Source organism: Nonomuraea sp. NPDC049421, assembly GCF_040677005.1.
In the GTDB taxonomy this organism is placed as follows: Bacteria; Actinomycetota; Actinomycetes; order Streptosporangiales; family Streptosporangiaceae; genus Nonomuraea; species Nonomuraea salmonea.
Genome location: NZ_JBFAQA010000013.1, coordinates 163,610 through 220,367 on the forward strand (window position 1 = coordinate 163,610; position 56,758 = coordinate 220,367).

52 protein-coding genes, 1 tRNA gene and 1 pseudogene (2 of these 54 cut by a window edge) are annotated in these 56,758 nt (G+C 69.4%); 34 read left to right on the top strand and 20 right to left on the bottom strand.

What is annotated here, in order from left to right; all coding sequences use genetic code 11:
• A protein-coding gene (rlmB, locus tag AB0K18_RS23395) for a 23S rRNA (guanosine(2251)-2'-O)-methyltransferase RlmB (protein WP_364917543.1) crosses the window boundary here: on the top strand, positions 1-193 show its 3' end. Its footprint begins 773 nt before the window's first position; only the last 193 of its 966 coding nucleotides appear in the window; its start codon lies off the left edge, out of view; it ends in the stop codon at positions 191-193.
• Positions 194-213: 20 nt separating this feature from the next.
• A tRNA-Thr gene (locus AB0K18_RS23400) sits at positions 214-286 on the top strand.
• 61 nt (positions 287-347) lie between these two features.
• Here the strand turns inward: AB0K18_RS23400 and AB0K18_RS23405 are convergent.
• The gene (locus tag AB0K18_RS23405; RefSeq protein WP_364917727.1) at positions 348-668 is read right to left on the bottom strand and encodes a tyrosine-type recombinase/integrase; all 321 of its coding nucleotides are present in this window, start codon (positions 666-668) and stop codon (positions 348-350) included.
• 129 nt (positions 669-797) lie between these two features.
• Entirely contained in the window at positions 798-1,082 is a 285-nt protein-coding gene (locus AB0K18_RS23410; protein WP_364917546.1) for a hypothetical protein, read from the bottom strand.
• Between the two features lie 345 nt (positions 1,083-1,427).
• Between AB0K18_RS23410 and AB0K18_RS23415 the strand changes: the two genes are divergently transcribed.
• A complete protein-coding gene (locus AB0K18_RS23415) occupies positions 1,428-2,717 on the top strand; it encodes a hypothetical protein (protein WP_364917548.1) in 1,290 nt (429 codons plus the stop codon).
• A gap of 360 nt (positions 2,718-3,077) precedes the next feature.
• Here the strand turns inward: AB0K18_RS23415 and AB0K18_RS23420 are convergent, their stop codons facing one another.
• Complete coding sequence (locus tag AB0K18_RS23420) at positions 3,078-3,479, bottom strand: hypothetical protein (protein WP_364917551.1); 402 nt, start codon at positions 3,477-3,479, stop codon at positions 3,078-3,080.
• 493 nt (positions 3,480-3,972) lie between these two features.
• On the opposite strand from AB0K18_RS23420, the pseudogene AB0K18_RS23425 reads away from it, so the two are divergent.
• Positions 3,973-4,236, top strand: a pseudogene (locus AB0K18_RS23425) (transposase); the annotation flags it as partial.
• Between the two features lie 732 nt (positions 4,237-4,968).
• On the opposite strand, the gene AB0K18_RS23430 reads toward AB0K18_RS23425, so the two are convergent.
• Both AB0K18_RS23430 and AB0K18_RS23435 read right to left on the bottom strand, forming a co-directional pair.
• Positions 4,969-5,268, bottom strand: coding sequence for a replication initiator (locus AB0K18_RS23430; protein WP_364917554.1), 300 nt, complete (start codon positions 5,266-5,268; stop codon positions 4,969-4,971).
• A 133-nt stretch (positions 5,269-5,401) separates the two neighbouring features.
• Positions 5,402-6,238, bottom strand: coding sequence for a helix-turn-helix transcriptional regulator (locus AB0K18_RS23435; protein WP_364917557.1), 837 nt, complete (start codon positions 6,236-6,238; stop codon positions 5,402-5,404).
• A gap of 112 nt (positions 6,239-6,350) precedes the next feature.
• On the opposite strand from AB0K18_RS23435, the gene AB0K18_RS23440 reads away from it, so the two are divergent.
• Both AB0K18_RS23440 and AB0K18_RS23445 read left to right on the top strand, forming a co-directional pair.
• A complete protein-coding gene (locus AB0K18_RS23440; protein ID WP_364917559.1) occupies positions 6,351-6,944 on the top strand; it encodes an NAD(P)H-dependent oxidoreductase in 594 nt (197 codons plus the stop codon).
• Positions 6,941-7,924 carry an aldo/keto reductase gene (locus AB0K18_RS23445; protein ID WP_364917562.1) on the top strand — a complete coding sequence of 328 codons (984 nt, stop codon included), beginning with the start codon at positions 6,941-6,943 and terminating at the stop codon, positions 7,922-7,924. The genes AB0K18_RS23440 and AB0K18_RS23445 overlap by 4 nt, the downstream gene beginning before the upstream one ends.
• Before the next feature lie 517 nt (positions 7,925-8,441).
• On the opposite strand, the gene AB0K18_RS23450 is transcribed toward AB0K18_RS23445, so the two are convergent.
• The gene (locus AB0K18_RS23450) at positions 8,442-8,870 is read right to left on the bottom strand and encodes a DUF6463 family protein (RefSeq protein WP_364917564.1); all 429 of its coding nucleotides are present in this window, start codon (positions 8,868-8,870) and stop codon (positions 8,442-8,444) included.
• 476 nt (positions 8,871-9,346) lie between these two features.
• Here AB0K18_RS23450 and AB0K18_RS23455 point away from each other — a divergent pair, with 476 nt between their 5' ends.
• The 5 genes from AB0K18_RS23455 (at position 9,347) to AB0K18_RS23475 (ending at position 22,287) form a co-directional block, all read left to right on the top strand.
• Positions 9,347-9,577 (top strand): hypothetical protein, encoded by a 231-nt coding sequence (locus tag AB0K18_RS23455; RefSeq protein WP_364917566.1) that lies wholly within the window; start codon positions 9,347-9,349, stop codon positions 9,575-9,577.
• Between the two features lie 87 nt (positions 9,578-9,664).
• A complete protein-coding gene (locus AB0K18_RS23460; protein WP_364917569.1) occupies positions 9,665-10,858 on the top strand; it encodes a sensor histidine kinase in 1,194 nt (397 codons plus the stop codon).
• A complete protein-coding gene (locus AB0K18_RS23465) occupies positions 10,855-11,550 on the top strand; it encodes a response regulator transcription factor (protein ID WP_364917572.1) in 696 nt (231 codons plus the stop codon). The genes AB0K18_RS23460 and AB0K18_RS23465 overlap by 4 nt, the downstream gene beginning before the upstream one ends.
• 194 nt (positions 11,551-11,744) lie before the next feature.
• A complete protein-coding gene (locus tag AB0K18_RS23470; RefSeq protein WP_364917574.1) occupies positions 11,745-15,863 on the top strand; it encodes a LamG-like jellyroll fold domain-containing protein in 4,119 nt (1,372 codons plus the stop codon).
• Positions 15,864-15,942: 79 nt separating this feature from the next.
• Positions 15,943-22,287, top strand: coding sequence for an RHS repeat-associated core domain-containing protein (locus AB0K18_RS23475; RefSeq protein WP_364917576.1), 6,345 nt, complete (start codon positions 15,943-15,945; stop codon positions 22,285-22,287).
• Between the two features lie 328 nt (positions 22,288-22,615).
• Here the strand turns inward: AB0K18_RS23475 and AB0K18_RS23480 are convergent, their stop codons facing one another.
• From AB0K18_RS23480 to AB0K18_RS23490, 3 genes are all read right to left on the bottom strand, one after another.
• A complete protein-coding gene (locus AB0K18_RS23480; protein ID WP_364917579.1) occupies positions 22,616-23,191 on the bottom strand; it encodes a histidine phosphatase family protein in 576 nt (191 codons plus the stop codon).
• A 146-nt stretch (positions 23,192-23,337) separates the two neighbouring features.
• Positions 23,338-24,168, bottom strand: coding sequence for an aminoglycoside phosphotransferase family protein (locus AB0K18_RS23485; RefSeq protein WP_364917582.1), 831 nt, complete (start codon positions 24,166-24,168; stop codon positions 23,338-23,340).
• Between the two features lie 134 nt (positions 24,169-24,302).
• Positions 24,303-24,920 carry a hypothetical protein gene (locus tag AB0K18_RS23490; protein WP_364917584.1) on the bottom strand — a complete coding sequence of 206 codons (618 nt, stop codon included), beginning with the start codon at positions 24,918-24,920 and terminating at the stop codon, positions 24,303-24,305.
• A gap of 138 nt (positions 24,921-25,058) precedes the next feature.
• On the opposite strand from AB0K18_RS23490, the gene AB0K18_RS23495 reads away from it, so the two are divergent.
• Positions 25,059-26,054: a class I SAM-dependent methyltransferase gene (locus AB0K18_RS23495; protein WP_364917587.1), complete on the top strand. Its 996-nt coding sequence runs from the start codon at positions 25,059-25,061 to the stop codon at positions 26,052-26,054.
• 20 nt (positions 26,055-26,074) lie between these two features.
• Here AB0K18_RS23495 and AB0K18_RS23500 read toward each other — a convergent pair whose 3' ends face one another.
• Positions 26,075-26,830, bottom strand: a complete 756-nt coding sequence (locus tag AB0K18_RS23500; protein ID WP_364917589.1) for a class I SAM-dependent methyltransferase — start codon at positions 26,828-26,830, stop codon at positions 26,075-26,077.
• Positions 26,831-26,930: 100 nt separating this feature from the next.
• Between AB0K18_RS23500 and AB0K18_RS23505 the strand changes: the two genes are divergently transcribed.
• On the top strand, positions 26,931-27,470 hold the full coding sequence (locus tag AB0K18_RS23505; RefSeq protein WP_364917592.1) for a CGNR zinc finger domain-containing protein: 540 nt from the start codon (positions 26,931-26,933) through the stop codon (positions 27,468-27,470).
• Between the two features lies 1 nt (position 27,471).
• Positions 27,472-27,990, top strand: a complete 519-nt coding sequence (locus AB0K18_RS23510) for a GNAT family N-acetyltransferase (RefSeq protein ID WP_364917595.1) — start codon at positions 27,472-27,474, stop codon at positions 27,988-27,990.
• On the opposite strand, the gene AB0K18_RS23515 is transcribed toward AB0K18_RS23510, so the two are convergent.
• On the bottom strand, positions 27,983-28,927 hold the full coding sequence (locus AB0K18_RS23515) for a D-2-hydroxyacid dehydrogenase family protein (RefSeq protein WP_364917597.1): 945 nt from the start codon (positions 28,925-28,927) through the stop codon (positions 27,983-27,985). The genes AB0K18_RS23510 and AB0K18_RS23515 overlap by 8 nt on opposite strands.
• A gap of 311 nt (positions 28,928-29,238) precedes the next feature.
• The gene (locus AB0K18_RS23520; RefSeq protein WP_345395476.1) at positions 29,239-29,598 is read right to left on the bottom strand and encodes a hypothetical protein; all 360 of its coding nucleotides are present in this window, start codon (positions 29,596-29,598) and stop codon (positions 29,239-29,241) included.
• Positions 29,599-29,926: 328 nt separating this feature from the next.
• Between AB0K18_RS23520 and AB0K18_RS23525 the strand changes: the two genes are divergently transcribed.
• The 8 genes from AB0K18_RS23525 (at position 29,927) to AB0K18_RS23560 (ending at position 37,203) form a co-directional block, all read left to right on the top strand.
• On the top strand, positions 29,927-31,741 hold the full coding sequence (locus tag AB0K18_RS23525) for a glycosyltransferase family 2 protein (protein ID WP_364917600.1): 1,815 nt from the start codon (positions 29,927-29,929) through the stop codon (positions 31,739-31,741).
• Positions 31,742-31,816: 75 nt separating this feature from the next.
• A complete protein-coding gene (locus tag AB0K18_RS23530) occupies positions 31,817-32,845 on the top strand; it encodes an energy-coupling factor ABC transporter permease (protein ID WP_364917602.1) in 1,029 nt (342 codons plus the stop codon).
• A gap of 3 nt (positions 32,846-32,848) precedes the next feature.
• On the top strand, positions 32,849-33,604 hold the full coding sequence (cbiQ, locus tag AB0K18_RS23535) for a cobalt ECF transporter T component CbiQ (protein ID WP_364917605.1): 756 nt from the start codon (positions 32,849-32,851) through the stop codon (positions 33,602-33,604).
• Positions 33,601-34,335: an ABC transporter ATP-binding protein gene (locus tag AB0K18_RS23540; protein ID WP_364917608.1), complete on the top strand. Its 735-nt coding sequence runs from the start codon at positions 33,601-33,603 to the stop codon at positions 34,333-34,335. The genes cbiQ and AB0K18_RS23540 overlap by 4 nt, the downstream gene beginning before the upstream one ends.
• 187 nt (positions 34,336-34,522) lie before the next feature.
• On the top strand, positions 34,523-34,861 hold the full coding sequence (locus AB0K18_RS23545; protein ID WP_043624827.1) for an STAS domain-containing protein: 339 nt from the start codon (positions 34,523-34,525) through the stop codon (positions 34,859-34,861).
• Between the two features lie 47 nt (positions 34,862-34,908).
• Complete coding sequence (locus AB0K18_RS23550) at positions 34,909-35,682, top strand: SDR family NAD(P)-dependent oxidoreductase (RefSeq protein ID WP_345395495.1); 774 nt, start codon at positions 34,909-34,911, stop codon at positions 35,680-35,682.
• Positions 35,683-35,688: 6 nt separating this feature from the next.
• On the top strand, positions 35,689-36,453 hold the full coding sequence (locus tag AB0K18_RS23555) for a crotonase/enoyl-CoA hydratase family protein (RefSeq protein WP_364917612.1): 765 nt from the start codon (positions 35,689-35,691) through the stop codon (positions 36,451-36,453).
• 108 nt (positions 36,454-36,561) lie between these two features.
• Positions 36,562-37,203 (top strand): rhomboid family intramembrane serine protease, encoded by a 642-nt coding sequence (locus AB0K18_RS23560; protein WP_364917615.1) that lies wholly within the window; start codon positions 36,562-36,564, stop codon positions 37,201-37,203.
• Here the strand turns inward: AB0K18_RS23560 and AB0K18_RS23565 are convergent.
• From AB0K18_RS23565 to AB0K18_RS23575, 3 genes are all read right to left on the bottom strand, one after another.
• Positions 37,200-37,781, bottom strand: coding sequence for a TIGR00645 family protein (locus tag AB0K18_RS23565; protein ID WP_364917618.1), 582 nt, complete (start codon positions 37,779-37,781; stop codon positions 37,200-37,202). The two genes, AB0K18_RS23560 and AB0K18_RS23565, sit on opposite strands and share 4 nt — an antisense overlap.
• 81 nt (positions 37,782-37,862) lie before the next feature.
• Entirely contained in the window at positions 37,863-38,972 is a 1,110-nt protein-coding gene (gene serC / locus AB0K18_RS23570; RefSeq protein ID WP_364917620.1) for a phosphoserine transaminase, read from the bottom strand.
• 146 nt (positions 38,973-39,118) lie between these two features.
• Positions 39,119-40,225, bottom strand: a complete 1,107-nt coding sequence (locus AB0K18_RS23575; protein WP_364917623.1) for a citrate synthase 2 — start codon at positions 40,223-40,225, stop codon at positions 39,119-39,121.
• Between the two features lie 272 nt (positions 40,226-40,497).
• Between AB0K18_RS23575 and pdxH the strand changes: the two genes are divergently transcribed.
• Both pdxH and AB0K18_RS23585 read left to right on the top strand, forming a co-directional pair.
• Positions 40,498-41,175, top strand: a complete 678-nt coding sequence (pdxH, locus tag AB0K18_RS23580) for a pyridoxamine 5'-phosphate oxidase (RefSeq protein ID WP_364917626.1) — start codon at positions 40,498-40,500, stop codon at positions 41,173-41,175.
• Positions 41,176-41,185: 10 nt separating this feature from the next.
• Positions 41,186-42,421 (top strand): MFS transporter, encoded by a 1,236-nt coding sequence (locus tag AB0K18_RS23585; RefSeq protein WP_364917629.1) that lies wholly within the window; start codon positions 41,186-41,188, stop codon positions 42,419-42,421.
• Positions 42,422-42,491: 70 nt separating this feature from the next.
• Here the strand turns inward: AB0K18_RS23585 and AB0K18_RS23590 are convergent, their stop codons facing one another.
• Complete coding sequence (locus tag AB0K18_RS23590) at positions 42,492-43,109, bottom strand: UdgX family uracil-DNA binding protein (RefSeq protein ID WP_364917631.1); 618 nt, start codon at positions 43,107-43,109, stop codon at positions 42,492-42,494.
• A gap of 100 nt (positions 43,110-43,209) precedes the next feature.
• Between AB0K18_RS23590 and AB0K18_RS23595 the strand changes: the two genes are divergently transcribed.
• The 3 genes from AB0K18_RS23595 (at position 43,210) to AB0K18_RS23605 (ending at position 47,041) form a co-directional block, all read left to right on the top strand.
• Entirely contained in the window at positions 43,210-43,914 is a 705-nt protein-coding gene (locus tag AB0K18_RS23595) for a metal-dependent transcriptional regulator (RefSeq protein WP_364378185.1), read from the top strand.
• A 123-nt stretch (positions 43,915-44,037) separates the two neighbouring features.
• On the top strand, positions 44,038-46,257 hold the full coding sequence (locus AB0K18_RS23600; RefSeq protein WP_364917634.1) for a SpoIIE family protein phosphatase: 2,220 nt from the start codon (positions 44,038-44,040) through the stop codon (positions 46,255-46,257).
• Between the two features lie 16 nt (positions 46,258-46,273).
• Entirely contained in the window at positions 46,274-47,041 is a 768-nt protein-coding gene (locus AB0K18_RS23605) for an alpha/beta fold hydrolase (protein WP_364917636.1), read from the top strand.
• Here the strand turns inward: AB0K18_RS23605 and atpB are convergent.
• The 3 genes from atpB to AB0K18_RS23620 all read right to left on the bottom strand — a co-directional run bounded on the left by atpB (position 47,038) and on the right by AB0K18_RS23620 (position 49,245).
• A complete protein-coding gene (atpB, locus tag AB0K18_RS23610) occupies positions 47,038-47,817 on the bottom strand; it encodes a F0F1 ATP synthase subunit A (protein ID WP_364917638.1) in 780 nt (259 codons plus the stop codon). The genes AB0K18_RS23605 and atpB overlap by 4 nt on opposite strands.
• A 76-nt stretch (positions 47,818-47,893) precedes the next feature.
• Positions 47,894-48,055: a hypothetical protein gene (locus AB0K18_RS23615; RefSeq protein WP_364378193.1), complete on the bottom strand. Its 162-nt coding sequence runs from the start codon at positions 48,053-48,055 to the stop codon at positions 47,894-47,896.
• Positions 48,056-48,099: 44 nt separating this feature from the next.
• A complete protein-coding gene (locus AB0K18_RS23620; RefSeq protein WP_364917641.1) occupies positions 48,100-49,245 on the bottom strand; it encodes an acyl-CoA dehydrogenase family protein in 1,146 nt (381 codons plus the stop codon).
• Between the two features lie 220 nt (positions 49,246-49,465).
• On the opposite strand from AB0K18_RS23620, the gene AB0K18_RS23625 reads away from it, so the two are divergent.
• The 6 genes from AB0K18_RS23625 (at position 49,466) to AB0K18_RS23650 (ending at position 55,702) form a co-directional block, all read left to right on the top strand.
• Positions 49,466-50,800, top strand: a complete 1,335-nt coding sequence (locus tag AB0K18_RS23625) for a hypothetical protein (protein WP_364917644.1) — start codon at positions 49,466-49,468, stop codon at positions 50,798-50,800.
• 3 nt (positions 50,801-50,803) lie between these two features.
• Positions 50,804-51,580, top strand: coding sequence for a class F sortase (locus tag AB0K18_RS23630; protein WP_364917646.1), 777 nt, complete (start codon positions 50,804-50,806; stop codon positions 51,578-51,580).
• Positions 51,581-51,722: 142 nt separating this feature from the next.
• Complete coding sequence (locus AB0K18_RS23635; protein ID WP_364917648.1) at positions 51,723-53,036, top strand: hypothetical protein; 1,314 nt, start codon at positions 51,723-51,725, stop codon at positions 53,034-53,036.
• Between the two features lie 6 nt (positions 53,037-53,042).
• Complete coding sequence (locus tag AB0K18_RS23640; protein WP_364917651.1) at positions 53,043-53,810, top strand: class F sortase; 768 nt, start codon at positions 53,043-53,045, stop codon at positions 53,808-53,810.
• Positions 53,811-53,833: 23 nt separating this feature from the next.
• Positions 53,834-54,499, top strand: a complete 666-nt coding sequence (locus tag AB0K18_RS23645; protein WP_364917654.1) for a hypothetical protein — start codon at positions 53,834-53,836, stop codon at positions 54,497-54,499.
• A 57-nt stretch (positions 54,500-54,556) separates the two neighbouring features.
• The gene (locus AB0K18_RS23650; protein ID WP_364917656.1) at positions 54,557-55,702 is read left to right on the top strand and encodes an acetyl-CoA C-acetyltransferase; all 1,146 of its coding nucleotides are present in this window, start codon (positions 54,557-54,559) and stop codon (positions 55,700-55,702) included.
• 387 nt (positions 55,703-56,089) lie between these two features.
• Here AB0K18_RS23650 and AB0K18_RS23655 read toward each other — a convergent pair whose 3' ends face one another.
• Entirely contained in the window at positions 56,090-56,455 is a 366-nt protein-coding gene (locus tag AB0K18_RS23655; protein WP_364917659.1) for a MerR family transcriptional regulator, read from the bottom strand.
• Between the two features lie 58 nt (positions 56,456-56,513).
• Here AB0K18_RS23655 and AB0K18_RS23660 point away from each other — a divergent pair, with 58 nt between their 5' ends.
• A protein-coding gene (locus tag AB0K18_RS23660) for an MFS transporter (RefSeq protein WP_364917661.1) crosses the window boundary here: on the top strand, positions 56,514-56,758 show its start. 913 nt of this gene lie beyond the right edge of the window; only the first 245 of its 1,158 coding nucleotides appear in the window; it begins with the start codon at positions 56,514-56,516; its stop codon lies off the right edge, out of view.

The window sequence follows — 56,758 nt, forward strand, 5'->3', positions numbered from 1 at the left end:
CGCCGACGTCGACCTGCTCGGCGAACCCCTGGTAGTCGTCGTCGGCTCGGAGGGCAAGGGGCTGTCGCGCCTGGTCCGCGAGCAGTGCGACGTCCTCACCCGCATCCCGATGCGCGCCGCCGCCGAGTCGCTGAACGCGGGGGTGGCGGCGGGGGTGGCGCTGTACGAAGTCGCTCGTCACAGGCGTCCCTAGCGTCTACACTGGTAGGCCGTGCCGACGTAGCTCAATCGGCAGAGCATCTGTCTTGTAAACAGAAGGTCAGGGGTTCGATTCCCCTCGTCGGCTCTGCTAGCGAAAGGCCCCTGAACAGGCGTTACGCCGTCAGGGGCCTTTCGGTTTTCGATCTTCAACCGGTGTCTTCGGCGTCCTTGGGAGCCACCGGGGGCTGTTTCCCCAGGAGAGCGGTGGAGATGGCCTCCGTTGCCGCGCGCCGGTCGTCTTCGAGCAGGTGACCGTAGACGTCCTTGGTGATGGCGATGCTGGCGTGGCCAAGGACCTCGGACACGACGTGGAGCGGGGTGCCCTGGGCGAGCATGAGAGATGCGCCGGAGTGACGAAGCTCGTGCGGGTGCCAATGGCCGAGGCCCGCCTTCTTGGCCAGACGGGAGAACAGGTGCGAGAAGGTATCCGGGTCGGACGGGTTGCCGAAAGCTGTCGGGAACATCAGGCCGTGCGGGGGAAGGTCGCCGCGGGGGCCACCACCGCAACTGCCTGCCGGGGAGAGGCGCGACGAGACAAGGCGGCGGCGTCCTTACCCCCTCCGACAGGGAACGCGCTTGTCTCGCCGAGCCGGTCATCACCTGGCGATGTACTCAGCCAGGAGCTTCGCCGCACCCTCCGGATCGCGGGTGGGGTGCCGCTGCTCGGCGCTCTGCCAGGAGTAGTAAGCCCCGCCGAACCCGACGAAAACCCACACCGGCATCCCCGGCTCCCGCTTGTGCACCATGAGCGCGGTGTTGTTGTCCCGCAACTCGGCGTTGACACCGAGGTCGGTGAGGTGGTCGCGCAACCGGACGAGCATGTCGCCCTCTTCCTGGTTCGACGGGAAGCCGTTGGCCACCGCCTGCATGATCGAGTTCATTTCCCGTTCCCTTCGGCCTGGCCGCCTCCGAGGCAGTCGAGACACTCTCGCTCCTCACTAGGGGTCTGATCTGTGTCGCCATCGCCGATGAGGAGCGCACGGCGCGAGTCGCGCAGCTTGTTCCCGCGTCCCCGACATCCGGGGCACGGCGAGGTCTTGCTCGTCTCGTCTGGCCGGATCACCGTCGCCATCTCCTCGTTCATCCGGCGTTCCCTGTGGCGGGAGGCCGCGTGACGTACCGTGGTTGCTTGATGACAAGTCCACCGGCAACCGAGTCTGAGCAGGACCCCCGAACGGCCCCCTCATTTCCCCTTTCGAGCCCCCAGCCGAGAGGAAGACCCGAAGATGCCCGACTACATCCCAAACGTTCGCCTCCGCGCCTGGCGCAACCAGGAGCAGCTCTCGCGCGTTCAAATGGCCGACAAGATCAACACCACACCCATTGGCGTTGCCGAAAGATTGACCTGTGACGAGGAGCGCGTACGACGCTGGGAGGCTGGCGAGGTCCGATGGCCGCGCACACCGTACCGATTGGCGCTGACCCAACTCACCGGGCTGGAGCCGGAAGCGCTCGGATTCACCCAAACCAAGCAGACTGGCAGCGGCTTGATCGAGGCGCGCGTGATACCCGCCGACGCCCTACGAGCCGAGGCCGACCTGTACGGAACCATGCAGCTTGCGCAGCAACTGCAAGCATCGGACGTCGGGGCCGGAACCCTGGAGGCTCTTGCCGAGGCCGTCGATCTCTTGTGCCGCGCCTATCCCGTCGTGCCCGCAGGCACGCTACGAGACCGCACCCAAAAGCGCCTGGCGCAGATCAACCACCTACTTGGCGGACGCCTCACCTTGGACCAGCATCGCGAACTGCTCGTAGTCACCGGTTGGCTCACCGCCCTGTTGGGCTGCGTTCACTATGACTTGGGTGAGAGGGAAGAGGCCGAAACAGCTCGACGCGCCGCCTTCGAGATGGGCCGCCAGGTCGGGCACGGCGAACTTATGGGCTGGGCACACGAGATGTCAGCGTGGTTCGCCCTCGTTGAAGGCCGCTACGAAGACGTCGTCACCGCTGCCCGCATGGGCCAGGCCGTGGCCGGCACCAGTAGCGCCATGGTCCAACTCACCCTCCAAGAAGCCCGCGGGCTGGCACGAATCGGAGACCGCCGCGAAGCCGACCGCGCTCTTACTCGCGGAGCTGAAGTCCTTGGTGGCCTGCCCATGCCGGAACATCCAGATCACCACTTCGTCTTTGACCACGCCAAGTGGGTCTTCTACGCCGCCACCTGTTACACCTGGCTTGCTGATGACGACCGCGCCGAAGAACACGCCCGCGAGACCATCCAGATGCACACCCGCCCCGATGGCACCTCCAACGCCCCGATGCGCGTCGCCGATGCGCACATAGACCTTGGCATCGTCCATGCCCGGCGCGGCGATCTCGATGCGGCTGTTGACGAGGGTCTGGCTGCATTCGACATCGATCGACGATCCCTCACTGACCTCGTGAACCGCGCCGGAGATCTCGATCGCGTACTACGGCAGCGCTACCGGCGCGAAGCGCTTGCGGAAGACTTCCACGAGCGTTTCCTAACTGCCCGCAGAGCCTTGACCAGCCGTCGTCCGGACCTGCTCGATTGAGTGCAACGCGAGTTTGCCCGCAGGCCTGCGAAATTGCCGAGTTGTTCTCTTAGGTATCGAGTTGTTCTCTTAGGTATCAAGCGGCGGCGCGGCGCGCCGCCGTACCCCCGGCCCTCCGCCCGCCCGCCGCCCGGGCGTGCGGCCTGGGGGCCGGTCCCGGACGGCGGCGGGACACCGGGCCGGGCACCGCACGCCGGCCCCGCCGTACTGACCGGACGCTCCGGCCGGGGTTGCCGCGTCGCCGCACAGATGCAGCCCTACGATCGCCACTGCATGGCTGGACGCCGTACGTTCTTGGGGGCGATCGACGATCCAGGGTTCGTTCCTCACCCTGGCTCACCGAGCAGCGTGGCTGTATCGTCATGTTGTTTCTCCCGTGGCCGACTGAGCCGTCTCAGCGACGATGGAGGCCGTTACGTAGAAGCCGTCCGGGGCGATCTGTGTCACGGCATCAAGGTGAACTCCCTGCTCACCCGCAGTGATCACGTGAGCCTCGAAGTACGAGTATCTGAGATCCCGCAACCAGACCCGTTCGAGCTCCGCCGCGAGCTCCGCCATCGAACACCCCGGCACCGTCTGGCACGTAGCAGTGATCAGGTTGTTCGTATCGCCGGTACGGCGAACCGACACCTCCTTGATCAGCGGCGAGCGCCACAGGTGAGCATCGAAGTCAATCGCCATGCCGTCCAGGTCATCCCCGGCGCTCGGGAACGCCTTGCCCATCACCCGCTGCTTTGCCGTGGCGAACTCCGCAAAATCCATCGAGAAAGCGTCCCATCTCCACGTCACGCCGCATGACCTCGCTCATATCGCGCAGTCTGCCAGCCGTGTCGACTATCACCGTAACTGGGTTGGAAACGCACCGGCTGGTAATCGAGGCGGGCTGAGGCGTAGAAGTAGGCAAGGGTCGCGGGGCGATTTTTGGGAGCCACCTTGGGAGCCACCCGAGCGGACGATCATGAACGGCGGCGGACGGAGACGAACAGCGAGGATGCCAGCAGATGAGGCTGCGGACGACTACGGACGCTCACGAAGATCGTTTGTGGACCTTGTAAACAGAAGGTCAGGGGTTCGATTCCCCTCGTCGGCTCTGCAAGATGAAGCCCCTGAACTGGTGTTTCCGGTTCAGGGGCTTCGTGTTTGTCAGGACAATCTGGCGATCTTGCTAACACCCTTGCTGCCAGGAGGCCACCGCCTGGGCGAAGATGTCGGCGGCGGTCGCGGCCTGCTCGCAGGTGACGTGGGCGTACACGCGCCCTTCCTGGCCTTCGACGTCGAGATCCGCAAGGTCATCTGCTCCACCAACGCCATCGAAAGCGTCAACGCCCGCATCCGCAAGGACGTGCGAGCCTGCGGTCACTTCCACAACGCGACCGCCGCCCTGAAGTGCGTGTTCATGGCCCTGATGAGCCTCGATCCCACCGGACGGGGCCGCAAGAGATGGACCATGCGCTGGAAAGCGTCCTTGAACGCCTTCCAGATCGCCTTCGAAGGCCGCCTCACCCCTGCCAACCTCTGACCATTTCAACAACCAAAATCAGCCGTTAAGCTGACACTCCCGAATCACCGCCTTGCGCAGGCGGCATGAGGATGAAAAGCCGTCAGGGAAAGGTATTTTTCTGGATTGCTGCGGAGGTAGTCGGCGGTGAAGCGAAGAGTAGGATCGAAATCTGGTATAATTGGTGCTGCTCGGCATATGGATATGGGCCTTGCCACCGAATCCGAGGCTGAGGTCCCTTCCGCAGCAGCTAGTACAGCAACGGCGACACCCACAACCGCACGGTGACCATTCAGCTTCCTCTGTTCGAGCTGCATGCAGGCAAGCCGACAGTGTGCGATGGCCGGCAGTTTCTCGCGGGATTCTTCGTCTCCGTTGTGGACGGTTCTGGCGATGCGGGCATCTTCATCGACGGGGTGACCGGCCCGGATGAGACTGAAGAGCGGATTGCCTGGCTGAGCGCTGTGGACCGTGCTGGCGGCGCCATTGTCCTGGTGCGAACTCTCGTGATCAGGTGTCCGACTGGGTCGATTTGGCTGGCCGAGGGGAGGCGCGAGGAGGATTCATGCCTGCGGTGCAGTGCTCCGAGTGATAGCTCAGTGAATCCGAGAGCGCTTGAGAACTTGAGCCCTTCAGTTTCATGGATACGTGCTAACACTGCTGCTGACAACATCTCTGGAGCCGGTGATCGCGAGTGGCAGAAGAAACGTCTTCAGCTGCTGCGTGGTCCATACCGTGCCGGGTCAACTGATCTCACGTCGAGGGCGCTTGGCCTTCTCGACCGGCGCCGCCGCCGGCCCTCAGGTCCCGGTACAGCTTGGTGATCGTGGAAGCCCGAACGGCCTGCATCCGCAGAGTGCCGATGTCGGGCTTGACGTATCGCTCGATGATGTGCCGTGAGTCGGCGAGAGTCTTGGCGTACTTGGCGATGTAGCCGGCCACGGCCTGGTCGGTGAGGTCGCCGCCCATGGTGATGGGGCGGATGTCGAGCTGGTCGCCCCAGCGCAGGACGCGTTCCGGCTGGTCGGCGTAGGCCGAAGCTTTGGCCGTCACTGCACATGGGAGAAGATCCTGGGCGGGCTGCGGGCTGGATGTGACGAGGCCGAGGGTGAGGGGCATCGCCGCACAACCGCCGTGCCGTACCAGTCCGCTGTACCGACCAGCGGCACGCCGGGCCGGCTGCCCTTCACGAGATCGCGCGGAGTCGGCCCGGGAGGCGGTGGCGGAGTTGCTCAATGCCCTGGGCTGTTTTTTCGTCTGCGGGGAGGAAAACGAGCAGTTGTTGTGCATCCGAGGAGAGTTCGAGCGTCTCGCGGACCAGTCGAAGTTCGTCCCCAGACGGGTGGTTGAGTTGAAGAACCCCACGTCGCGGAACGACGTGACGGTTGAAGCGCCGTGTGAAGTCAGGGCCGGCGACAGGTGCGATTTCTGCGGTGAGCCACTCGGAGCTTTCGAGAGACGGCGCGAGCCACAAATCGAAGGCTTGCTCGTCAGCAACGTCATCCCAGTCGGTAAAGAACGTCCTGGCCTCGGGGTTGGTGAAGACGTAGCGCGTGAGGTTCGGGCTTTCGGCATCGAGCAACCCGGTTTCGCTCATCATCGCCGCGTAGCCGCTGGTGTAGCCGAGGATGTCGCCCAGCCGGTTCGTCACCACTGCGATCCCGGGCTCAAGAAGGCCGAGTGTCTCCAAGACAGACGGCCGGACGTCGCGGCGTGGCGGTGCGGGCCGGGTGTGAGCGGCACATTCACCGCCGCTGATCTTGGTGAGGTAGCGCAGGTGGCTGCGCTCCGAGGGATCGAGGCTGAGCGCATCGGCGAGCGCGTTCACCACCGCCACTGAGGGATTGCGGTCACGGCCCTGCTCGATCCGGGTCAGGTATTCCACACTGATACCGGCCCGAGCAGCCAAATCCGAGCGGCGTAGACCAGGTGCCCGGCGGCGTCCATGATCCGGTAGCCCCAGCATCTCTGGCTGGATGCTGTCACGCTTGGCGCGTATGAAGTCCCCCAACGGTGTACCCATGCGGTGAGCATACGGCGGTGCTCTCCCATCGGTAATGGAAGAGAGTGGCCCTCTGGGGGCCAGCCTGAGCACGGTCTGGTTACAGCCACTACGACACCCGATCGTGGTGGGCATGGATGACAAGCACAAGTTGGTGATCATCGTTGGAAGCGTCCGGGAAGGACGGTTCGGTCCAATGGTGGGCTCGTGGGTCGCCGATCAGGCTCGGACTCACGGTGCATTTGATGTAGACATTGTCGATCTGGCACGGGTGGAGATCCCGCTGGCCCTGCCTGCGGTACCGCCGAAGTTCGCCGGTGCGGACTACCCTCGTCCGGCTGGGATGGCGGAGCTGACCTCGGCGCTGGATGGCGCTGACGCGTTCATCGTGGTCACGCCGGAGTACAACCACAGCTATCCCGCGTCGCTCAAGGCGGCCATCGACTGGCACTTCACCCAATGGACGGCCAAGCCTGTCGCCTTCGTCAGCTACGGCGGCGCAGCAGGTGGCCGGCATGCCGTGCTGCACCTAGAGAACGTGCTCACCGAGTTGCACGCGGTGACGATTCGCGATGGTCTGGCCTTCCCGAACTACTTCACGACATGGCAGGAGGGCCGACCGCTCGACCCTGAGGCCTCCGGGTACGCCAAGACGTTGCTCGACCAACTGGCCTGGTGGGCAGGCGCACTCCGGTCGGCGCGCGAGACCGCTCCCTACCCGGCATGAGCGCGGCGACGATGGAATACGTCCCGCTCGGGCGCACCGATCTGCTGGTCAGCCGGATCGCACTCGGTTCTATGGGCTTCGCGGACCCGGCGCAAGGGGTCAACCCCTGGGCCCTGGACGAGGAAGCCGCGGCACCGATCTTCCGGCGAGCCGTCGAGTTGGGCATCACCCTGTGGGACACCGCGAATGTCTATGGCGGCGGTACGTCGGAGGAGATCGTCGGCCGCGCCGTGAAGGAGTACACCCGCCGCGAGGACGTCGTCATCGCCACCAAAGTGGGGCTCCCCATGCACAATGGCCCCGGGGGCTCTGGGCTGTCACGTAAGGCGATCCTCGACCAGGTCGACGCATCTCTTGTGCGCCTCGGCACGGACTACATCGATCTCTACCAGGTCCACCGGTTCGATCCGAGCACTCCGGTCGACGAGACGATGGAGGCCCTCCATGAGGTGGTGACGGCGGGGAAGGTTCGATACATCGGCGCCTCATCCATGTGGGCGTGGCAATTCGCCAAGATGCAGCACGCCGCCACGCATCACGGCCAGACCAGGTTCGTGTCGATGCAGAACCAGTACAGCCTCGTGCAACGCGAGGACGAGCGGGAGATGTTTCCTCTGCTCGCCGACCAAGGCGTCTCCAGCCTGCCATGGTGCCCACTCGCCAAGGGACGCCTAGCCCGGCCCTACGGCCAGGCCACGGACCGCTCGACGAGAGATCCCATCGGGCAGCGGTTCTTCGGTGACGTCGACCGCCCGATCGTCGACGCCGTTCACCGAATCGCGACAGTGCGTGAAATCCCCATGGCTTGCGTTGCTCTCGCCTGGGTCCTTGGCAACCACGCCGTCGCCGCCCCGGTCATCGGAGCGACCAGGGCATCCCATCTCGACGACGCGGTGGCCGCCCTGGCCGTGCAACTCGACGAAACTGAGCGCGATGCCGTGGAAAGCCCATATACGCCGCGCCGACCAACCGGATTTTGACGGCCGGTGGCCGCTGGGCAGCGTTGTGTCGGCACTGCCGCTCTGCTCGGGCTCTGTGCCCGCCGCGTGCTACGGGCCTGCGGTGGGTAGTGGTCGTCGGTTGCCGCAAGGGCGAACTGTTCCAGGATCCAGGCGGTGCGGCGCCGGCGAGGGCGGTGCCGACCAGCAGCTTGCGGATCTCGCTCATGGTGGGTGCTCCTGTGTGAGAGGCCGCCGCGGCCAAGGAGCATCTGATCGGCAGTGAGGGCCGGCAGTACGTCGGACTGGGCACCGAACCGTGCTGGGTGCCCATGGGGCAGTTACGGCAGCGGCGCTGATGATGGGATCGCCCCAAGTGCTGACAGTTCAGATAAAGCCGGACTCAGGTAGTTCACGCGGGCATGCGCCCATCCCCGGCGCACCGTCCCAGGGATGACCGTCCGTCCAGCCGAGGCTTCGTGTTTGGCATGACGTTTTCGCGATCTTGCTAATTGGAGGCCGCCGCTTGGGCGAAGGGGCGGCGGCTGTGGTGGGCTGCTCAGGGCGAAGGGCGGGGGTGTCGGCCGGCGGTGATGGTCGCTGCGATGAGGAGTACGGCGGGGACGGCGGTGAGGAGGAAACCGCTTGGTCCGATCAGGCTGACGGCCAGCGCTCCCCAGGCGAGGATCACCCAGCCGACATATCCGGGGACGTGTTGGCCCTGCCGACCCGCTCGCGCCACCAGTAGGCCTAGCAGCGCCAGCACTACGACGAATCCGCCGGGCAGCGCCCAGAACGTCGCCACCGAGTCGCTGTCCGCGGCACCGTTGCGGAGGTCGCCGGCGAGCCAGCTGGACCAGGGAGCGAGGCCGGCGAACACGGCGGTGTGCGCCACGGCGATGAAGATCATGGTTCGGCCGGCCCACATGGTGAGCCGGCTCGGGGGTGCGGACAATGCAGGTGGGCTGACCGCGGGTGTATTGCTCATGGTTGTCAGCTTCTCTGGGCATCGTTCGGTGTGGTTCCCCCTGCGGGGCGAAGCCGTTCCCTCGTTCTGGGGAGTGGCACGGGGGCGCCGAAGGCGGGCTCAGTGCCTGAACGCCTCGCCGGTTCACGGTAGGCGTCGGACCGGGTGACGGCCGTCCACTGTGGCGGGGCGGACGCACCGGCTCTTGTCGTCGGGTGGCTCAGTCAGGCGTGCCTACTCTGGCGAAGATCGTCAGCGAGGTGGCCTGTTTCATGGACCTTGCGATTCTGGCGGACGAGCGTCTGTTCGGAGTGGTGGTTGCTCCGCCCCGGACAATGTCCCCTTCGTACGGCACATCGGTGAACGGCTGGTCCGCGTTGGCGAGCGGTTCGGTGAGGGTGCGGGCGGTCCTGAGGTGAGGGGAGCGGAGTTCGTGTTCGAGTCGGGGAGTGTGGTCGCGGAGAATTGGGTGGCGATCTGCGGCTGATGTCCTGAGGGTGGCGCTTGTGCTCCTGCGGCTCGCTCGCCGTTCGGTACAAGGCCAGGGGTTCGGCTCCCCCGTCGGCTCCCCCGTCGGCTCCCCCGTCGGCTCCCCCGTCGGCTCCCCCGTCGTCGCCCGTCGGCTCTACCTGCTGATGATCCGGCGCGGCGACAGCGACGACCGGGACGGGCTTCGGATGGGCTGGTCGCGCCGTGACGGAATTCTCATGGCCTTCAACCGATCTTGAGGGGTGGCGGCCGGGGTGCGTGCGGGCGGCTCAAGTTCAACCCCTGGTTCGATGACGGAGCGGGCGGCGGGTCTTATGCTCCGAGCGGTGATCACGTTGTGGCACGGCCAGACGAACGGGCGGGGCAGGATCGACACGCGGGTGATCGACACCGCTCTCGCCGTGCTGCTCACCGTGGCTTGCTACGCGTCGGCGACGCAGTTCTCGGCGCCCGGCTGGCCCCCGCTCGACGCCCTGGCGCTCCTGCTCATCGGCCTCGGCAACCTCCCGCTGATCTGGCGCAGCCGCGCCCCGGTGGTCGTGCTGGCCGTCACGTGGCTCATCTGGTCGGTCTACCTTCTTCTCGGCTACCCGCCCATGGCCACGTGGGCGTCGCTGGTGGCGCTGTACACGGTGGCCGCGCGCAGGCCGGTGAAGGTGTCGGCGCTCTGCCTTGCGGCCGTTGCGCTCCTGGTGCTGGTCGGAGGGCTGCTGCTGGTGTCGGCCATGGCGGCCTTGGGCCAGGTCCTGGCGGTGATGGTCATGTGGGCGTTCGGCGTCGACAGGTACCAGCTCTCGGTGCTGAGCGCGCAGTTACGGCACGAGCAGGAGGACCGGGCTCAGCGGGCCGTGACCGAGGAACGGGTGCGCATCGCCCGCGAGCTGCATGACATCGTGGCCCATCACATGTCCGTGGTGTCGGTCCAGGCGGGTTTGGCCAGATATGTGTTCAACTCCGACCCGGCGGTGACGCGTACGGCCCTGGACACCATCGCCACCAGCAGCTTCGAGGCCCAGGAGGAGATGCGCAGGCTCCTGACCGTGCTGCGCACCAACGGCGAGGACCCCGGCTACGCCCCGGCACCGGGCCTGGCAGACCTGAACGAGCTGGCCGAGCGGGTCAGGGCCGCCGGAGTGCCGGTCGAGGTCAGCGTCAAGGGCATGCCGAGGCCCGTGGGACCGGGCGCCGACCAGTGCGTCTACCGCGTCGTCCAGGAGTCGCTCACCAACGTGATCAAACATGCGGGTCCTGCGAAGGTGGTCATCGCGCTCACGTACACCGCCGCCATGCTCATCGTGCGCATCGTCGACGACGGCGTCGGTCCGTCCGCTCGGAGGCAGGAGAACGTCGCGGCGCACGGCTTGCTGGGAATGCGGGAACGCGCGAGGCTGTATGGCGGAGCGGTGATCACGGGGCCTCGCCCCCAGGGCGGCTTCGAAGTCGTGCTCACCCTGCCTCTGCCGTCCGCGGGCGCGCAGGCCGGAAGCGAAGAGCGGGTGGAAGGGGCAGACCCGGAATGACCAGCGTGCTCGTCGTCGACGATCAGATTCTCATCCGCGCGGGTCTGGCCGCGCTGCTGCGGGCCGCACCGGGGATCGAGGTGGCGGGAGAGGCGGAGGACGGCGACGAGGCGGTGACGCTGGCGGCCGACACCCGGCCGGACATCGTGCTGATGGACATCCGCATGCCGCGCCTGGACGGCATCGAGGCCACGCGCCGCATCATCGCCCAGACTCCCAAGCGACCACCGAAAGTGGTCATGCTCACCACCTTCGACCTCGACGAGTACGTCTTCGCGGCGCTGTCGATCGGAGCCTGCGGCTTCCTGCTGAAGAACTGCCCGCCCGAGCGTCTGCTGGCCGCCATCGACATGGTGGCCGCGGGGGACATGTTGTTCGCCCCGAGCGTCACCCGCCGCCTGATCGAGGCGTACACGCAACAGGGCGGTACGGCCTGCCCGCCGTCCGACGCGCCTGAGCTCAGCATGCTCACCGGCCGCGAGCTGCAGGTGCTGCGGCTGGTGGGTACGGGCCTGGCCAACGCCGACATCGCCGCGCAGCTGGTCGTCAGCGAGGCGACGGTCAAGACCCATCTCAACCGGGCGATGGCCAAGCTCGGCCTGGCCAGCCGGGCCCAGGCGGTGGTCACGGCGTACGAGACAGGGCTGGTCATGGCCCGCGGCCACCGGACCATGAAGGAGCAGGAGGCCTAACGCCGCGGTCCTGGCCGTACCGCGAAGGTTTACGGGCGAGGCTTCGCTACCGCCATCGTTGTAGTCAAGAATCAAACCGCCGCCGAATGTTCTCCCGATCTTCCCTCACCTAGTTTCTGATCATCGGACAGGTCCTGGGGAACGGGGTCGCAATGGTCGTGGTGCTCGGTGGCAGGGGCCGATTAAGGCGAGCGGTGGCACAGGGTACGGCGGTGCTCGCCGTGCTGGCCTGCGTGGCCGCCGGCGGGACCGAGGCGGCGGCCGAGGCGGCCGCGGCCACCGACCCGCCACCGGGTAGCACGACGTCCCAGGTCACCGCGCCCGCCGACGGCGCGGTGACCGAGATCGAGGCATCCAGGCTGGCCCGCTCGTCGGGCCGCCCGGTAGAGCTGCTGTCGCAGCGGGGCGAGCACCACACGGTCAGGGTCATGCCCAACGGCCGGTTCGAGGTGACCGAACACCTGCGGCCGGTGCGTACGCGCCGCGACGGGCAGTGGGCCGACATCGACACCACGCTGCGCCGTGAAGGCTCCGGTCTCGTCCCGGCCGCGACTGCCGTCGAGCTGCGGTTGTCGGGCGGCGGGCAGGAACCGCTGGTACGGATGTCGCGGGCGGGCCGCGAGCTGTCCCTGTCGTGGCCGGGCCCGCTGCCGGAACCCGTCATCGACGGTGACACCGCCGTCTACCAGGGCGTTCTTGGCACCGATGTCGATCTCCGCGTACGTGCGCTGCCCGACGGCTTCTCCCACACCCTCGTGATCAAAACCGCGGCGGCGGCCGGCGACCCGCGGCTGGCCGAGCTGGCCTTCACCCTGGGGACCGATCGGCTGTCCGTGGACAGGGACGCCACCGGTGTGCTGCGGGCCAGGGACGGCGCCACCGGCGAGGCCGTGTTCGAAGCCCCTTCCCCGGTCATGTGGGACTCCTCGCGACCCGCCGCCGCCCGGGGGCCGGCAGCGCAAGCGCAGACGCAGGACCTGAGCAAGGGGCCGGGAGAGGGTTCGCGGACCGCCAAGGTAGGGGTCGGCCTGGGCGGCCGGCAGCTCGCGCTCACCCCGGACCAGGAACTGCTGACCTCGCCGGACACCACGTTCCCCGTCTACATCGACCCGGTGTGGCAGACCAGCGCCGCCTACTACTGGGGAATGGTGTCCTCGGGCTATCCGGATGAGAACTATCCGAAGTTCAACGGCAACGCCACGGAGGGTGTGGGCCGCTGCGAGGTCGCCAAGGACGGCCGGTGCGTCAAGAACCAGACCAAGCGGATCTTCTACCGGATGAAGCTGCCCTCCATCAAGGGCAAGTACATCGAGTCGGCCGAGTTCGTCGCCTACGAGACCGCGGCGTACGACTGCCACAACGCCACGTCGGTGCAGCTGTGGCGGGCCAGCGCGCTGACCTCCGGGGCGACGTGGAACAACACGAAGAACGACTGGCTGGAGCATCTGACCTCGCGCGACGTCGCCTACTGCTCGCGGGCGCCGGTCGAGTTCGGCGGGTCCAAGCTGCGTGCCCACGTGCAGAGCGCGGTGAACAAGGGTTACTCGACCATCACCTTCGGGCTGAGGGCCTACAGCGAGAGTTCGATGTCCTGGTGGAAGCGCTTCGCCGATGACGCCTACCTGCGCATCCAGTACAACCGGCCGCCGCACCAGCCCAACACCGGATCGATGTTCGCCAGCCCAGGCACCAAGTGCGTGGACAAGGCGGAGGCCCAGTGGGTCAACGACCTGTCCACCGTGTACGCCTACCTGTGGGACCCGGACACCGAGGACTCCAAGAAGGTACAGGGCCAGTTCACCCTGCACTGGGCCGACAAGGCCGACGGCTCGGACTGGGGCGCCAAGTGGACCGCGCCGCTGACGCCCGCGCTGACCTCAGGAAGCAGACATCAGATCAAGCTGCCGTCCACCATCCCCCAGAAGAAGCTCATCGGATGGGGCGTACGCGCCTGGGACGGCGTGCAATGGGGCCCGTGGAGCTACGACGGCGCGCAGACCGGCTGCTACTTCTCCTACGACCCCTCGGTGCCGGCCGCGCCTGTGGTGTCCTCCGCCGAATACCCGGGCGACCAGAGCTGGCACGGCGGTGTCGGCGACCAGGGCACCTTCACCATCAGCGATCCGGCCAAGGCCGCGGCCCGCTACGAGCTGAAGCTCAACGGCGTCCCCCTCACCACCGTCACCACGAGCAACGGCGCGGCTCGCCAGGTCGCCGTGGCGCCGAGCCGGTCGGGACCCAATCTGCTGACCGTGCAGGCGTTCACGCAGGCCGCCCAGAACAGCGCGCCGACCACGTACGAGTTCTGGGCCCGCGCGGGCGCGGACGCGGCGGCCAGGTTCACGCTGGACGAGGCGGCCGGCGCGAGCAGTGTGACCGGCCAGAGCGCCGGCACGCCCGCGTACGTCCGCGGCGGTGCCACGCTGGGCGGCGCGGGCCAGGCGGGAACGGCGCTCACCCTCGACGGGACCAGCGGCCACGCCGAGACCAACCTGCCGGTGTTGCGCACCGGGGAGAGTTTCACCGTCTCCGCCTGGGTCAGGCCGACCGCTCTCGGCATGGTCAACGCACTCGCCCAGGACGGTGCGCACCAGAGCGGCTTCCAGCTCGGCATCGACCCGTCCGGGCTGCCGGAGTTCAAGATGCCCAGCACCGACACCGCCGGGGACGGCGGCGGCGTGTGGCACTCGGCCAAGGCGGGCACCGCCCTGCCGCTGGGCTCGTGGTCACATCTCACCGGCGTCTACGACCAGCCCTCCGCCCAGCTGCGTCTCTACGTGGGCGGGCAGCTCGCGGGGACGGCGAGTGGCGTGAGCGCCTGGCAGGCCGCGGGCGCGCTGCAGTTCGGGCGCAGCAAGTACAACGACGCCCAGGTCAACCAGTGGGCCGGCGGCATCGACGAGGTCAGGCTGTTCCAGCGGCCGCTGACGGACCAGGAGGCCGGGCAGCTCGCGGCGGGCGCGGCGCCGGCGGGCGCGGTCGCGTACTGGCCGATGGACGAGCAAACGGGAGCCGGCCGCGTGTACAGCGCCGCCGCGCCCGTCCAGGCCGCGCTGTCCGGCGGCGTCACGCTCGGCCAGGACGGCCAGGACGGTACGGCGCTGCGCCTGGACGGCGTCACCGGCCACGCCGCCACGGCCGGTCCCGTCGTGGACACCACCAAGAGCTTCGCGGTGTCGGCGTGGGTCCGGCTGGAGACCGGCCGGCTCGACCAGCACTATTCGGTCCTCTCCCAGGACGGCGTGCGCAAGAGCGGGTTCTACCTCAAGTACGAGGGCGGCATCAAGAAGTGGGTGTTCGGCAAGGCCAAGACCGACACCGATGAGAGCGGCTGGTACCAGGCGGTCTCGAATGTCACCCCGGCCGTGAACTCCTGGACCCACCTGGTCGGCGTCTACGACGCGGTCACTCGCAGGTTGCGGATCTATGTCAACGGCGAGCAGGGCACCGACAGCGGCCCGCTGGACCTGGTCTGGCACGCCGGCGGACCCTTGCAGATCGGCCGCAGCAAGTGGCTGGGCGCCTACGTGGACCAGTGGCCTGGCCTGATCGACGACGTGCGCGTCTACGACCGCTCGCTTGGCGCGGTCGAGGCCGAGGAACTCGTCACCCAGCACCCGGTGGTGAAGGGACGCTGGAAGCTCAACTCGGGAGGCGCGGGCGAACCGGCCGGCGCCCAGAACCTCACCCTGGCCGGCGGCGCCGTCATCGACCCCGGCTCGGGCTTCCGGTACGTCTCCAGCGCCGGGCTGCTGCTCAACGGCACCACGGCCTACGCCGAGACGGCCGCGCCGCCCGTACGGACCGATGACAGCTTCACCGTGGCGGGCTGGGTGCGCAACATGGGCCGCCCGCAGACCGCGAGGACCGTCTTCTCGCAGGCAGGGGCGGACGCCGACGCCTTCGCCCTGCGCTACGTCCCCGACCCGGCCGACCCCGAGGCCGGGGGCTGGCAGATCCAGATGCGCAACGCCGACTCCACCGCGGCCTCCGCGCTGCGCCAGGCCGGACATTCGGCCTTCAGCGAGTGGGACTGGGACCACGTCGCGCTCGTCTACGACGCGCTGCGCGACCGGATGAGCCTGTACGTCAACGGTCAGCTGGAGGAGACCTCGCTCGGCGTCTCCCAGGAGGACCAGGTGTTCGGGTTCGCCGCCGCCAACGGCGGGTTGCAGGTCGGCCGCAGCAGGTTCGGCGGCGAGTTCTGGCCCGACGCCATCGACGACGTGTGGGCCTACCAGGGCGCGCTCACCCAGGAGCAGGTCCAGATGCTGGCCACCGGCGGCGAGCTGGACACCGCCTCGGGACCCTGATCCCTCATCGGCCGCCCGCCCCCCGTGCGAGGGGGCGGGCGGTACCCCTTGTCGTGTCCTGGCCCCTGTGGAGGTCGTGATGATGGTGAGACTGAAGCGCGCGGCACTGCGCGGGACCGTGCTGGGCACGGCGGTGGCGTGCCTGGCTGGGATGGTGCCCGGCGTCCCGGCTATGGCGGAGCCTGAACCGGTCAACACGGAAAGACCGAGGACCGCTCGTACCGAACGGCCGGTCAAGGGCAAGCGCCTGGCGGCCCTGCCGCGCCCTGCCGACCCTGCCGTACGTCCCGGGCCGGCGCCGCGGGCGGACTGGCCCTCAGCGGGCACCGCCGAGGTCGGCGTGCCTGAAACGGGCCGGGCAGTGCGCGCGGGCGAGCTGCCGGTATGGATCCTTCCGGCGGGCGGAGCGAGCGCGACGCGCGCGGCGGACAAGGTGCGCGTGTCGGTGCTCGACCGGCCCGCCGCCGTCAGGGCGGGGCTCGACGGCCTCGTGCTCAGCGTGAAGCCGGCCGATGCCGCTCCCCGGCGGATCGGCCGGGAGCCCGGCAGAGTCGGTGTGCGGATCGACTACTCCTCCTTCGCGCAGTCCTACGGCGGCGGGTACGGCAGCAGGCTGCGTCTGGTACGCCTGCCGGAATGTGTGCTGACGACCCCGGACGACCCGGGCTGCCGTACGGCCACGCCCTTACCCGCCGCCAACGACGGCGCGGCCCGTACCCTGACCGCCGAGGTCGACGCATCGGCCGGGGCCGTTCTCATGGCCGCCGCAGGGGAGTCGGGCTCGCAGGGCGACTACAAGGCCAGCTCGCTGTCGCCGTCGGCCACCTGGGAGGCCGGGGGCAACGCGGGGGAGTTCACCTGGACGTACCCGATGCGGGTGCCGCCGGTGCCGGGCGACCTGAAGCCGGAGGTGGCGTTGGCGTACTCGTCGGGCAGTGTGGACGGGCGGACCGGCAACACCAACGGCCAGCCGTCCTGGGCGGGTCAGGGCTTCGAGCTGTCGCCCGGCTTCATCGAGCGCCGGTCGAAGTCGTGTGAGGACGACGGTGCGCCCAAGGACTCCTGGGGCAACTACCCGGGCGACCAGTGCTGGGGATACGACAACGCCACCGTCTCCTGGAACGGCAAGGCCGGCGAGCTCATCAAGGCCGCGGACGGGTCCTGGCGGCTCAAGGACGACGACGGCACGAAGTTCGAGAAGCTCACTGGCGCGACCAACGGCGACAACGACGGTGAGTACTGGCGAGTCACCGGCACCGACGGCGTGCAGTACTTCTTCGGCCGCAACCGACTGCCCGGCTGGAGCGACAGCCGGCCGGAGACCGCCTCGGCCTGGACGGTGCCGGTGTTCGGCGACGACGAAGACGAGCCCTGCCACAAAGCCTCCTTCGCCGGCTCCTGGTGCCAGCAGGCCTACCGCTGGAACCTCGACTACGTCGTGGACCGCGACGGCAACGCCATCACCTACACCTACGCCAAGGAGACCAACCACTACGGGCGCAACCTCAAGGCCGCCGACGAGACTCCCTACACCCGCGGCGGGTACCTCAAGACCATCTCGTACGGGCTGCGCTCCGACGCCCTGTTCGCCACCGCGCCCGCCAGGGTGGTCTTCGACACCGCCGAGCGCTGCCTGCCCGACGCCTCCTTCGACTGCGCCCCCTCCAAGATCGACGACCACCCGCAGCGCTGGTGGGACGTGCCGTGGGACCTCAACTGCGACTCCGGCCAGGAGTGCAAGGACGGCCACGGGGCGGTGGCGCCCACGTTCTGGTCGCGTAAGCGGCTGGCGAAGGTCACCACTCAGGTGATCAAGGGTGACGGCTCGGGTCACCGCAACGTGGAGTCCTGGTCCCTGGAGCACGGGTGGGGGCTGGCGGACGTGGAGCGGGACCTGCTGCTGTCCTCGATCCAGCACGCCGGGCACGCCGCGTCGGACGGGGCAGGCCCGGTGACGCTGCCCAAAGTGACCTTCCAGCACGTGCAGCTGCCCAACCGGCTGGACAAGTCGGGCGACGACATCCTCGCCTACATCCGCTACCGCGTGGGCGCGATCTATGACGAGTCCGGCGGTCAGATCGACGTGCGCTACAGCGACCCCGACTGCACGCTCGACGCGTTGCCGACGCCGCAGACCAACACCAAGCGCTGCTTCCCGGTCATCTGGCAGCCGCCGGGCCGGGAGGACCCCATCACCGACTGGTTCCACAAGTACGTCGTCACCAGCGTGACCCAGGTGGACCGTACCGGGCTGGCTCCCAACATGGCCACCAGGTACGAGTACCTGGGCGGGGCGGCCTGGCACTTCGACGACGACGACGGGCTCACCAAGGACAAGCACAAGACCTGGTCCCAATGGCGCGGCTACGGCCAGGTCAGGACCCTCACCGGCGACTTCGCCGCCCCCGCGGCCCAGGCCGACGCGTTCTACCTGCGCGGCATGGACGGCGACCGGCTCAACAAGTCGGGCGGCGAGAAGTCGGTGAAGGTCTCCGACGGCGAGGGCGGCACGTACACCGACCACGAGGCGCTGGCCGGGTTCGAGCTGCGCACGGTCCAGTACACCGGCCCGGAAGGGCAGGTCCACTCCAAGTCCGTCAAGACGCCGTGGCGGGTGCAGACCGCCTCACGGACCCGCTCCTGGGGCACGGTCACGGCCAACATCGTCAACACCGACGTCACGCGTACCTGGACGGTCAAGGACGGCGGCGGCTGGATCGAGACCAGAACCGACACCGACTACGCCGGGTCCGGCCCCGGCGCCGGCCGCAGCACGGCCGTCAGCGACCTCGGCGACGTCACCACCGACGCCGACGACAAGTGCACCCGCACCAGCTACGCCGACAACGCCGCCGCCCACATGGTGACCTTCCCCTCCCGCGTCGAGACCGTCGCCGTGGCCTGCACCGCCACCCCTGACCGGTCCCGCCAGGTCATCTCCGACACGCGTACCTACTACGACGACGGCGCCCACGGGGCCGCCCCGAGCCGGGGCAACGTGACCAAGACCGAGTCGCTGGCCTCCCACGACGGCACGACCGCCACGTACGTCACCGACAAGCAGACCACGTACGACTCCTACGGCCGCACCACCGTGGTCAAGGACGCGCTCGGACAGGCCGCCACCACCGCGTACACCGACACGCGCGGCCTGACGACCAAGGTCGCCAAGACGCCTCCCACGGTGCCGGGCACCACCCCGCTGACCGCCACCGAGGAGCTGGATCCCGCCTGGGGCCAGGCGACCGCCAAGATCGACGATGCCAACGGGCTGCGCACCGACCTCGTCTACGACGGGCTGGGACGGCTCAGCAAGGTCTGGCAGCCCAACCGCTCCAAAGCCTCCGGCCAGAAGCCCAACTTCGCCTTCGGCTACCGCATGGAGGACAAGAAGATCGTCGCCATCACCACGACCGAACTGAGCGCCACAGGCGCGGAACGCGTCGCGGAGATCGAGCTGCTGGACGGCTGGCTGCGCTCCCGGCAGACGCAGGTGCCCGGCCAGGACGGCCGGGTGATCACCGACACCTTCTACGACGAGCGCGGCCAGGTGATCAAGAGCTACTCGCCGTACCCGGCATCGGGAGCGCCCGAGCCCGAGCTGTTAGGCGTCCTGACCCCGGGCAACGTCGAGGCGCAGACCCGCACCGAGTACGACGGGCTCGGCCGCAAGACCGCCGAGATCCTGATGGTGGGCAACGGCTCCCAGCCGGAACAGGAGAAATGGCGGACCGTCACCAGCTATGGCGGCGGCAACCGCGTCTCGGTCACCCCGCCGGCGGGCGGCATCCCCACGACCGAGATCACCGACGCCCGTGGCAAGGTCGTGGAGCGCCGCCAGTATCACGGCCCCGCGCCGACCGGCGCCTACGACGTCACCCGCTACACGTACACGCCCGCGGGGGAGCAGGCGAGCGTGACGGGGCCGGACGGAGCCGTCTGGACCACCACGTACGACCAGCGCGGCCGCAAGATCAAGACCGTCGATCCGGACAAGGGCACGACCAGCTTCACCTACGACGACCTCGACAGGGAGACCTCGGTCACCGACGCGCGCGGCAAGAAGGTCTTCACCTCCTACGACGTGCAGGGTCGCAAGACCGCCACCCGCGAAGGCTCGCCGACCGGCCCCGCGCTCACCTCCTTCACCTACGACACCGCGCCCTTCGGCAAGGGCAAACTCGCCACCTCCACCCGGCACACCGCCACTGGCGACTACACCAGCGAGATCCGCCACTACGACCAGCTCGGCCGCGCCGACACCACCGCCGTCGTCGTCCCGGCCGCCGAGGGGGCCCTGGCGGGGACGTACGTCTTCACCACCTCCTTCGGTCTGGACGAGACCATCACCGGCCGGAGCCTGCCCGCCGCGGGCGGCCTGCCCGCAGAATCCCTCGTGACCACCTACGACGCCTACCTGCGACCCACCCGCCTGACCAGCAACCTGGGCACGTACGTGGCCGCCACCGACTACACCCCCACCGGCAAGCCGCTGCTGTTCGAGCTCGGCGTCACCGGCAAGCGCGTCTGGCAGACCTTCACCTACGAGTGGGGCACCCAGCGCCTGCTCACCGCCCGTACCCTGCGCGAGAACCAGAACGGCGCCGACCGCGACGCCACCTACCGCTACAACGACGCCGGCCAGGTCACGGCGATCTCCGACGCCTCCGGGCACGGCACGGACAACCAGTGCTTCGCCTACGACCATCTGCAGCGCCTGACCGAGGCCTGGACCGAGGGCGATGTCTCCTGCGCGGCCGCGCCCGCCACCGCCGTGCTCGGCGGCCCGGCCCCTTACTGGCAGTCCTTCACCTACGACGCGGCCAGCAACCGGGCCTCGGAGACCCGGCACGGGATCGGCGGCGCGGTCGACACCGTCCGCACCTACACCTACGCGTCCCCCGGCCAGGGCCACCACCTCGACCGCGTCACCCAGACCGGCGGGGCCGGCGCCCGTACCGACACCTACACCTACGACGCCGCCGGCAACACCCTCACCCGCTCGATCGGCGGCACCACCCAGAGCCTCGACTGGGACGCCACCGGCGCGCTCACCCGGATCACCGAAGGCGGCAAGAGCACCGGCTTCGTCTACGACGCCGAAGGCAACCGCCTGCTGCGCAAGGACCCGGGCGGCACCACCCTCTACCTGCCCGACACCGAGCTGCGGCTGAACGCCGGCGCCACCGCCCCCGTCGCCACCCGCTACTACCAGCACGGGGACGAGACCGTCGCCATGCGTACCACCGCGGGCGTCTCCTACCTGACCGTCGACCACCAGGACACCGCCCAGCTCGCCGTGGACGCCGTGACCCAGCAGACCACCGTGCGCCGCTTCTCCCCGTTCGGCGGCGAGCGCGGCGACGCGGCGTCCTGGCCCGGGGAGAAGGGCTTCGTCGGCGGCACCAAGGACCCCACGGGGCTCACCCACCTCGGCGCCCGCCTGTACGACCCGGACACCGGCCGGTTCATCTCCGTCGACCCGATCTTCAACGCCGACCATCCGCAGAGCTGGAACGGCTACGTCTACGCCAACAACACCCCCATCACCCAGAGCGACCCCTCCGGCCTCGACGGGCCGCTGCGGGGCAACACCCAGTGCTACTACTCCGGCAAGAACTGTGGCGGCGGAGGCTCCTCGTTGTGCAAGGCGCTGCCGATCCTCTGCCAGATTCTCAACCCGCCGCGGCCGAAGATCCCCAAGAAGGTGCGCAACGCGCTCGGCCCGATCGGCTGCGGGATTCTCTACTCCTGCTCCGGCGGCAGGAGCGGGGGAGGCGGCGGGTACCGTCCCGCGCCCCGGGCCAGGATGGTGCCCCTGCTGCGCCCGGTCCAGCCGTACGAGACCCCGTCCGGCTACGGCTCGATCTTCGTGGGCAACGTCTCCCCCCAGCGGTTCACCTACTGGGGATGGGGCGCCCTCGGCTTCGGATTCGCCGGCGCCATCCTCGATGGTGGCAAGCGGATCCCGATGCTGAACAACCTCGATGAACTGGCCGAGCTCCGGAGGATGCAGTTCGCGGCCGAACTCGGCGCGATCAAGAACGGCGGTAATCACCGCTACTGGTCCGCCTACTACAAAGCATCCATGCGGATGTCCATGAAGGAGGCCGCGGCCAAGAGCGCGCGCCTGGCCAAGCTCAGCGCGCGAGCCAACATCGCGGGAGCGGTGGTGGCGGGGGTCGACAACGGCATCTCGCAATGGAAGGAGGACGCGGGCATGGGCACCGGGATGCGTGTGGCGCGTACGGCCATCCGAGGAGGCTTCACCGCAGGCGGCGCGCTGGCCGGCGGGGCCCTCGGCAGCGCGGTGTGCGGTCCCGCCTGCGGCGCCGTCGGCGGGTACTTCGGAGCGGCGGCGGGCGGGTCGGCAGGTGCGTTCGTCGCCCGCCAGCTCCCGAGAATCAGAAAGTGGTTCGGCTGAGCGCCCGTGTCACGCCGATGTGTGCGGCCCGGATTCGATGCGCGCCCTAAGAGGTGCTGCGGATGATCCGGGCCGCGGTGACGGCGCCGTCCTGGAGACCTCGGTCGGTGAGCAGCTCGCCGTACTCGCCGTTCTCGATCAGTGCGTTGAGGGCTTTCATGATCGCGTCGCTTGGCGCGGGTTCGGTGCTGTTGACGGCCATGACGAGGGGGACGCGCCCATCGAGAGGCTCATGCCGCAGAGGTCGGCTTTGGAGCGGATGCGCTGAGCGCTGGTTCTGCTCGCTGCGCTGGTTATGAGGAGTCCAGCATCCATGGAGTAGGGCGCGCTAATGGGCTGCTCTCGGGTCAGCGGCGCCTTTCCAGGCGGTGGGCAGTTCGTACGTCCAGCCGGGTTGCCATGCGAAAGGGCGATCCACCACGTCGGCCAGGGGTACGCCGGTCAAAAGGTGTTGGAGGGCCCAGCGGTTGGCTGAATGGGCGATCACCAGCACCTTTTTGCCGTCCCAGTTCCCGGCCAGGTCGATGAGGAATTCTTTGGTCAGTTCGACCACGTCCTGGTAGCTCTGGCCGCCGGGCCACGGGTGGTCGATGTGCCGGGCCCGGTTTCCCTCCAACCGGCTTACCGGCATGCCGTCGAGTTCGCCGTAATGGCATTCGCGCAGGCGGGGGTCCTGGAGAAGAGGGACGCCCGAGTCCTCGAAGGCGATCTGCGCGGTCTGTACGGCGCGGCGCAGGTCCGAGCTGAAGACCACGTCGAGGCCGTCATTACGGCGGCGTTCGCCCAGCTCGGCGGCCAGAGCCTTGCCGCGCTCCGACAGTTCGCCGGGCAGCCAGCCGCTCGCGATGCCGGCCTCGTTGTGGGTGCTGATCGAGTGCGTCTCGTAGATGAGGGCGACTGCCATCGATGCTCCTAGGACGTCGGGGTGAACGTCGTCACTCCCTCCGGCACGCGTACGCCGCTGCTCACCGGCGCGGACGGGTTCGGCGCCGATCTGGCGGCGTTTGCCCAGTGCGGTCGGCGCCAACTGGCTGGTGGACGGGGGTGCGCTCAAGACCCCGTGAGCAGGTCCGCCCGGAGCTCGTCGAACCATTCCGCGCCCAGCCGCCGCCCGTCCGGGAGCTGGTCGTCGCGGTCCCAGCGCCACGTGATGATCATAGCCAGGACCAGGAGGCGGCACTGGCGCAGCACCTCCCGATCGGCCCCGGGGTAATGCCCATGGACGTCCACGGGGGCGTGGGCGAGGTCGAACTCCACGGGACCCCGGCAGCACGTCTCGAAGTCGATGAAGACCAGGCCGTTCTTCGTGGTGAGCACGTTGCCGGGGTGTGGTTCGCCGTGCAGGAGCTGGTCGGGGCCGCCGCGCTCGAGGATCGCCCGGGTCGTGCTCGCCAGCGTACGGATGAGGAGCTCGCGGTCGGCGTCGGGGAGTTCGGGGGTGAGGTCGCGGTCGGCGAGGAGGCGGCGGGCCTGCTCGGCCCGGTCGGTGAAGTGCTGGGCCGGTACGTCGAGCGCGCGCAGGCCCGCGTGCAGCCGGTGCAGCGCCTCGGCGTAGTCGGCCGGCGGGGGCTCCTCGGCCACCGGCTCGTAGTAGGTCCACAACGTGATCACGTAGCCGTCGTGCTCGTAGGCGCGCGGCTCCACCCTGGGATCGAGCGCTGCCACGGGGGAGCCGGTCAGCCGCCGGGCGAGGTCGACTTCGAGGTCGGCCACCTGCTGGGTGGCGGGGGCCACGCGGGCCAGCACGTCGCAGGGCAGCAGGCGCAGGATGAGCTTGTTCGAGTTCTGCAGGATGATCGCGTCGTCGCCGGCGGAGAGGCCGAGCGATGAGGCGATCGCTCTGGCCGCGGCGGTCGCCCGCCGTACCTCTGCTTCCTGCATCCGCGCCCTCTTCCTTCCGTACGGACTGAGCACCGTACCAAGCCCTGAATATTTACTCGCCCTATTTTTCGGCCATGGAACAATCGTGATCGGCAAGGGCAAGGCGGTACTTGCGCGGACGTCGGCGTGAGAGCTCAGATGGTGGGGGCGGGGCCGGCGTAGGCGATGGGGCCGCCGGCGTTCGATGGGAGGCGTGTGCCGAGGAGGAGCTTGGCGAGGGTCTGGTCCTCCGATGGGCCTGTCTCGATCATGTTCGTCGGTTCGTCCAGGTCGGTGAGGTAGCCGGCGAGTCTTGCGTGGAAGCGGTGGCGGATGCGGGTGCCGAAGATGCGTCGGCTCTCCCAATCGTCCAGGCCCGTCAGTACGGCGACGACGAAGCCGCCGAGGGTGATCGGGAGGATGCCGGCCCGCGAGATGTTCTTCGGGTCGCCCACCCACCAGCCGCGCAGGGCCTCTAACAGGTGCTCGGGTGCCAGGTCGGCGTGGAAGCCGATGTAGGGGCGGTCCTGGTCCTTGACCGGTTGCGCCACGTCGACGCGCAGGACGGGCATCGTGTCCTCGTCCTTCGGCAGGACCTCGTGGAGCGGGGCGGTGGGGCGGGTGCTCAGGCGTTCGGCCACGTCCCGAGGGATGAGGCGGGTGCGGCCGTGCCGGTGGGATGCGGGGAGGAGGCCGGCGGCGGTGATCTTCTTCAGGGCGTCGCGGGAGAGGCCGTAGTGGGTGGTGGCTTCGGTCAGGGTGATGAGGGACATGTCGGGCTTTCGGGTCGCTGCTTGAGGGACGTGCGCAGTTGATCAAAAGCCGGTGATGGTTGTCCAGGGTGGCGGTTCGGGGGGCAGACTGGGGCGCGTACGGGAAAGTCGTGAAAAATCTGGCGAAGAGGAGTTGTCATGCCCCTGTCCACGGCTCGCTTCACCACCTCCGACCCCGACCGCCACCTCGCCCGGATCGTCGAGCGGCTCAAGCCGGACGCTCAGGTTACCGGGCCGGGGCGGGCGAAGGTGACGCTGGCGGGGGGTGGCTGTTCGGTGCTGGCGGCGGGGGATGAGGTGCTGGTGATCGCGGCCGCGGCGGACGCCGGCGGGTTGGCGAGCGTTCAGGAGGAGATCGGGCGGCGACTTCTCGCGGCGGGTGACGTGCAGGCGGGTGACGTGCAGGCGGCTGACGTGCGGGCGGCTGACGTGCGGGCGGGAGAGGGCGAGCGGGTGGCGTGGGCGGAGGCTGTCTCTGGGGAGCAGGTCGAGCTCGTCTCGCCCATCGTTGAGGATTATCTGCTTGCCCACTGCACCCCGGCCGACGAGGTGCTGCGTGAGCTGGCGGCCACCACGCGGGAGGTGACCGGGCGGTCGGCGGGGATGCAGGTCTCGGCCGACGAGGGTGCGCTGCTGAGCATGCTGGCCCGGATGGTGGGGGCGCGGCGGGCGATCGAGGTCGGAGTCTTCACGGGGTACTCGTCGTTGTGCATCGCCCGCGCGCTCCCGGCCGACGGGAAGCTGATCGCCTGCGACGTGAGCACCGAGTGGACGGACATCGCCAAGCCGTTCTGGAAGCGGGCAGGCGTGGCCGATCGCATCGAGCTCAGGATCGGGCCCGCCGTGGACACGTTGCGCGCGCTGCCCGACGAGCCCGCCTTCGACTTCGCCTTCGTGGACGCCGACAAACCCGGCTACCCGGCCTACTACGAGGAGATCGTCCCGAGGCTGCGGCCCGGCGGGCTGCTGGTGCTGGACAACGTGTTCCTCGGGGGCCGGGTGCTGGATCCGGCGTTCCAGGGGGCGGCGCAGGTGGCGATGCGTCAGGTCAACGACGCGATCGCCCGGGACGAGCGGCTCGACTCCGTGATGTTGCCGGTGCGGGACGGCGTCACCCTGGCCCGCAGACGCTGACCGTGACGTGAAGGGAGTCGCTAGCCCCGTACGGCACACAGCAGCCGGTTGTTGCCCCGCTGCCACAACGTGCCGACCTCGCTGAACCCGGCCTCGCGCAGCGCTCCCACGTGCTGCGACAGCAGGCGGGACTCCGAGCCGTGGTGGTCGGCGCCGGCGGTGGTGCGCTCGCGGTCGAGCTCGGCGAGGTCGGGGTCGGCGGCGACGGCATCCCACCAGCTCCGCCAGTCCTCGGGGCGGTCGGCGCCGAACGTGCGCTCGGTCTCGAGGTCGTGCACCGCGTGCTCAAGACGGGAGAGCGCGGGTGTGGCGTCGTCGGTGTCGAGGTGGTCGCCGTTGAGCAGCAGTCCGCCGGGCCGCAGCACGGTCGCCAGCTCCGCGTAGACGCCCTTGAGGTCGGGCTCGGAGATCCAGTGCAGCGCGGTGGTGCTGACCGCCGCGTCGGCGGGGCCGTCGAGGCCGAGCAGGCCGCTCCACCCGCTCGTCCGCAGATCCGCGGAAACGAACGTGAGCTGCGGGTACGCGGCCCGCCCCAGCCCGATGAGCAGCGGGTCGGCGTCCACGGAGATCACCCTGGCCTGGGGCAGCCGTTCGAGCAGCCGGACGGACAGGGAGCCGGGGCCGCAGCCGAGGTCGATGACCACGGGGTCGGGCCGGCCGAGCGCCTGCACGGCGTCGATCAGCGCGGTGAAGCGTTCCTCGCGGTCGGGCAGGTAGCCCTCCTGCTGGCGATCCCAGCGCGCGAGCCATCGGAGTGCGGCATCGTGAGTCAGCACGAACGTTCTCCCTGTAACTGTCATATACGCTTTGGACAGTCACAACGTACGGCATGAAGGTGTAACCGGTCAATTGGATTACAACAGTTACACAGATGCGGTGGTCAGGGTAGCGGTGACCCTCGTCAACGCGCTGACTCCGGGCGAGCAGCGAGGCCGCCCCCTCCCGGTGCCGCGAGACCTGGGCGCCGCCGCCACCGACGCCCTGCGTGCGGTGCGTCCCTCCTACCGCGAGCTCACCCAGGCGGAGGGGGCCGAGCTGGCCGAGGTGGCGCGGCGCCTGCGTACCGTCTTCACCGCCGTCGCGGACGGCGACCTCGACCGTGCGGCCGAGCAGGTGAACGTGCTGCTCGCCGAGACCGACGCGCGACCCCGCCTCGAACGGCACGACGGCGAGCCCTGGCACCTGCACTTCCACGGTCCAGGCGGCACCATGGCGGGCGACTGGGCGGCCGGCTGCGCGACGGGCCTCGCGGTGGTGCTGGGCAGCGAGTTCAGCGACCGGCTCGGCGTCTGTACGGCCCCGCACTGCGACCGCGTCTACGTGGACGTCTCCCGCAACGGCACCCGCCGCTTCTGCTCGACCGCCTGCCAGAATCGGGTCAAAACGGCCGCCTTCCGAGCCCGTACGAAAGGCTGACATGCGAGTTCGCCGAGCCATCGCAGAAGACGCCGAGCGCGTCGCCGAGATCCACGTACGGTCCTGGCAGCAGGCCTACCACGGGCTGCTGCCACAGCCGCTGCTCGACGGGTTGCAACCGGCGCAACGCGTCCCGCAGTGGCAGCGGCTCATCCAGCAGGCCGGCTGGCCGCGCCGGGCCACGCTGGTCGCGGAGGACGAAGGAGCCGTGGTCGGCTTCGCCGGTCTCTGCCCCACCCGGGACGACGACGATGACCCCGAGCAGGTGGGGGAGGTCGCCGCGATCTACGCCCTGCCGGCCGTCTGGGGGCGCGGCATCGGGCGCGGGCTGATGGCGGAGTCGATGCGAACGCTCAGGGAGGCGGGCTTCTCGTCCGCCGGCCTGTGGGTACTGGAGGGGAACGCCCGGGCGATCCGGTTCTACGAGCGGATGGGCTGGCGGCGGGACGGCGCCGTGAAGGACGCGGTCATCGGCGGCCTTGAGGTCCGCGAACTGCGGTATCGGTGCGCGTTCAGGTGAGCTGCCTGATGGGGGCGCCGTCCAGGAAGGCGTCGATGTCCTCGACCGCCTCCCTGAAGTAGGTGCCGTAGTTGAGCTCGGTCACATAGCCCAGGTGCGGCGTCGCCAGCACGTTCGGCAGCGTACGGAACTCGTGCCCCTCAGGCAGCGGCTCCACGTCGTACACGTCGAGCCCGGCCCCGGCGATGCGCCCCTCGCGCAGGGCGGCGGCCAGCGCGTCCTGGTCGACGATCGCCGCCCGCGCGGTGTTGATGAGGTAGGCGGTCGGTTTCATCAGGTCCAGCTCGCGTGCCCCGAGCATCCCTCTGGTGCGGTCGGAGAGCACGAGGTGGAGGGAGACGACGTCGGAGGAGGCCAGCAGCGCGTCGAGGTCGGGCGCCAGGCGGGCGCCGCACTCGGCGGCGCGTTCCCTGGTCAGGTTGCGGCTCCAGGCCACGACGTCCATGCCGAACGCCCGCCCGACGGCGGCCACCCGCGACCCGATGCGGCCGAGCCCGAGCAGCCCGAGCGTGCGCCCGTGCAGGTCGGCACCGACGGTCTGCTGCCAGGGGCCGCCGGTGCGCAGGGCGGTGGCCTCGGGCAGCAGGTGGCGGGCGAGGCCGAGGATGAGCGCCCAGGTCAGCTCGACGGTCGGGGTGGAGCCGGCGCCGGTGCCGCAGACGGTGACGCCGTTGTCGCGGGCGGCGGCGAGGTCGATGGAGGCGTTGCGCATGCCGGTGGTGACGAGCAGGCGCAGGTTGGGCAGCCGGGCGAACACCTCAGCGGTGAACGGCGTGCGCTCGCGCATCGCGACGATGATCTCGCAGTCGTGGACGGCGGTGACGAGGTCGTCGAGGCCGGCGAAGTGGTCGCGGTAGCTCCTGGCCGACACCCGTGACCAGTCGGCCAGCCCGAGTGCGACGTCCTGGTAGTCGTCGAGTACGGCACAGCGCAGCATGACCAGAAATGGTACGCCCCCTGCTCCAGCTCCCCGGGGGGCGGCCCCGGGGAGCTGGAGCCCGTTCTAGTCGGCGGCCAGCCGCTCTGCCTCTTCGTGCAGCGCCAGGATCAGGAGCAGCTCAAGCTGGAGCCGCTGCAAGTCGGGCGCCGCGAGACCGTCCAAGGCGTGCATTTCGGGCCTCCTTGACTATGAGACGCCCCAAACGCCACAACGGTTCACCCCGATTCATCGATTTCTCGCTGGTTTCTCCCGCCCGCTCGTGAAACATGAGTGGGTGGCGGCGGCGAGCGGGTGCCTGCGCGTAAATCTCAGGCCACGCCCGACAATCCAGACATGCGGTCGCGTTCGACCTGGACGCGCAGGATGTCCTGGCGTTCCTCGTTGATTCTGCGGCAGAGCACCAGGTACGCCTTCAGCACCTGGCGGTACCGGGCGTGCGCCTGTTCGAGCTGGTCCTCCAGGAGGAGGGCGCGCTCGGTGTCGCCGTGCTGCCGGGCCTCGGCCACCAGGGCGCGTGCCTCGTCGACGATCTCCTCCGCGCGCACCCGCGTACGCCGCAGCAGGACGGCGCATTCGTACAGTTCCGTCAGCCGTGCCGAGGAAACGATGAACTCCGCCGTGTGGACGGCCGAGCCGTTCGCGGTGTCGCCGCGCAGATCCGATCCCATTACCCGCCACCTCCGAGTCAAGGTTGCCTAACTGTAGACGCGCGACGCCCGGTCGCGGATCACCCGCGGCCTGCGGTGGTGGCGGAATGCACCCGGCGGGGGAGGGATTCTTCTCCCGGGAGGGAAAACCACACCCCTGAAACTCATTCGGTGCTGCATGAATGAACTATTTGGCCAGTGTGCGCGGGCTTATTGGCCGAATGCCGTGATTCTCCGTTCTTAGCAAAAGCAGGGGATGGAGAACGCCCGATCGGCCCGCGCGGACGCCCGTACTCGTCACATACTGAAGCGGGATGACGACGCGACGTGAACTCTTGGAGTGGTGGCGATGCCGGGGACAGGCAGCGATGACGACGCCCTCGACGTCAGCGTCGTCATCCCCGTGCACAACTGCCGGCCTTACCTCGACCGCTGCCTGACCTCCGCGCTCGTCCAGCGGGTGAAGAAGGAGATCGTGGTGGTGGACGACGGCTCCACCGACGGCAGCGGCGAGCTGCTCGACCTCTACGCCTCCTACCACCCCGGCGTCATCAAGGTGATCCACATCGAGGGCAGCGGCGGCGCGGGCCGCCCGCGCAACGTCGGCATCGAGCACGCCGCCGGCCGCTACGTCTTCTTCTGCGACGCCGACGACCACCTCGGCCCCGAGGCGCTGGAGCGCATGGTGTCGGTGGCCGACGCCAACGGCTCCGACATCGTGCTCGGCCGGATCGTCGGTCACGGCAGGCGGGCGCCGGTGTCGATGTTCCAGCAGAACGCGGACCGGGTGAGCCTCGGCGACAGCCCGGTCTACAACAGCCTGAGCTGTTTCAAGTTGTTCAGGAGAGAGCTGCTCGAACGCCACCGCATCAGGTTCGGCGAGGGCATGCTCGTGGGCGAGGACATCCTCTTCAGCGTGCACGCCTACTGCCACGCGGGGCCGATCTCCATCGTGGCCGACTACGACTGCTACCACCTGGTCTCGCGGCCCGACGGCAGCAGCATCATGCAGCAGTCCGGCAGCAGGGACCCGCTCGCCTGGCTGGCCATGATCAAGGAGCCGATCCGGCTGATGGCCAGGCACGTCGAGCCCGGTCCGCTGCGCGACCACCTGCTGCGCCGGCACTTCAGGCTCGACGTGTTCACCCAGCTCGGGACCGTGTTCCTGGAAAGCGACGACGTCCGCCGCAAGGAGATCGCGCGCGAGGTCGCCGCGCTGTGCGACGAGTGGTACACCCCGGGCGTGCACGAGCGGCTCAACACCATCGACCGGCAGCGCGCCGACGCGCTCGGCGACATCGACCGCCTCGTACGCCTGGCCCGCATCGAGACCGCCACCGTGCGCCGCAGGCTGACCGGGCTGCGCTGGGAGGGCGACCGCCTGGTGGTGACCGGTGCGGCCAGGCTGGACGGCATCACCAGGGACGACGGCCTGACCGTGGTGCTGCGCGCCCGCCACGACCCCGGCACCGAGCTGGTGCTGCCGGTCGAGCGCAAGGGCGGCGAGTTCACCGTACGGCTCGACGTGGGCGCGCTCGGCTCCGGCGTCTGGGACCTGCGGGTGGCGGTCGAGATCGAGGGCGTGATCCGGCTGGGCCGGCTCGGGGCCGACCGCGAGAGCGACCTCGGCAGGCCGCGGCCCCGGCTGGTCGGCGGCGTCGTGGTGCTGCCCTACTTCACCAGGGACAACGGCAACCTCAGCATCGACGTGGGCGGCCACGTGGTGGCGGTGCCCGGCGCGGCCACGCTCATCAGGACGCGCTGGGCGCTCGGCCACCGGCTGCTCATCGACGGCGAGGTCACGGTGGCCGGCACCGCGCCGCAGGCGGCGGCCATCAGGCGGATCGTATGGCGGGAGCGGCGCAGCGGGTGCGAGCGTGCCGAGCGGGTGGTGCCGCTGCCCGGTGGCGGGTTCGCGGCCCGTCCCGCGGTGGGGCGGCTGGCGCCGGGGACCTGGGACGCGTACCTGGAGCTCGATCTGGGCGGGCCGCCCGCGCGGTTCAGGATCGAGACGGGCGCCACCGCCGTGGCGGCTCCGCGCCGGTGGTGGGGTGCGGCGCTGATGCGGAGTGTGCGGCCGTACGCGACGTCGGGCAAGGGGCGGCTGAGCGCGGTCGTCAAGCGTCTGACTGCGGAAACTCTCGTGAAGAGAATCCTGCGCTAATTGCCATCTATGTGCAGGTGCAAGACGATGTCCTAAAGTAGGAACGTTTGTCCGACCTGCTCAGTGGAGGCAGCCGTGCACGTACCCGATGGCTTCTTCAACGCGGTGACGTCCGTGTCCGCCGGCGTCGTGGCCGCCGCCGGTGTCGCGGTGTGCCTGCGTGGCGCGCGGCGCGAGCTCGACGACCGGACCGCGCCGATGGCCGGGCTGGTCGCGGCGTTCATCTTCGCCGTGCAGATGCTCAACTTCCCGGTCGCCGCGGGCACCAGTGGTCACCTGATGGGCGGCGCGCTGGCGGCGATACTCGTGGGGCCGTACACAGGGGTGTTGTGCATGGCCGTGGTGCTGCTGGTGCAGGGGGTGTTCTTCGCCGACGGCGGGCTGACGGCGCTCGGCGTCAACGTCACCATCATGGGCCTGGTCACCGTGCTCGTCGGCTGGGGCGTCTTCCGGCTGGTGGTGGGGCTGGCCAGGGGCAAGGTGGTGGTGGCGGCGTTCCTTGGCGCGCTGGTCTCCGTGCCGGCCGCGGCGCTCGCGTTCACGCTGCTGTTCGCGATCGGCGGGACCGCGCCGATCGAGGTCGGCGCGGTCGCCGCCGCCATGGGCGGCGTGCACGTGCTGATCGGCGTCGGCGAGGCGGTGATCACGGCCCTGACCGTCGGCGCCGTGCTGGCCGTCCGTCCCGACCTCGTGTACGGCGCCCGCGGACTGTCCAAGCCGCTGGTCCTGCGCGGCGCGGACGGCGAGACCACGGTGGACGAGACCACGGTGGGCGAGCCGCAGCCGGTGGCCGCCGCGCGCGGCGCGCTCAAGCCGTTCCTGCTCGGCGGCGTCGGCGTGACGCTGGTGCTGGCCGGGGTCGTCTCGTTCTTCGCCTCCGGTGACCCCGACGGGCTTGAGGCGGTGGCCGAGAACAAGGGCTTCGGCGACCAGGCCGCCGACCACCAGTTCGGGACGTGGGCGCTGGCCGACTACGGTGACGTCGGCGGGATCCCCGTCGGCGTGGCCGGGATCATCGGCGTGGGCCTGGTGCTGCTGATCGCCGGCGCCCTCGGCTACGCGGCGCGCGGCCGTGACAAGTCCTCCGACCAGATCAAGGTGTGAGACGTGAGCGCGGGGCACCACCACCAGCTCTACCTGCCGGGCGACTCGGTCGTGCACCGGCTGCCGCCGCAGTGCAAGCTGCTGGCGGTCTTCGCCTTCGCCCTCGTGGTGGTGGCCACCCCGCGTGAGCACTTCTGGGCCTTCGCCGCGTACGCCGTGCTGCTGGCCGGGGTCTTGGCGGCGGCCGGGGTGCCGGCGCCGTACGTGCTGCGGCGGATGGCGATCGAGGTGCCCTTCGTGCTGTTCGCCTTCCTCATCCCGGTGATCGGGCTGGGGGAGCGCACCACGGTGCTGGGGCTCTCGCTGAGCGTGCCGGGTCTCTGGGCGGCCTGGAACATCCTGGCCAAGGCCACGCTCGGGGTGGTGGCGTCGATCCTGCTGGCGGCCACGACGGAGCCGCGGACGATCCTCCTGGGGGCGCAGCGGCTGCGGCTGCCCGGCCTGCTGGTGCAGATCGCCATGTTCATGCTCAGGTACCTCGACGTGATCATGGACGAGATGCGGCGGATGCGGGTGGCCAGGGAGTCGCGGGGGTTCGAGGCGCGGAACTTCCGGCAGATCCCGGTGCTCGCGCGGACGGCCGGCGCGCTGTTCATCCGCTCGTACGAGCGGGGCGAGCGGGTGCATCTGGCCATGCTGAGCAGGGGCTATGCGGGCAGTATGCCGATAATTCAAGACATGACGGCATCCGTACGCCAATGGAGCATCGCGCTGGCCCTGCCCGCCACCGCCCTCGCAGTGTTGGGACTCACCTGGTGAACTCTCTCGAAGTCCGGCAGCTCGCCTACGCCTACCCCGACGGCACGCAGGCGCTGTTCGGCGTGGACCTGACGATCGCCCGCGGCGAGCGGGTGGCCCTGCTCGGCCCCAACGGCGCCGGCAAGACCACGCTCGTCATGCACCTCAACGGCATACTCACCGCCGGGCACGGCACGGTCACCGTGGCCGGCACCCCGGTGCGCAAGGACACGCTCAAGGAGGTCAGGCAGCGCGTCGGCCTGGTCTTCCAGGACCCCGACGACCAGCTCTTCATGCCGACCGTACGCGACGACGTGGCCTTCGGCCCGGCCAACGCGGGCCTGCGCGGCGAGGAGCTGGAGCGGGTGGTCAAGGACGCGCTGGAGCGGGTCGGCATGCTGGAGTTCGCCGACCGGCCGCCGCACCACCTGTCGTTCGGCCAGCGCCGCAGGGTGGCGGTGGCCACGGTGCTGGCGATGGCGCCGGAGATCCTGGTGCTCGACGAGCCCTCCTCCAACCTCGACCCGGCCGCGCGCAGGGAGCTGGCGGAGATCCTGCGCTCCCTCGACGTGACGGTGCTCATGGTCACCCACGATCTGCCGTACGCTCTGGAGCTGTGCGAGCGCTCGCTCATCCTCTCGGGCGGCGTGATCGCCGCCGACGGGCCCACGCGCAAGCTGCTCGCCGACACCGACCTGCTGGCCAGGCACCGTCTGGAGCTTCCGTACGGGTTCGCGATCCCCGCCGTCTGAGCTCCAGGTTGGAGCACCCGTTGGAGCAACCGTCCCTAGATGGGTAAAAACCCTGGGCATGGTTCTTGACGGGGCGTTTGGTACGCGATTCTGCCCGCCTTGTCCCCCCGTATCCGACTTTTCGTGGTTTGTGCATGCCCGCCATCCGGGGATGTCGAAGTACAGTGGCTCATCGAGGAGGGGCCCAATGAAGCTGCGGCTTGCGCGACACGCCCTGGGTGACGCCGTGGTGGTGGCCGTCGAGGGAGAGCTTGACCTGTTCACCGCACCGTTCCTGCGTGACGAGGTGCGCGACGCCATCAAACAGGACGGCGCGCGGCTCGTTCTCGATCTGCAGCAGCTGTCGTTCATGGACTCCAGCGGCCTTTCCGTGCTCATCGAGGCCTGGCGGCTGGCCACGGGCGAGGGCGGCGGAGTGTCCCTGGCCGCGCCCCAGGCGCCGGTGGCCCGCATCCTGCGCACCACCGGCCTCGACCGCCGCATCAAGGTCTATTCCGACGTCGACACGGCCGTGGGCGAGATTTAGCCGCCCCCGAGTAGAACTTCATTCGGTCTGCGGTTAAGGTCCACGTTATGGACGTGAACGGATCTGCAGCAATCATCTCCGGCGGCGCCAGCGGCCTCGGTGAGGCCACCGCCCGCGAGCTGGCCCGCGCCGGCGCCACCGTGGTCGTCGCCGACCTCAACGAGGAGCGCGGCAAGGCCGTCGCCGACGAGATCGGCGGGGTCTTCGCCAGGACGGACGTCTCCGACGACGAGCAGGTGCAGGCGGCCGTCGACGCCGCCGTGGCCACCGGCAAGCCGCTGCGCGTGGTCGTCAACAGCGCCGGCATCGGCTGGGCCGAGCGCACGGTCAACCGCGACGGCAACCCGCACAACCCGGCCTCCTACCGCAAGGTCATCGAGGTCAACCTGATCGGCACGTTCAACCTCATGCGCATCGGCGCCGCGGCGATCGCCAAGACCGAGCCGGCCGACGCCGACGGGCAGCGCGGCGTGGTGATCAACACCGCGTCCGTCGCGGCGCTCGAAGGCCAGACCGGGCAGCTCGCGTACTCGGCCTCCAAGGGAGGCATCGTGGGCATGACCGTGCCGGCCGCGCGCGACCTCGCCGCCATCGGCGTACGGGTGAACACGATCTGCCCCGGCATCATCGACACCCCGATCTACGGCTTCTCGCCCAACGCCGACGAGTTCAAGGCCAAGCTGGTCGCGCCGGTCGTCTTCCCCAAGCGCATGGGCCGCGCCGACGAGTTCGCGCACCTGGTCAGGTCGCTCATCGAGAACGACTACATGAACGCCGAGGTCGTCCGCTTCGACGGCGGCATCCGCTTCCAGCCCAAGTGAGGTCTCGTGTCTGACGAAGTGCTCGTCGAAGAGTCCGGCAATGTGGCCGTTCTCACCATCAACCGCCCCAAGTCGCGGAACGCGATCAACGGGGCGGTCGCGCGGGGCATGGCCGAGGCGCTGGACGCGCTGGACGCACGTCCCGACATCTCCGCGTACGTCCTGACAGGGGCCAGCGGCACGTTCTCCGCCGGCATGGACCTCAAGGGCTTCCTGACCGGCGACATGCCCGTGGTCGAGGGCCGCGGGTTCGGCGGCATCACGGAGGCGCCGCCGAAGAAGCCGCTGGTGGCCGCCGTCGAGGGCTACGCACTGGCGGGCGGGTTCGAGCTGGCGCTGTCCTGTGACGTCATCGTGGCCTCGTCGGAGGCCAAGTTCGGGCTGCCCGAGCCCAAGCGGGGGCTCGTGGCGGGCGCGGGCGGCATCATGCGGCTGCCGCGGCGCATCCCGTACCACGTGGCCATGGAGATCGCGCTGACCGGCGACCATTACCCGGCGGCCCGCCTGTACGAGCTGGGCCTGGTCAACCGCATCACCGAGCCGGGCGCCGCGCTCGAAGGCGCGCTTGAGCTGGCCAAGAAGATCGCCGCGAACGCCCCGCTCGCGCTCATGGCGACCAAGAAGGTCGTCATCGAGTCGCAGGACTGGTCGCTGGACGAGATGTTCAAGAAGCAAGCCGCGATCGTCAACCCGGTCTTCGGGTCGAAGGACGCGATGGAGGGCGCGGCGGCCTTCGCCGAGAAGCGCGCGCCCCAGTGGAAGGGCGAATGACCCCGGCCCCTCCCGCTTTCCCACGAAACGGGAGGGGCTCGCCTTAGCGCAGACATAGCTCCGCCTGGTTACGGTAAAGAGAGAGGAGACGACTCACCGGGAGAGCGCATGAGCGACTATTCGGGTTCCGCCTTCGAATCCGCCAAGCGCGGCGCCGGAGCCCTGCTGTCCGGTGCCCTGAGCGCGCTCATCGTCATGGTGGCGATGCTCGCCGTGATGTGGCTGGTCGAGGGCGTCGACTTCTTCCTCGGCGGCAGCCTCGACCTTGAGTACGGCATCGTCGGCTGGGAGCCCCAAGGACTGATCGGCATCATCTTCGCGCCGTTCCTCCACGTCGGGTTCGGCCACCTGATCGCCAACTCGCTGCCGCTGCTCGTGCTGGGCTTCTTCGCCGGTCTGCGCGACATCCGCAAGTTCCTCTGGGCTACCGTGCTGATCATCTTCATCGGCGGCATCGGCACGTGGCTCACCAGCCCCGACGTCTACACCGTCGGGGCCAGCGGCCTGGTGTTCGGCTACTTCGGCTTCATCCTGGCCCGCGGCCTGTTCGACCGCAGGCTGCTCGACATCGTGATCGCCATCGGCGTCGGCGTGGCCTACTGGGGGATCCTCGCGGGCGTGCTGCCCAACCAGCCGGGCATCTCCTGGCAGGGGCACCTGTTCGGGCTCATCGGCGGCGTGGTGGCCGGCTGGGTGCTGCGGCGAAAGCGTGAGCTGCCGCCCGCCACGACGTACCCGTACCTGAGCTAGAGGTGCGAGGCGGTGTGCTCGGCGGGTGAGGACGACAGCAGGCGGTCGATGTAGGCGAGGCCGACGGCCGAGACCACGAACGCCAGGTGGATGATCGTCTGCCACATGATCTTGTCGTTGGGCATCTCGCCGGCCCTGATGAACGTCTGCAGCAGGTGCACCGACGAGATGCCGATGATGGCGGTGGCCAGCTTGACCTTCAGCACGTTCGCGTTGACGTGGGAGAGCCACTCCGGCTCGTCGGGGTGGCCGTTGAGGTTGATGCGCGAGACGAACGTCTCGTAGCCGCCGATGATCACCATGATGAGCAGGTTCGAGATCATCACCACGTCGATCAGCGCCAGCACGGTGAGCATGACGACGGCCTCAGGGGAGGTGCCGTCGGCGGGCGGTGCGCCGTGCAGGAAGACGCCGTCGATGAGGTGCCACAGCTCCAGCGCGAACTGCCAGACGTAGACGGCCTGGGCCACGATGAGGCCGACATAGAGCGGGACCTGGAGCCAGCGGCTGGCGAACATGAGGTAGCCGAGGCTCTTCGGCCGTGCGGGTCCCGGGCCGAACGTGGGGGTGGCGGTCAAGAACGTTCCTAGTCGTGAGTCGGGCATGAGAAGGCCAGCACCGGATCGCCGGTGCTGGCCAGTGGGTCGTGCGGAGCGCCGCTAGAGGCGCTCGACCACGTAGTCGACGCAGGTCGTGAGCGCCTCGATGTCGGCCGGGTCGATGGCCGGGAACATCGCGATGCGCAGCTGGTTGCGGCCCAGCTTGCGGTAGGGCTCGGTGTCGACGATGCCGTTGGCGCGCAGCACCTTGGCCACCGCCGCGGCGTCGACCTCGTCGCTGAAGTCGATGGTGCCGACCACCTGCGAGCGGAACTCCGGCGCGGCGAACGGCGTGGCGAAGGACGCCTTCTCGGCCCAGGTGTAGAGGCGCGAGGCGGAGTCGGCGGTGCGGGCGGTGGTCCAGGCCAGGCCGCCGTTGCCGTTCATCCAGTCGAGCTGGTCGGCCAGCAGGAACAGCGTGGCGACCGCCGGCGTGTTGTAGGTCTGGTCCTTCGCGGAGTTGTCGATCGCGACCGGCAGGCTGAAGAACTCGGGCACGTAGCGGCCGCTCGCGGCGATCTCCTCGACCCTGGCCAAGGCGCGCGGCGACATGATCGCGATCCACAGGCCGCCGTCGGAGGCGAAGCTCTTCTGGGGCGCGAAGTAGTAGACGTCGGTCTCGTTGAGGTCGACGGGCAGGCCGCCGGCGCCGGAGGTGGCGTCGACCAGCACCAGCGCGTCGTCGCCACCGACCCGCTTGATCGGCATGGCGACGCCGGTCGAGGTCTCGTTGTGGGTGAGCGCGTAGGCGTCGACGCCGTCCTCGGCGACCGCCTCGGGGTGGGTGCCGACCTCCGCCTTGATCACGCTCGGCTCGCCCAGCCAGGGCGCCTTCTTGGTGACCGCGGCGAACTTCGAGGAGAACTCGCCGAACGACAGGTGCTGGGACTTGTCGCGGACGAGCCCGAAGGCCGCGATGTCCCAGAACGCGGTGGTGCCGCCGTTGCCCAGCACGACCTGGTAGCCCTCCGGCAGGGAGAACAGGTCGGCGAGGCCCGAGCGCACGCGGCCGACCAGGTTCTTGACCGGCTTCTGGCGGTGGGAGGTGCCCATGAGGCTCGCGCCGGAGGCGGCGAGCGCGGCCAGTTGCTCCGTGCGAACCTTCGAGGGCCCGCAGCCGAAGCGGCCGTCGGCGGGCTTGATGTCAGCGGGAATCACGATGTCAGCCACGTAACGGAGCCTACCGACCTGCGTGGACTGGCTCGTACCGGGTCCGGATTCTGAGACCACCGGCGCGTCGCGCCTCCCGGGAAACCAGAACGGCTACCGCAGGGCCGTGAGGGCCGCGCGGTAGCCGTGGCGGGGGTTCGTACGTGTCAGTACTTGCCGACGACCTCGTCGGCGCCCGGGACCTCGTTCAGGGGGCGGGAGGCCGGGCCGGTGTAGTCGGCGCTGGGGCGGACCAGCCTGCCCGTGCGCTTCTGCTCCAGGATGTGCGCGGCCCAGCCGGCCGTGCGGGCGCAGGTGAACATCGAGGTGAACATGTGGGACGGAACCTCGGCGAAGTCGAGGACCACGGCGGCCCAGTACTCCACGTTGGTGGCCAGCACCCGGTCGGGCTTGCGGGCATGCAGCTCCTCCAGCGCGGCCTGCTCAAGGGCGGCGGCGACCTCGTAGCGAGGCGCGTCGAGCTCCTTGGCGGTGCGCCGCAGGACGCGGGCACGCGGGTCCTCCGCGCGGTAGACGCGGTGGCCGAAGCCCATGAGGCGGTTGCCCTTGTCGAGCTCGCTCTGGACGTACTTCTTGGCGTCGCCGAGCTGCTCGACGCCCTCGATCATGTGCAGGACGCGAGCCGGTGCGCCGCCGTGCAGCGGGCCCGACATGGCGCCCACCGCGCCGGACAGCGCGGCCGCCACGTCGGCCCCGGTGGAGGCGATGACGCGGGCGGTGAACGTCGAGGCGTTCATGCCGTGCTCGGCGGCGGAGGTCCAGTAGGCGTCGATGGCCTTGACGTGCTTCGGGTCGGGCTCACCGCGCCAGCGGATCATGAAGCGCTCGACGATGGTCTTGGCCTCGTCGACCCGGCTCTGCGGCACCATCGGCAGGCCGAGACCGCGCGCGGACTGCGCGACGAAGGACAGGGCCATCACCGAGGCGCGCGCGAGCTGGTCGCGGGCCTCCTCGTCGCTGATGTCGAGCAGCGGCTTGAAGCCGTAGGCCGGAGCCAGCATCGCCAGCGCGCTCTGCACGTCGACGCGGATGTCTCCGGAGTGGACAGGGATGGGGTAGGGCTCCGCCGGGGGCAGGCCCGGCTGGAACGCGTTGTCGACCAGCAGGCCCCAAACGTGCCCGAACGGGACACGGCCGACCAGCTCTTCGATGTCGACGCCCCGGTATCGAAGGGCGCCCCCTTCTTTGTCCGGTTCCGCGATCTCGGTCTCGAAAGCTACGACGCCTTCGAGCCCGGGTTTGAAGTCGGACATTCTCGGCCGCCTCCCTTTCTTGCCATGTTTCGGCAACGCGATGCTGTGCCTTGTCGCGGCCGCCGCAGGGGTCTCACAGTCGTTCTCCCCTCGTGCGGGTCCGCTATGTTGATGTCGAGATACCGGCGGGTCAATTTAACCCCCTCCCAGGTCATGGTCGGTCTCGGGACCCGCCGTTCGGGCAAACCCGCTGGTCGAAGGCTGGACCGGACTTTGGGGCCGGACACTGGGGGCGACCCGCTGGCATGCGGCCCCACCATGTGATCCGCCGCATGAGCGCGCAAGAATACCGTCTCGTGGATGCCACCCCGCGCCCGCCCATGCTGGCGGGGCTTCGCCGTACGTACGAGGGCGAGCCGCTGCTCGAGTCGGACCTCGCGCCCGACCCGGTCGATCAGTTCACCACCTGGTTCCAGGAGGCGCTCGACGCCGGCCTGCCGGAACCCAACGCGATGGTCCTCGCCACCGCCTCGGCGGGCGGCCGGCCGAGCGCCAGGACGGTCCTGCTCAAGGGCTACGACGAACGCGGATTCGTCTTCTACACCAACTACGAGTCCCGCAAGGGCCGCGACCTGGCGGAGAACCCGCGCGCGTCCCTGATGTTCCCCTGGCACCCCGTACGCCGCCAGGTCCGCGTCGAGGGCACCGTGACGCGGCTGTCCCACGAGGAGTCGGCCGAATACTTCTCCTCCCGCCCGTACGGCTCGCGCATCGGCGCCTGGGCCTCCCGGCAGTCGGCCGTGGTGCGGTCGAGGGAGGAGCTGGACGCCCGCTACGCGGAGCTGGCGGCGCGCTGGCCGGAGGATCCGCCGGTGCCCGACTTCTGGGGCGGTTTCCGTGTCCACCCGATCGAGGTGGAGTTCTGGCAGGGACAGCTCGACCGGATGCACGACAGGCTCCGGTACCGGCGGACCCGACCCGGGTGGGTAATAGAACGACTTGCCCCTTAATGTCTTCCGCGTGGCAATCGGGGACCTGCTCAAACGTCATTTCGTCGACACCCGCCCGCTGGGCGTCCCCGCCTACCGGCGGATCTGGACCGGTCAGGCGGTCTCGCACGTCGGTGTCGGCGTCACCGTCGTCGCGGTGGGCCAGCAGGTCTACGAGCTGACCCACTCCTCGTTCTACGTGGGCCTGCTCGGCATGGCCAACCTGATCCCGCTGGTCGTCTTCGGCCTGTGGGGCGGCGCCATCGCCGACGCCGTCGACCGGCGCAAGCTGCTCATCGCCGGGTCGTTCGTGGCCTGGGCCGCCACGCTGTTCATCCTCGTCCAGGCCATCCTCGGCCTCGACAACGTCTGGCTGATCTTCCTCGCCGTCGCGTTCAACTCCACCGGCTTCGCCATCACCGGGCCCACCAGGGGCGCGATCATCCCGCGCATCCTGGACGCCGAGCTGGTGCCGGCCGCGAACGCGCTCAACTCGCTCGTCTACAGCATGGGCGCGGTCATCGGGCCGATGATCGGGGCCGTCGCGATGACCAGCGGCGGGTTCGCTTCGGCGTACGCGCTGGACGCCGTGCTCTTCACCGCCAACCTGTACGCGGCGCTCAGGCTGCCCGCGCTGCCCCCGCTGGGCGAGGTGACCCGGCCCGGGCTCCGATCCGTGATCGACGGGCTCAGCTTCATCGCCAAGAGCCCGGTGCTGCTGATGTCGTTCGTCGTGGACATCATCGCGATGGTCCTCGCCATGCCCAGGGCGCTGTTCCCCGAGCTGACCGCCGAGCGCTTCGGCGGCTCCGAGCTGGCGCTCGGCTGGATGACCTCGGCCATGGGCATCGGCTCCGTGGCCGGCGCGCTGTTCTCCGGCTGGGTCGGGCGGGTCAAGCGGCAGGGGGTGGCGCTGTCGATCATCATCGCCGTCTGGGGGCTCGCGGTGGCGGGCGCCGGGCTCGTGCACGACCTGTGGCTGGTGGTGCTGCTCATGGCCGTCGGCGGCGTCGCCGACGTCATCTCCTCGGTCTGGCGGCAGTCCATCCTGCAGCTGTACGCGCCCGACGAGATGCGGGGGCGGCTGCAGGGCGTCTTCATGGTCGTCGTGGCCGGCGGACCGCGCCTGGGCGAGCTGCGGGCCGGCGCCACCGCGACCGCGTTCGGGCTGACCGGCGCCTGGGTGGGCGGCGGCCTCGCCTGCGCGGTCACCGTCCTGATCGTCGGCCTGTCGGTGTCCGGCTTCCGCAATTACCGCGCCCGCTGAGATCACCGCACCGCCTGCGCGGTCGTGAGAGCGCCGTCAGAGGGCTCCCAGAGCCGATCGGGGGCCGGAGTCAGGCGGCGTGCGCGGCGGCCTTCAGATCCGCCAGGAAGTCCGCGTACGCCGCGTCGCGATCGGGCGCCCGCAGCACCGCCGACGGATGCACGGTGGCGACCGCCACCGCCTCACCGAGCGGCACCGCCTCGCCCCGGTGCCTGGTCACCCGGAACGAGGGCCCGAGCAGCGCCCTGGCCGCCGTCGCCCCCAGCACGACCACCACCTCGGGCCGCACCACGGCCAGCTCGGCGTCCAGCCACGGATGGCAGGCGTCGATCTCGGCCGCCGTCGGCTTCTGATGGATGCGCCGCTTGCCTCTGGGCGTGAACGAGAAGTGCTTGACCGCGTTCGTCAGATAGACCTCGTCCCGCGCGATCCCGGCCTCCTCCAGCCCCCGGTCCAGGACCCGGCCGGCGGGCCCCACGAAGGGGTGTCCGCGCCGGTCCTCCTGATCGCCCGGCTGCTCGCCGACCAGCATGAATCTCGCCCGTTCCGGCCCCTCGCCGAACACGGTCCGCGTGGCGTCGCGATAGAGGCCGCAGCCCTCACAACCGGCCGCCGCCGTACGCAGGGAGGCGAGGTCGAGCCGGTCGGGAACGAACGAGGCCGCCCCGTTGTTGCCGTCGTTAACCATCGTCGGTCGTTCTCCCCATAGGGTTCCTGTGATTCCTGTGCCCGAGGTTGACGGGCTCAGTCCCTGCCACGACCGGCGTACCATGCAGTTGGGAGGAGCCTTGACCGCACACGGCCTGATCGATACCACGGAGATGTATCTCCGCACGATTTACGAGCTCGAAGAAGAGGGCATCGTCCCCCTTCGGGCCCGCATCGCGGAGCGTCTCCAGCAGAGCGGCCCCACCGTCAGCCAGACCGTCGCCCGCATGGAGCGCGACGGCCTGGTCCGCGTCGAAGGTGACCGTCACCTGTCGATGACCGACCTGGGCCGCACGCTCGCCACCCGCGTCATGCGCAAGCACCGGCTCGCCGAGTGCCTGCTCACCCAGGTCATCGGCCTGCCCTGGGAAGAGGTGCACATCGAGGCGTGCCGGTGGGAGCACGTCATGTCGGAGTCCGTCGAGTCGCGGCTGGTGACGCTGCTCGACAACCCGACCGTCTGCCCCCACGGCAACCCGATCCCTGGCCTCGCCGAGCTGGGCGCGCGAGAGCCCGTCGAGAGCGGCGCCGACCTGCTCACGACGATGTGCGAGCTGGCCGGCACACGCGACACTCCGGTCGTCGTGCGCCGAATCAGCGAACAAGTGCAAAGCGATCCCGCTGTGATGCTTAAACTCAAGCAAGTTGGGATACAACCCGGACGCGAGGTGACGCTCGCGGCGAGCGACGACGGTGTACGGGTGACAGGTGACGGTGACGCGAACGAGACTCCTGCGGAACTCCCCCGCGATATCGCCGCGCACGTTTTTGTCTCCAAGCGCTGACGCGCGCGCGGCTACTTGGTTGAATCCCTCTAGGGAGGCCCTCCACTCTCCCCTGGCCAAGACTGTTGCAGGAGCGCCCGTGGTCCGTCTTGCAGACACGCCACCCCGAGGAGTGGTCTCCGGATGAAGCGTTGGGGGGATCTGTCACAAGAAGCGGCCGATCACCTGGCTGCCGGGTCGGTGCTCGACCAGGCCGAGATGGCGGTGGTCGTCACCGACCGTTTCAGCAATCTCCTCTATTGGAACCCGTTCGCCGAAAAGCTGTTCGGCGGGCCGGCCAAGTCGTCGCGTGATTCGTCCGGCCTGTCCCTCGGGATCATGGAGAAGGACCACCCGCTCGCCATCGAGCTGGCCAAGCACGTGCTCAAGGGCGGCGTGTGGGAGGGCACGTTCGACGTCCGGCGCGGCGACGGCACGATCGTCTACGTCCGGGCGCAGGCGGTGCCGCTGCGCCACCCCTCGGGGTCGGTGACCGGCATCGTCATGACCGCCAGAGAGGCGCTGCGCAGCAACGAGCGGGAGAAGGACCGCTTCGGGCTGCTCGAGCGCATCGGCGAGCGGCTCGCGGGCTCCCTCTACGTCGAGGAGACGCTCAAGCGGGTCGCCGAGATGCTCGTGCCGCAGTTCGCCGACCACTGCTTCATCGAGCTGATGGAGGGTGACCGGCTCGTCCGCCGGGTCTCTCAGCACGTGCAAGGGTGGGCGCCCCCGTCGGGAACATGGAAGCCGGTGGGCGCGGAGATCCGCTACCCCTCCGGCCACTACGCCGACACCGCGCTCCGCCGCCAGGAGACGATCCTGGTCGAAGACTTCGCCGGCAGCCGCTACCCGGCCCCCCACGAGGGCAGCGCGCGGTTGTGCGGCGAGATCGGCATGACCTCCGCCATCGTGGCGCCGCTGCTGGTGCGGGGCGAGACGCTGGGCCTGATGTACCTCGGCCTGTCCAACCTCACCGACCGCCGCAGCCCCCACTACGACGCCTTCGACCGTGACTTCGTGGGCGCCATCGCCACCAGGGTCGCGCTCGCCATCGACAACGCGCTGCTGTTCGAAGAGGAGCGCCACACGGCGGAGTCGTTCCAGAAATACCTGCTGCCGCGCGCGCTGCCGCAGCTCGACGGCCTGCAGATCGCCGTGCGCTACTACCCGGCCGCCCCGCTCGCCTCCCACGGCCAGGGCATCCAGACCCAGGTCGGCGGCGACTGGTACGACGTCATCCCGCTGTCCGCGGGCCGCGTCGGCATCGTGATCGGCGACGTCGAGGGCAGGGGCGCCAAGGCGGCGGCCATCATGGGCCAGCTCAGGGCCGCGCTGCGGGCCTTCGCCCAAGACGACAAGTCGCCGGCCGACATCCTCGCCAGGCTCGACGAGTGGACCCGCATCATCGCCACCCCCGAGCAGGACGACAAGGGCGGCGAGGTCAGCATCCCGCCCATCGTCACCTGCCAATACCTGGTCTACGACGCCTGGTCGCGCCAGCTGTCGTTCGCCAACGCCGGGCACGCGCCGCCGCTGCTGCTGGTCGACGGCGAATGCCGCGAGCTGGAGATCGAGGAGGTCGGCCAGCCCCTCGGCGTACGCGCCAAGGGCCTGCACGCCGACCTCGTCTACAAGGAGGAGACGGTCTCCCTCCCGCCCGGCGCCGCGCTGCTGCTCTACACCGACGGCCTGGTCGATCGCCGTCCCGGCCGCGACGGCAGCATGCCGAGCGAGGAGGAGACGCTCGGCACGCTGTGCGCGGAGCTGACCAAGGTGTCCGGCGCCGAGGTCGAGCGCATCGCCGACGCCGCCACGATCGCGGTGCCCGGCGAGATCGACGACGACATGGCGATCCTCGTGGTCCGCTCCAGCGACGTCGACCTCGACGTCGAGGCCCGCACCTTCCCGGCCCAGCCGATCATGGTGGGCGAGGCGCGGCGGATGGCCGCCGAGGCGTTCGCCGACTGGAACGTCCCCGAGGAGCGGGCCGAGCTGGCCTGCCTGCTGGTCTCCGAGGTCGTCACCAACGTGGTGCTGCACGCCGCCGCCGCCGGGGTGCCGCGCAGGGAGCTGGTCGTCGAGGGGCCGCCGCTGCCGTTCGAGGAGTCCTGGGACATGCCGGGCCTCGAAGAGGAGGCCGTCGGCGACAAGGAGTTCACGCTGCGGCTGCGCAGGGGCGAGGAGTCGGTCTGGGTCGAGGTGTTCGACCAGGACCTGCGGCTGCCCCGCATCCGCAGCGCGGGGGAGAACGACGAGGGCGGGCGCGGCCTTTACCTGGTCGACCAGCTCGCCCGGCGTTGGGGATCGCGTCCCACCAGGGAAGGCAAAGCCGTCTGGTTCGAGATTCCCACGCGCGGCAGGTGAGTGTTTCACTGGCGCCATGGACCTGGCCTTCGAACGACGAGGCACCGGCGCGCCGCTGATCCTCATCCACGGCATCGGTCACCATTGGCAGGGCTGGCTGCCGGTGCTCGACCGGCTGGCCGCCGCCCGTACGGTGATCGCGCTCGACCTGCCCGGGTTCGGGGCCTCGCCCGGCCTGCCCGACCGCATCCCCTACACCGCCGAGTCGCTGGCGGACGCGGTGGAGTCGTTCTGCGCGCTGCTCGGCGTGCGCGAGCCGCACGTCGCGGGCAACTCGCTGGGCGGCTACATCGCGCTTGAGCTGGCCTCGCGCGGCGTCGTCCGGACGGCCACCGCGCTGTCTCCCACCGGGTTCTGGTCCCGCCCTGAGCTGCTCTACTGCCAGGCGGTGCTGCGGGGGCTCAGGGCCACGGCCAGATCGCTGCCGCCCGAGCAGCTCGCGCGTACGGCCGAGAACCCCCATCTGCGTACGGTCTCCGCCGGCGTCCTGGTCGCCCGCCCCTCCAGGCTCGACCCCGCCGCCCTGATCGCCGCCACCGAGGCGCTGGCCGGCTCGACCGGGTTCGACGAGACGCTGGAGTCGTTCGGCGGGCTGATGCCGCCCGCGCCGCCCAAGACGCCCGTCACGATCGCGTGGGGCGAGCACGACCGGCTGCTGCTGCGCCGCCAGGCCGTACGCGCGGCGCGCTGGTCGGGCCAGCGGGTCAAGCTGCTCAAGGGCTGCGGCCACGTGCCCATGAGCGACGATCCCGACCTGGTCGCCAGGGTCATCCTGCGGGGTTAGTGCGCGGGGTCGATCGCGTTGCCGATGTACATCGCGGCGAGCATGGCGAACAGGTACGCCTGCAGGAACTGGATGAAGATCTCCAGCGCGGTCATCACGATCGTCATCAGCACCGCGGCGACGCCGATGGGCGCGCCCAGCCACGTCGGCTGCTCGAACAGGAACCAGAAGCCGACCGCCGAGAAGAACGCCAGCACCATGTGGCCGGCGAACATGTTCGCGAACAGCCGCACGGCGTGGGTGAAGAACGAGGTGACGAAGATGTAGACGAGCTCGAGCGGGGCATAGAGGACGATCGCCAGGAAGCGCGGCAGGCCGGGCGGGAACAACGAGTTCTTGAAGAAGCCGGCGAAGCCCTGGTGCTTGAAGCCCATGTAGAGCTTGATCACGTAGGCGATGGCCGCCAGCACCGCCGGGAAGGCGATGTGGGAGGTCACCGAGAAGTGCACGCCCGGCACGACGCCCATGACGTTCCAGACCAGGATGAGCGCGAACATGCTCAGCAGCAGCGGCATCCAGCGGTCGGAGTCCTTGCCGAGGAACGGGCGGGCGATCTGCTCGCGGACGAAGGAGTAGGCGTACTCGCCGGCGTTCTGCAGGCCCCTCGGGACGAGCCGCGGCCGGGCGAAGGCGCCCCAGGCCAGCGCGCACACCACCAGGGCGCTCAGCACGGCGAGCAGGACCGGTTTCGTGAGCCAGAAGGGCGCGCCCGCCCATAAGGGCGGGAACTCGAACACATCGGGGCCGGGGGCGTGGAACTCGGGGGCGAGCGACATCGGCTGCTCCTCGGCGTCAGGACGATACCCGCTACGGTTTTACCATCCGCCTCGGCCGGGCCCCCGAGCAGTCCGCTCAGACCTTCGTCTGGCCCCAGAGCAGCAGCATGACCAGGACGAAAACGATCATCACGCCGGCGTAGCCGACCGGGCCGAGCCTGATCGCCCGGCGCACGCGGTTGAGGCCCCAGGCGAACAGCAACGCCAGGAAAATCAGGAGGATCAGGCCGCTGTCCATAGTGCCCAGTATGCGGCGGAATCTGGTTTGCCGCGCTTAAGGCGTCAGAATCCGAAGGATCGGCCGATGATCTCCTTCATGATCTCGGTGGTGCCGCCGTAGATGGTCTGGACGCGGCTGTCCAGCCACGCCTTCGCGACCGGGTACTCCGTCATGTAGCCGTAGCCGCCGTGCAACTGCAGGCAGCGGTCGATGACCTTGGTCTGCAGCTCGGTGGTCCACCACTTCGCCTTGGCGGCGTCCACGGCGGTGAGCCGGCCGGCGTTCAGCGCGACGATGCACTTGTCCACGTAGTGGCGGGCGACCTCCGTCTCGGTGGCCAGCTCGGCGAGGACGAAGCGGGTGTTCTGGAACGAGCCGATGCTGCGGCCGAACGCCTGGCGGGTCCTGCAGTACTCGATCGTCTCCTCCAGCACCGCCTCCGCCGCGGCCACCGCCGCCACCGCGATCGACAGGCGCTCCTGCGGCAGGTTGTTCATGAGCTGGAAGAAGCCCTCGCCGTCCTTGGGGCCGAGGCGGTTGGCGACGGGCACCCGTACGTTGTCGAAGAACAGCTCGGCCGTGTCCTGCGCCTTCATGCCGACCTTGTCCAGGTTCCTGCCGCGCCCGAAGCCCTCCATGCCCCGCTCCACCACCACCAGCGTGATGCCGCGCGCGCCCGCCTCGGCGTCGGTCTTGGCCACCACGACGACGAGGTCGGCGTTGATGCCGTTCGTGATGAACGTCTTCTGCCCGTTGAGCACGTAGTGGTCGCCGTCGCGGGCCGCCGTGGTCCTGATGCCCTGCAGGTCGCTGCCGGCGCCCGGCTCGCTCATGGCGATCGCGGTGATCAGCTCGCCGCTGACGAAGCCGGGCAGCCAGCGCTGCTTCTGCTCGTCGTCGGTCAGATCGACGACGTACGGGGCCATGACGTCGTTGTGCAGCGAGAAGCCGAGACCGCTCGCGCCGTGCCGCATGATCTCCTCGACGATCACGGCGTTGAAGCGGAAGTCCCTGATGCCCGCGCCGCCGTGCTCCTCCGGCACCGAGAAGCCGAACATGCCCAGCTCTCCGGCCTTCTTCCAGGCCTCGCGCGGGACGATGCCGTCCTTCTCCCACTGAGCGTGGTGCGGCACGACCTCGCGGGCCATGAACTCGCGCACGGTCTCGCGGAAGAGCAGGTGCTCCTCGCCGAAGAGATCTCGCTCCATCGAACGCCTCCAGGGGCAGAATTGCATTCTGTTACCGCCACGTATACCCGGTTTCACGGGGCTGGTGGAGGAGCTGGACACGGGTTCATCACAAGTGCCGGGAGAAGCGGGAATCCGTATGTGTTACGGGTGTTTCCCACCTTAAGATCTACCCTCGGTCTATTTGTGGGTGATCGGAGTCTCCGTGAGTCGGTGGCGCAAGGTATTGATCGCCGGATCGGTGAGCTTAGCGGCAACGGCCGCATTCGTCGCGACGTCGTCGATTCCCGGCCAGGCCGCGTCCTCGCTGGTGATGAAGTACCGCTGTACGGGCGGCATCGCCGGCGCCGGCGTCGATCTCGAAGCTCGTATGACGCCGCAGGTCGAGTCGGGCACCATGAACGTGCGCTGGGACATGAAGCACACGAGCGTGCAGCGCTTCGGCTCGCCCGGCTTCTTCCCCGAGGGGTCGTCGCTCGACCTTGAGGGCACCGTGGACATCAGCGGCGCCTGGACCGGCCAGCTCCGGCCGAGGGGCGGGCAGCCGCAGGGCGAGCTGGTGCCCGGCGACTACCTCGACCTGCCCGAAGGACTCTCCGACAGCGCCTCGATCACCCGCACGGGAACCATCCGCTTCAAGCCCGGCAAACTGATGGTGCGTTTCACGCCCGCCGAGGGCGAGGTGATGGTCAACAACTCGGTTCCTGAGGTCAAGTACAACGGCCCGTGGAACACGGAGTACACCGGCAATCGCTACGACGACTACAAGAACGACATCGAGAAGACCAGCGGCTGGGGTGCCACCGCGAGGCTGGACTTCGTCGGAACCAAGGTCGCCTACATCGGTCGCCGCGAGCAGGACCTCGGCCCGGTCAAGGTGCTCATCGACGGCAAGCCCGCCACCGAGCAGCTCATCTACCCCGGCCAGGACCGCGCGGGCAATCCCATGACCGGCACCGAGACGCAGCAGGTGCTCTGGACCTCGCCGCAGCTCGACTACGGACCGCACACCGTCATCGTCACCAACACCGAGAACAAGCCCGCCTACCTGGACGCCTTCCAGGTGTTCACCGGCGACATCCCCGAGCCGCCGCAGCACCAGCAGGCCGAATGCGTGCTCCAGGGCGACCCCGGTGCCATCGACGTCGACATCTCCGGCCCCACCGAGGACCCCACGGATGACCCGACCGACGATCCCACCGATGACCCGACCGACCCGGGGGAGGACCCCGGTGGCGAGGACCCTGGCGACAACCCCGGCGACCCGAACAACCCCGACGACCCTGGTCCCGGTGACAACAACGTCGGGACCATCGGGGGCGAGAACGTGATCGTGCTGCCCCAGGCGTCGAGCAGCACCACGACCAGCCCCAAGCCCACAGGACCGACCGCCACCAAGTACTACCGGGCCCAGGTCGCCACGACTCCCAGCGGCGGCGTCGAGACCGGTGTGGCGCCGGACGAGGACCGGCCGCCGTACGGGCTGATGGCCACCGGAATGGTCGTGGCGATGGGAAGTGCGGGCGGCGGGTTGCTGATGCGACGGCGGCGGGCCGCGCACGCGGGAGGTGCGTAAGCGATGACCGAGCAGAAGACCCCGATGCAGCGGGCCCTGCCCGGCCTGCTCATCGCCGGCTCGCTCGGCGGTGTCGGCCTGGTGATGGTGAGCCTGCTGTCGCTGGCGCCGCCCGTGGACGACGGCTCCGAGCCGCGCCCGGTGGCGCAGGCGGAGCCGACGACGGTGGAGATGGCGAACGCGGGCGCGTTCGTCCTCCCGCCGACCGTCGGCCCCGGCGGCAAGAACGTGCCCCTGACCCCGGCCCGCCTGGACGCGCCGCCCCCGCTGGCGGCCGCGCCGGTCGTGCCGGCGATCCCGAAGCCCAAGGTCAAGACGGCAAAGGCGCGGCCGACCCGCATCAAGATCCCCAAGATCAAGGTGAACGCCCTCATCGGCGCGGTCACGGTCAGCAAGAAGGGCGTCCTCGGCACGCCGCCGCTCAGCAAGCCCAACAGGACCGGCTGGTACAAGCACTCACCGGTCCCCGGCGAGACGGGCCCCGCGATCATCAACGGCCACGTCACCACCCGCAGCGGCCCCGCCGTCTTCGACCGCCTCCGGGAACTGGCCAAGGGCGACCACATCTACGTCTACCGGTCGGACGGGAAGGTCACCCGCTTCACGGTCAGCGGGATCGAACAGGCCAGCAAGAACGCGTTCCCGACCAAGCGCGTGTACGGCAACACCAGCAACGCCCAGCTCAGGCTCATCACCTGCGGTGGCGTCTACAACAAGACGACCCACCACTACACGGACAACATCGTCGTGTACGCGACGCTGTCCAAGAAGAAGGGCTGAGTGTGGGAAAGTTGGGGTGGATTTGCCGGTTTACGGGAAGTTGACAGAGACAGTTCGTAGGATCTCAACCTGACCGTGACCATCGGCTGGAATTCTGGCACGACTGTTGACACCGCTGTGAAACGGAGAAGGACCCGTGCTTATGTCCCAGGTGGGGCGCCGCCTCGCCCAGAAGACGTCCGCATTGGGACTCGCGGGCACGCTCGCGCTCTTCGTCTGCTCGGTTTTCGCGCTGTCATCCCCCGCACAGGCCGCAGTGGACAAGACGATGGATGTCCTCTATGACTGCACGGGTGGCGTTTTCGCAGGTCAAAACAAGAAAGTCACGATCTCGGCGCCAGAGACCGTAGCGCCGAGCCAGCAAGCCACGATCAAGTGGACTTTCACCGCCTTCACCGCCAGCCCGGCGCTGACCGCGAGCACTCCAGTCACGGTCAAAGGCAATCTGACCATCGGTGGCGGCGGCTCGCCTGCTGCGCTGGAGAAGACGCAGTCCGGCTCAGCCCCGGTTGGTAACACCTACACCCCGTCGCAGATGACCGCCACGGTGACGGCCCCGGCCTCAGGTGGGCCCATCACGGTGTCCCCGGGGACGGCGGGGACCACCAAGGGCCTGACACTCACCGCAACGATCAGCGGTCAGGAGAACACCACCGAGTGCACCTACAAGTCCGCGACGCCGACGACCAGCCTCTCCATCGCCGTCCAGGCGGGCGGTGGCGGTGGCACGGACACTGACGTCGTCGAGTACAGCTGTGATGTGCCCAGCACTTCGACCGACACCAGCTATGAGGCCATCAAGCCCGAGATCAAGGTCGTTCTGACGCCGCCCACCTCCGCCACCGCCAACGCGGACGCCTCCGTCACCTGGGCCGGCACCATCCAGACGACCGGTGATCAGCTGAAGCTGCCGACGGGCTTCCCCACGACCGGCGCGAAGATGTTCGCGACGATCAAGGGGAGCGGCGCGGGCGTGCCGGCGACGGCGACCGGTGAGGCCGCGATCACGGCCCCCACCGCGGGCAGCCCTCTCACGACCCTTCCCAGCGTGACGGTCAAGATCAAGCCCACCACCACGGGCGAGGTCACGCTGACGGCCGGCGACCTCGCGTTCGGCACCTCGGCCACCGCCCCGGCGCTCAAGTGCACCGCCCCGACGACGGGGCTCAAGCAGTTCAAGTTCACCGTCGGCAACGGCACGACGAGCCCCAGCCCCACGACGACGACCCCCCGTCCGACCACGACGCACACCGCGACGGTGACGGTCACGCCGAGCACCACGCGTTCGTCCAGCACCCCCACCAAGAAGTCCCAGACCCCCAAGGCAGGGGCGGACACCGGTGCGGGTGGCATGGCGGGGCCTGACGGCAGGTTGTTCATTCTGACGGGCACGGCGCTGGTGGCGGCGGCCGCCGTGGGCGGGCTGGTCATGCGCCGGCGTTCGATCAGGAGCTGATCCGCGGTGTCCGGCTATTACCCGTACGGCGGCGCCCCCCAGGCTCCGGTGCCCCCGCCCGAGCACAAGGGGAGCACGGCGCTGCGGACAGTGCTGATCGTGGCGGCCGTCGCCGGAGTGGCGACGGTCGTGGCGGGCCTGCTGATCGTGCTGCGCTCCCCGGCCGAGTACGGCCTGCAGAGCAGCAGCCGCGACAGCCTGGGCCTGCAGGCGCAGCCGAAGAACACCGGCCAGCCCGAGCAGGCGTACTTCCAGGCCCCGGCGAACGTCCCGCCCCCGCTGCCGCAGATCAAGGCGGCGCCGCCGATGCTGCCCTCGACGCCGGTGCAGATCATCATCAAGCGGCTCGGGGTGAAGGCGCCGATCAAGTCGGTGGGCCTGCGCAGGGACGGCACGATCGAGGTCCCGCCGCCGAACAACAGGAACCTGGCGGGCTGGTACCGCAACATGTCCACACCGGGCGAGGCGGGCCCCGCGGTGCTGCTGGGGCACGTGGACACGCGTACGGGCCCGGCGGTGTTCGCCCGGCTCAAGGAGATCAAGAACGGCGATACGATCGAGGTCAAGCGCCAGGACAAGACGACTGCGGTGTTCACGGTCGGTGGGGTGGAGCAGGCGAGCAAGAAGACGTTCCCGACCCAGCGCGTCTACGGCGCTCGGGACGACGCCCAGCTCCACCTGATCACCTGCAGTGGCACCTACGATCGCACGACCGGGCACTACACCGACAACCTCATCGTCTATGCGACGATGACTGGCTCCTATCGAAGCTGAGCGCGGAGGCGGGCATGGGCTGGATGGCGAAGCGGAGACTGCGAACTGGCCCGACGGCGGCCGTTCCCGCGAAACCGGCTCAGGCGGAGCTGCTGCGGCTGGTCCAGCTGGCAGATCCGGGGGCGCGGCTCGACGGTGACGACGTCGTGGCGGCCGACGTGCGGGTGTTCGCGCCGGTCGAGGCGGAGCCCGAGCTGACCGGCGGGGTGCTGGAGAAGGTGTGGGCGGTCCGGGTGGCCGCTGAGGGGCCGCTGCCGCTCGACTTCTTCGACCGTTTCCTCGCCGAGGGCCTGGCGTTCCGGCTGGGCGGGCTCGCGGTGTGCCGGGGCGTGGTGAGCGATCCGGCCGACGACGACGAGGGCGGCCCCGCGGTGATCCTCCCGGTACGCCCGTCGCCCGAGGAGCTGGCGCCCCTGCTCGCGCCCGAGGAGGAGGGCCCGGCGTTCACGGCGGGCGACATCAGGGCCGTGCTGGTGCCCCAGGCGGGCCGACCTCCGGCCGTGCAGGAGCTGCTGCCGTTCGCCACCGAGCTGACGGCGATCGAGCTGCGCGGCGCCGAGCCGGTCAAGCTGGGCGCGCTGGCGCTTGAGCTGTCCGAGGCGCTCAACGGCATCGCGGTCGACCGGTGGCGGTTCAGGATCGACGCGGCGGAGGACCTCGTGGCGCCGGAGCGACCTGCGGCCGAATGACGTTCTGTTGTACGCTGCCCCTAGTAACCGAATAATGCTCGGTTCCCAGGAGGCACTGTGGCAGAGGCGTACATCGTCGGGGCGGTCCGCACCCCGGTCGGCAAGAAGAAGGGTGGCCTGTCCACCGTCCACCCCACTGACCTGGCCGCGCACACCCTCAAGGCGCTGATCGACCGCACCGGCGTCGACCCCGAGGCGGTCGAGGACGTCATCATGGGGTGCGTCATGCAGTTCGGCCCCCAGAGCATGGACATCGCGCGAAATGCCTGGTTGTCGGCGGGGCTGCCCGAGACCACCGCCGGCGTCACCATCGACCGGCAGTGCGGCTCCTCGCAGCAGTCCATCCACTTCGCCGCGCAGGGCGTGCTGTCCGGCACACAGGACCTCGTGGTGGCGGCCGGCGTCGAGTCGATGAGCATCGTCCCCATGGGCTCCTCGATCAAGGCGGCGCTCGATGCGGGCATGCCGTTCCCGTTCGGCGACAAGTGGGTCGAGCGTTACGGCAAGCAGGAGATCTCGCAGTTCCGCGGCGCCGAGCTGATGTGCGAGAAGTGGGGCTTCAGCCGCGAGGTGCTGGAGCAGTACGCGTTCGAGTCGCACCAGCGGGCGGCCAAGGCCATCGCCAACGGCTACTTCAAGGACCAGATCGAGCCGGTCAACGGCGTCGAGGACGACGAGGGCCCGAGGCCCGACACGACGCTGGAGAAGATGGCCGCGCTGAAGACGCTGAAGGAGGGCGGCCAGATCACCGCGGCCACGTCCTCGCAGATCTCCGACGGCTCCGGCGCCGTGCTCATCGCCTCAGAGCAGGCCGTACGCGACCACGGCCTGACTCCGAGGGCCCGCATCCACCAGCTCGCGCTCATGGGCGACGACCCGGTCTACATGCTGACCGCGCCGATCCCCGCCACGCAGCGGGCGCTGAAGAAGGCCGGCATGTCGATGGGCGACATCGACGTGGTGGAGATCAACGAGGCGTTCGCCCCGGTGCCGCTGGCCTGGATGAAGGAGCTCGACGCCGACCCCGACCGGGTCAACCCGAACGGCGGCGCCATCGCGCTCGGCCACCCGCTGGGCGGCACGGGCGCGATCCTGATGACCAAGCTGCTGCACGAGCTCGAGCGCACCGGCGGCCGTTACGGCCTGCAGACGATGTGCGAGGGCGGCGGCCAGGCCAACGTCACCATCATCGAACGGCTCTAGAAAAGGGCGCGAGCGCCGCCTCCGGGCGTAACGAGGGAGGCGGCGCCCGCCTGACTACCATCCCGGTAGTTGTCTTCATCGCCCCTTGGGCGGGAGGCGGCGCGGCGGCATGATCGGCCGCTGCGGCATCTTGGGCATCGGCCGCACCACGGGCAGGTGCGGGCGGTGGTTTCTGTTGGCACGAGCACGCATAAGAGACTCCTTTACGTAATTCGGCAACGCGGCTCGACGATGCGTGGAGCCGGCGGGCGAACATGACTGCCGCGTCACTGGGTGGACGGTGGGACAGGTCGCTCTATCGCGAATTACAGGTAAAGGCGCATGTCCATGAGGCTACGGGGGTGCTGGAAGCGCGTGCAACCGATTTATCCGGCACCTGCCATCCGGTCAGACCGCCGACTTGCGTAGCCCGGCGGAGATGACGAGGTCGAGGGCCTCGCGCGACTCGCGCAGCGCCTCCATCGCGCGGTCGATCCTGTCGCGCTCCCCCCGCAACTGACCGAGCACGTCGGGGCAGGTGGGCGCCAGACGCTCGCCGTCGGTCTCCAGGCAGGGCAGCACGGCGGCGATCGCGGACGTGCCCAGCCCGGCGGCCAGCAGGCTGCGGATGCGGCGGACGGTGTCGACGTGGGTCTCGGTGTACTCGCGGTAGCCGCTCGCCGAGCGCTCGGGCCGCAGCAGGCCCTGCTCCTCGTAGTAGCGCAGCAGCCGCTCGTGCACGCCGGTGCGCTTGACCAGCTCGCCGATCCGCATGTGACCTCCCTCACCACGCCTTGACTCTCACATACATGTGAGACTTTAGCGTGCCCGCATGAAGAGGAGCCTGTTGGTGCCGGCCGTGCTCATGGTGAGCGTGTTCGTGGTCGGCACGTCGGAATATCTGATCGCCGGGCTGCTGCCGCAGGTGGCCGCCGACCTGGACGTCTCGGTGTCCACCGCCGGGCAGGCGGTGACGGCGTACGCGCTGGGCGTCGTGGTCGGCGGGCCGCTGGTGACGATCGCGACCGTGCGGTTGCCGCGCAAGGCGCTGGCGGTGGGGTTGCTGGTGTCGTTCGC

What these genes read in the sequence shown, in the direction of transcription:
- AB0K18_RS23410 (WP_364917546.1), bottom strand. Translation starts at nt 1,082, where the DNA reads ATGAACTCGATCATGCAGGCGGTGGCCAACGGCTTCCCGTCGAACCAG.
- AB0K18_RS23415 (WP_364917548.1), top strand. Translation starts at nt 1,428, where the DNA reads ATGCCCGACTACATCCCAAACGTTCGCCTCCGCGCCTGGCGCAACCAG.
- AB0K18_RS23420 (WP_364917551.1), bottom strand. Translation starts at nt 3,479, where the DNA reads ATGGATTTTGCGGAGTTCGCCACGGCAAAGCAGCGGGTGATGGGCAAG.
- AB0K18_RS23435 (WP_364917557.1), bottom strand. Translation starts at nt 6,238, where the DNA reads ATGGGTACACCGTTGGGGGACTTCATACGCGCCAAGCGTGACAGCATC.
- AB0K18_RS23440 (WP_364917559.1), top strand. Translation starts at nt 6,351, where the DNA reads ATGGATGACAAGCACAAGTTGGTGATCATCGTTGGAAGCGTCCGGGAA.
- AB0K18_RS23445 (WP_364917562.1), top strand. Translation starts at nt 6,941, where the DNA reads ATGAGCGCGGCGACGATGGAATACGTCCCGCTCGGGCGCACCGATCTG.
- AB0K18_RS23450 (WP_364917564.1), bottom strand. Translation starts at nt 8,870, where the DNA reads ATGAGCAATACACCCGCGGTCAGCCCACCTGCATTGTCCGCACCCCCG.
- AB0K18_RS23465 (WP_364917572.1), top strand. Translation starts at nt 10,855, where the DNA reads ATGACCAGCGTGCTCGTCGTCGACGATCAGATTCTCATCCGCGCGGGT.
- AB0K18_RS23475 (WP_364917576.1), top strand. Translation starts at nt 15,943, where the DNA reads ATGATGGTGAGACTGAAGCGCGCGGCACTGCGCGGGACCGTGCTGGGC.
- AB0K18_RS23480 (WP_364917579.1), bottom strand. Translation starts at nt 23,191, where the DNA reads ATGGCAGTCGCCCTCATCTACGAGACGCACTCGATCAGCACCCACAAC.
- AB0K18_RS23485 (WP_364917582.1), bottom strand. Translation starts at nt 24,168, where the DNA reads ATGCAGGAAGCAGAGGTACGGCGGGCGACCGCCGCGGCCAGAGCGATC.
- AB0K18_RS23490 (WP_364917584.1), bottom strand. Translation starts at nt 24,920, where the DNA reads ATGTCCCTCATCACCCTGACCGAAGCCACCACCCACTACGGCCTCTCC.
- AB0K18_RS23495 (WP_364917587.1), top strand. Translation starts at nt 25,059, where the DNA reads ATGCCCCTGTCCACGGCTCGCTTCACCACCTCCGACCCCGACCGCCAC.
- AB0K18_RS23510 (WP_364917595.1), top strand. Translation starts at nt 27,472, where the DNA reads ATGCGAGTTCGCCGAGCCATCGCAGAAGACGCCGAGCGCGTCGCCGAG.
- AB0K18_RS23515 (WP_364917597.1), bottom strand. Translation starts at nt 28,927, where the DNA reads ATGCTGCGCTGTGCCGTACTCGACGACTACCAGGACGTCGCACTCGGG.
- AB0K18_RS23520 (WP_345395476.1), bottom strand. Translation starts at nt 29,598, where the DNA reads ATGGGATCGGATCTGCGCGGCGACACCGCGAACGGCTCGGCCGTCCAC.
- AB0K18_RS23525 (WP_364917600.1), top strand. Translation starts at nt 29,927, where the DNA reads ATGCCGGGGACAGGCAGCGATGACGACGCCCTCGACGTCAGCGTCGTC.
- AB0K18_RS23545 (WP_043624827.1), top strand. Translation starts at nt 34,523, where the DNA reads ATGAAGCTGCGGCTTGCGCGACACGCCCTGGGTGACGCCGTGGTGGTG.
- AB0K18_RS23550 (WP_345395495.1), top strand. Translation starts at nt 34,909, where the DNA reads ATGGACGTGAACGGATCTGCAGCAATCATCTCCGGCGGCGCCAGCGGC.
- AB0K18_RS23560 (WP_364917615.1), top strand. Translation starts at nt 36,562, where the DNA reads ATGAGCGACTATTCGGGTTCCGCCTTCGAATCCGCCAAGCGCGGCGCC.
- AB0K18_RS23575 (WP_364917623.1), bottom strand. Translation starts at nt 40,225, where the DNA reads ATGTCCGACTTCAAACCCGGGCTCGAAGGCGTCGTAGCTTTCGAGACC.
- pdxH (WP_364917626.1), top strand. Translation starts at nt 40,498, where the DNA reads ATGAGCGCGCAAGAATACCGTCTCGTGGATGCCACCCCGCGCCCGCCC.
- AB0K18_RS23590 (WP_364917631.1), bottom strand. Translation starts at nt 43,109, where the DNA reads ATGGTTAACGACGGCAACAACGGGGCGGCCTCGTTCGTTCCCGACCGG.
- AB0K18_RS23600 (WP_364917634.1), top strand. Translation starts at nt 44,038, where the DNA reads ATGAAGCGTTGGGGGGATCTGTCACAAGAAGCGGCCGATCACCTGGCT.
- AB0K18_RS23605 (WP_364917636.1), top strand. Translation starts at nt 46,274, where the DNA reads ATGGACCTGGCCTTCGAACGACGAGGCACCGGCGCGCCGCTGATCCTC.
- atpB (WP_364917638.1), bottom strand. Translation starts at nt 47,817, where the DNA reads ATGTCGCTCGCCCCCGAGTTCCACGCCCCCGGCCCCGATGTGTTCGAG.
- AB0K18_RS23615 (WP_364378193.1), bottom strand. Translation starts at nt 48,055, where the DNA reads ATGGACAGCGGCCTGATCCTCCTGATTTTCCTGGCGTTGCTGTTCGCC.
- AB0K18_RS23620 (WP_364917641.1), bottom strand. Translation starts at nt 49,245, where the DNA reads ATGGAGCGAGATCTCTTCGGCGAGGAGCACCTGCTCTTCCGCGAGACC.
- AB0K18_RS23630 (WP_364917646.1), top strand. Translation starts at nt 50,804, where the DNA reads ATGACCGAGCAGAAGACCCCGATGCAGCGGGCCCTGCCCGGCCTGCTC.
- AB0K18_RS23635 (WP_364917648.1), top strand. Translation starts at nt 51,723, where the DNA reads ATGTCCCAGGTGGGGCGCCGCCTCGCCCAGAAGACGTCCGCATTGGGA.
- AB0K18_RS23645 (WP_364917654.1), top strand. Translation starts at nt 53,834, where the DNA reads ATGGCGAAGCGGAGACTGCGAACTGGCCCGACGGCGGCCGTTCCCGCG.
- AB0K18_RS23655 (WP_364917659.1), bottom strand. Translation starts at nt 56,455, where the DNA reads ATGCGGATCGGCGAGCTGGTCAAGCGCACCGGCGTGCACGAGCGGCTG.